Annotated in this window: 40 protein-coding genes and 2 tRNA genes (1 of these 42 running past the window's edge); 19 read left to right on the forward strand and 23 right to left on the reverse strand. The window is 67.4% G+C overall.

Annotation, left to right across the window (positions count from 1 at the left end; translation table 11 throughout):
- Positions 1 to 831, forward strand: partial view of a diacylglycerol kinase family protein gene (locus tag JYJ93_RS28350; RefSeq protein ID WP_120588312.1) — the 3' portion only. The gene continues 258 nt to the left of window position 1, outside the view; only the last 831 of its 1,089 coding nucleotides appear in the window; its start codon lies off the left edge, out of view; its stop codon occupies positions 829 to 831.
- A 69-nt stretch (positions 832 to 900) separates the two neighbouring features.
- On the opposite strand, the gene JYJ93_RS28355 is transcribed toward JYJ93_RS28350, so the two are convergent.
- The 5 genes from JYJ93_RS28355 to greB all read right to left on the reverse strand — a co-directional run bounded on the left by JYJ93_RS28355 (position 901) and on the right by greB (position 5,156).
- Positions 901 to 1,662: a methyltransferase domain-containing protein gene (locus JYJ93_RS28355; protein WP_206797347.1), complete on the reverse strand. Its 762-nt coding sequence runs from the start codon at positions 1,660 to 1,662 to the stop codon at positions 901 to 903.
- A gap of 87 nt (positions 1,663 to 1,749) precedes the next feature.
- On the reverse strand, positions 1,750 to 2,067 hold the full coding sequence (locus JYJ93_RS28360; protein WP_014395757.1) for a DUF493 domain-containing protein: 318 nt from the start codon (positions 2,065 to 2,067) through the stop codon (positions 1,750 to 1,752).
- 34 nt (positions 2,068 to 2,101) lie between these two features.
- The gene (locus JYJ93_RS28365; RefSeq protein ID WP_206797349.1) at positions 2,102 to 3,421 is read right to left on the reverse strand and encodes a PhoH family protein; all 1,320 of its coding nucleotides are present in this window, start codon (positions 3,419 to 3,421) and stop codon (positions 2,102 to 2,104) included.
- Between the two features lie 190 nt (positions 3,422 to 3,611).
- Positions 3,612 to 4,607 carry a deacetylase gene (locus JYJ93_RS28370; protein WP_206797351.1) on the reverse strand — a complete coding sequence of 332 codons (996 nt, stop codon included), beginning with the start codon at positions 4,605 to 4,607 and terminating at the stop codon, positions 3,612 to 3,614.
- A gap of 9 nt (positions 4,608 to 4,616) precedes the next feature.
- Positions 4,617 to 5,156, reverse strand: coding sequence for a transcription elongation factor GreB (gene greB / locus JYJ93_RS28375; RefSeq protein ID WP_206797361.1), 540 nt, complete (start codon positions 5,154 to 5,156; stop codon positions 4,617 to 4,619).
- A 188-nt stretch (positions 5,157 to 5,344) separates the two neighbouring features.
- Between greB and JYJ93_RS28380 the strand changes: the two genes are divergently transcribed.
- Positions 5,345 to 5,417: transfer RNA gene (locus tag JYJ93_RS28380), tRNA-Lys, on the forward strand.
- A gap of 12 nt (positions 5,418 to 5,429) precedes the next feature.
- Positions 5,430 to 5,502, forward strand: a tRNA-Glu gene (locus JYJ93_RS28385).
- 96 nt (positions 5,503 to 5,598) lie between these two features.
- On the opposite strand, the gene JYJ93_RS28390 is transcribed toward JYJ93_RS28385, so the two are convergent.
- Together JYJ93_RS28390 and JYJ93_RS28395 are read right to left on the reverse strand one after the other, a co-directional pair.
- Entirely contained in the window at positions 5,599 to 7,329 is a 1,731-nt protein-coding gene (locus JYJ93_RS28390) for a DUF4268 domain-containing protein (RefSeq protein WP_206797363.1), read from the reverse strand.
- 374 nt (positions 7,330 to 7,703) lie between these two features.
- Positions 7,704 to 9,152, reverse strand: coding sequence for an FAD-dependent oxidoreductase (locus JYJ93_RS28395; protein WP_242543956.1), 1,449 nt, complete (start codon positions 9,150 to 9,152; stop codon positions 7,704 to 7,706).
- A 106-nt stretch (positions 9,153 to 9,258) separates the two neighbouring features.
- On the opposite strand from JYJ93_RS28395, the gene JYJ93_RS28400 reads away from it, so the two are divergent.
- Both JYJ93_RS28400 and JYJ93_RS28410 read left to right on the forward strand, forming a co-directional pair.
- Positions 9,259 to 9,837, forward strand: a complete 579-nt coding sequence (locus JYJ93_RS28400) for a hypothetical protein (RefSeq protein WP_206797366.1) — start codon at positions 9,259 to 9,261, stop codon at positions 9,835 to 9,837.
- A 633-nt stretch (positions 9,838 to 10,470) separates the two neighbouring features.
- On the forward strand, positions 10,471 to 11,139 hold the full coding sequence (locus JYJ93_RS28410) for an IS630 family transposase (protein WP_206788057.1): 669 nt from the start codon (positions 10,471 to 10,473) through the stop codon (positions 11,137 to 11,139).
- A 2-nt stretch (positions 11,140 to 11,141) separates the two neighbouring features.
- Here the strand turns inward: JYJ93_RS28410 and JYJ93_RS28415 are convergent, their stop codons facing one another.
- Both JYJ93_RS28415 and JYJ93_RS28420 read right to left on the reverse strand, forming a co-directional pair.
- Positions 11,142 to 12,506, reverse strand: coding sequence for an IS701 family transposase (locus JYJ93_RS28415; RefSeq protein ID WP_206797368.1), 1,365 nt, complete (start codon positions 12,504 to 12,506; stop codon positions 11,142 to 11,144).
- Positions 12,507 to 12,555: 49 nt separating this feature from the next.
- Entirely contained in the window at positions 12,556 to 13,167 is a 612-nt protein-coding gene (locus JYJ93_RS28420; RefSeq protein ID WP_206797371.1) for a TetR/AcrR family transcriptional regulator, read from the reverse strand.
- 131 nt (positions 13,168 to 13,298) lie between these two features.
- On the opposite strand from JYJ93_RS28420, the gene JYJ93_RS28425 reads away from it, so the two are divergent.
- Positions 13,299 to 14,423: an FAD-dependent monooxygenase gene (locus JYJ93_RS28425; protein ID WP_206797373.1), complete on the forward strand. Its 1,125-nt coding sequence runs from the start codon at positions 13,299 to 13,301 to the stop codon at positions 14,421 to 14,423.
- Between the two features lie 62 nt (positions 14,424 to 14,485).
- On the opposite strand, the gene JYJ93_RS28430 is transcribed toward JYJ93_RS28425, so the two are convergent.
- From JYJ93_RS28430 to JYJ93_RS28465, 8 genes are all read right to left on the reverse strand, one after another.
- Entirely contained in the window at positions 14,486 to 16,066 is a 1,581-nt protein-coding gene (locus JYJ93_RS28430; protein WP_206797375.1) for a DUF1501 domain-containing protein, read from the reverse strand.
- Positions 16,067 to 16,077: 11 nt separating this feature from the next.
- Positions 16,078 to 17,115: a hypothetical protein gene (locus JYJ93_RS28435; RefSeq protein ID WP_206797377.1), complete on the reverse strand. Its 1,038-nt coding sequence runs from the start codon at positions 17,113 to 17,115 to the stop codon at positions 16,078 to 16,080.
- Complete coding sequence (locus JYJ93_RS28440) at positions 17,115 to 18,953, reverse strand: hypothetical protein (protein WP_206797380.1); 1,839 nt, start codon at positions 18,951 to 18,953, stop codon at positions 17,115 to 17,117. The genes JYJ93_RS28435 and JYJ93_RS28440 overlap by 1 nt, the downstream gene beginning before the upstream one ends.
- A gap of 145 nt (positions 18,954 to 19,098) precedes the next feature.
- Complete coding sequence (locus JYJ93_RS28445; RefSeq protein WP_206797382.1) at positions 19,099 to 19,410, reverse strand: MazG nucleotide pyrophosphohydrolase domain-containing protein; 312 nt, start codon at positions 19,408 to 19,410, stop codon at positions 19,099 to 19,101.
- Between the two features lie 174 nt (positions 19,411 to 19,584).
- Positions 19,585 to 20,991, reverse strand: a complete 1,407-nt coding sequence (locus JYJ93_RS28450) for an EH signature domain-containing protein (RefSeq protein ID WP_206797384.1) — start codon at positions 20,989 to 20,991, stop codon at positions 19,585 to 19,587.
- A gap of 11 nt (positions 20,992 to 21,002) precedes the next feature.
- Positions 21,003 to 21,737: a hypothetical protein gene (locus JYJ93_RS28455; protein ID WP_206797386.1), complete on the reverse strand. Its 735-nt coding sequence runs from the start codon at positions 21,735 to 21,737 to the stop codon at positions 21,003 to 21,005.
- Positions 21,734 to 23,752: a hypothetical protein gene (locus JYJ93_RS28460; RefSeq protein WP_206797388.1), complete on the reverse strand. Its 2,019-nt coding sequence runs from the start codon at positions 23,750 to 23,752 to the stop codon at positions 21,734 to 21,736. Before JYJ93_RS28460 ends, JYJ93_RS28455 begins: the two co-directional genes overlap by 4 nt.
- Before the next feature lie 3 nt (positions 23,753 to 23,755).
- Positions 23,756 to 26,341 carry a DEAD/DEAH box helicase gene (locus tag JYJ93_RS28465; protein ID WP_242543957.1) on the reverse strand — a complete coding sequence of 862 codons (2,586 nt, stop codon included), beginning with the start codon at positions 26,339 to 26,341 and terminating at the stop codon, positions 23,756 to 23,758.
- Positions 26,342 to 27,161: 820 nt separating this feature from the next.
- Here JYJ93_RS28465 and JYJ93_RS28470 point away from each other — a divergent pair.
- Positions 27,162 to 27,629 (forward strand): hypothetical protein, encoded by a 468-nt coding sequence (locus JYJ93_RS28470; RefSeq protein WP_206797391.1) that lies wholly within the window; start codon positions 27,162 to 27,164, stop codon positions 27,627 to 27,629.
- 99 nt (positions 27,630 to 27,728) lie between these two features.
- Here the strand turns inward: JYJ93_RS28470 and JYJ93_RS28475 are convergent, their stop codons facing one another.
- Positions 27,729 to 28,037 carry a hypothetical protein gene (locus tag JYJ93_RS28475; RefSeq protein WP_206797393.1) on the reverse strand — a complete coding sequence of 103 codons (309 nt, stop codon included), beginning with the start codon at positions 28,035 to 28,037 and terminating at the stop codon, positions 27,729 to 27,731.
- A 149-nt stretch (positions 28,038 to 28,186) separates the two neighbouring features.
- On the opposite strand from JYJ93_RS28475, the gene JYJ93_RS28480 reads away from it, so the two are divergent.
- A complete protein-coding gene (locus JYJ93_RS28480) occupies positions 28,187 to 28,648 on the forward strand; it encodes a GNAT family N-acetyltransferase (RefSeq protein ID WP_206797402.1) in 462 nt (153 codons plus the stop codon).
- A gap of 189 nt (positions 28,649 to 28,837) precedes the next feature.
- Here JYJ93_RS28480 and JYJ93_RS28485 read toward each other — a convergent pair whose 3' ends face one another.
- From JYJ93_RS28485 to JYJ93_RS28500, 4 genes are all read right to left on the reverse strand, one after another.
- Positions 28,838 to 30,175, reverse strand: a complete 1,338-nt coding sequence (locus JYJ93_RS28485) for a hypothetical protein (protein WP_347402704.1) — start codon at positions 30,173 to 30,175, stop codon at positions 28,838 to 28,840.
- Positions 30,172 to 30,852 (reverse strand): hypothetical protein, encoded by a 681-nt coding sequence (locus tag JYJ93_RS28490; RefSeq protein ID WP_206797405.1) that lies wholly within the window; start codon positions 30,850 to 30,852, stop codon positions 30,172 to 30,174. The genes JYJ93_RS28485 and JYJ93_RS28490 overlap by 4 nt, the downstream gene beginning before the upstream one ends.
- A gap of 109 nt (positions 30,853 to 30,961) precedes the next feature.
- On the reverse strand, positions 30,962 to 33,127 hold the full coding sequence (locus JYJ93_RS28495) for a ricin-type beta-trefoil lectin domain protein (RefSeq protein WP_206797407.1): 2,166 nt from the start codon (positions 33,125 to 33,127) through the stop codon (positions 30,962 to 30,964).
- Between the two features lie 499 nt (positions 33,128 to 33,626).
- Positions 33,627 to 33,965 (reverse strand): AraC family transcriptional regulator, encoded by a 339-nt coding sequence (locus tag JYJ93_RS28500; protein WP_269012371.1) that lies wholly within the window; start codon positions 33,963 to 33,965, stop codon positions 33,627 to 33,629.
- A gap of 554 nt (positions 33,966 to 34,519) precedes the next feature.
- Here JYJ93_RS28500 and xopAJ point away from each other — a divergent pair.
- From xopAJ to JYJ93_RS28550, 10 genes are all read left to right on the forward strand, one after another.
- The gene (xopAJ, locus tag JYJ93_RS28505; RefSeq protein WP_206797409.1) at positions 34,520 to 38,152 is read left to right on the forward strand and encodes a XopAJ/AvrRxo1 family type III secretion system effector zeta toxin; all 3,633 of its coding nucleotides are present in this window, start codon (positions 34,520 to 34,522) and stop codon (positions 38,150 to 38,152) included.
- A gap of 88 nt (positions 38,153 to 38,240) precedes the next feature.
- Positions 38,241 to 38,534 (forward strand): hypothetical protein, encoded by a 294-nt coding sequence (locus JYJ93_RS28510; RefSeq protein ID WP_206797412.1) that lies wholly within the window; start codon positions 38,241 to 38,243, stop codon positions 38,532 to 38,534.
- Positions 38,535 to 38,627: 93 nt separating this feature from the next.
- On the forward strand, positions 38,628 to 40,271 hold the full coding sequence (locus JYJ93_RS28515) for a hypothetical protein (RefSeq protein WP_242543959.1): 1,644 nt from the start codon (positions 38,628 to 38,630) through the stop codon (positions 40,269 to 40,271).
- A gap of 123 nt (positions 40,272 to 40,394) precedes the next feature.
- The gene (locus tag JYJ93_RS28520) at positions 40,395 to 41,411 is read left to right on the forward strand and encodes a hypothetical protein (RefSeq protein ID WP_206797416.1); all 1,017 of its coding nucleotides are present in this window, start codon (positions 40,395 to 40,397) and stop codon (positions 41,409 to 41,411) included.
- Positions 41,390 to 42,379 carry a hypothetical protein gene (locus JYJ93_RS28525; protein ID WP_206797418.1) on the forward strand — a complete coding sequence of 330 codons (990 nt, stop codon included), beginning with the start codon at positions 41,390 to 41,392 and terminating at the stop codon, positions 42,377 to 42,379. The genes JYJ93_RS28520 and JYJ93_RS28525 overlap by 22 nt, the downstream gene beginning before the upstream one ends.
- A 42-nt stretch (positions 42,380 to 42,421) precedes the next feature.
- On the forward strand, positions 42,422 to 45,088 hold the full coding sequence (locus JYJ93_RS40860; RefSeq protein WP_206797421.1) for an RHS repeat-associated core domain-containing protein: 2,667 nt from the start codon (positions 42,422 to 42,424) through the stop codon (positions 45,086 to 45,088).
- Positions 45,089 to 45,151: 63 nt separating this feature from the next.
- Positions 45,152 to 45,319 carry a hypothetical protein gene (locus JYJ93_RS28535; protein WP_206797422.1) on the forward strand — a complete coding sequence of 56 codons (168 nt, stop codon included), beginning with the start codon at positions 45,152 to 45,154 and terminating at the stop codon, positions 45,317 to 45,319.
- 604 nt (positions 45,320 to 45,923) lie between these two features.
- Positions 45,924 to 47,546 (forward strand): peroxidase family protein, encoded by a 1,623-nt coding sequence (locus JYJ93_RS28540; RefSeq protein ID WP_206797423.1) that lies wholly within the window; start codon positions 45,924 to 45,926, stop codon positions 47,544 to 47,546.
- Between the two features lie 163 nt (positions 47,547 to 47,709).
- On the forward strand, positions 47,710 to 48,048 hold the full coding sequence (locus JYJ93_RS28545; RefSeq protein WP_206797424.1) for a UBP-type zinc finger domain-containing protein: 339 nt from the start codon (positions 47,710 to 47,712) through the stop codon (positions 48,046 to 48,048).
- Between the two features lie 82 nt (positions 48,049 to 48,130).
- Positions 48,131 to 48,772: a glutathione S-transferase family protein gene (locus JYJ93_RS28550; RefSeq protein ID WP_206797426.1), complete on the forward strand. Its 642-nt coding sequence runs from the start codon at positions 48,131 to 48,133 to the stop codon at positions 48,770 to 48,772.
- An 11-nt stretch (positions 48,773 to 48,783) separates the two neighbouring features.
- Here JYJ93_RS28550 and JYJ93_RS28555 read toward each other — a convergent pair whose 3' ends face one another.
- Positions 48,784 to 50,661, reverse strand: coding sequence for a bacterial transcriptional activator domain-containing protein (locus JYJ93_RS28555; protein WP_206797428.1), 1,878 nt, complete (start codon positions 50,659 to 50,661; stop codon positions 48,784 to 48,786).
- 277 nt (positions 50,662 to 50,938) lie between these two features.
- Here JYJ93_RS28555 and JYJ93_RS28560 point away from each other — a divergent pair, with 277 nt between their 5' ends.
- Positions 50,939 to 57,283, forward strand: a complete 6,345-nt coding sequence (locus JYJ93_RS28560) for an NACHT domain-containing protein (RefSeq protein WP_206797438.1) — start codon at positions 50,939 to 50,941, stop codon at positions 57,281 to 57,283.
- Positions 57,284 to 57,671: the final 388 nt, after the last annotated feature.

Below are 57,671 nucleotides of genomic sequence, written 5' to 3' on the forward strand. Positions count from 1 at the left end.
ATGGGCTTCGTCAATGAGGTGCTGCAGCAGGTGGGCCCGCGCGGGAAGTTCGCCGGACAGGCCGCGCCGCGCTTCGGCATCCTCAAGCTGGGCACGGGCAACGGCATCGCGGCGTTCGTCAACGCGTCCAGCACCCGGGGCGACGGCATCCTCAACGACGTGGTGCGCGCCCGCGCGGCGGAGTTCCCCAGCGTGCGCACCATGGACCTGGTGCAGGTGGACGGCCAGCGCGCGCCCTTCGCGGGCCTGGGCGTGGATGGCAAGGTGCTCAACGACTACATCTCCGTGAAGGAGTCGCTGGGCAAGGGCATGTTCAAGCGGGTCATGTCCGGCGGTGGCGGCTACTTCTCCGCGGTGGCCTTCAAGACGGTGCCGCACTACCTCACCAGCTCCGTGCTGGTGGAGTGCGAAGTCGTCAACGGCCCATCGGAGGCCTACCGCCTGGGCGCGGAGGGCCAGACGGTGGGCGCGCCTCTGGCGCCGGGCGCGGTGCTCTTCCGGGGCAAGCTGATGATGGCCGCCGCGGGCACCATGCCCTTCTACGGCTACGGCTTCCGCATGTTCCCCCACGCGAATGACCGCCGGGGCTTCCTGCAGCTGCGCCTGGGCCAGGTGTCGCCCACGCAGGTGCTGGCCAACCTCCCCCGCCTCTGGAATGGCCGCTGGGCTCCGGAAGGCCTGCACGACTTCCACGCCCGCGAGGTCACCATCCGCTTCGCGCGCCCCATGCCCTTCCAGGTCGGCGGCGACGCGGCCGGCTACCGCGAGCAGGTCACGCTGTCCGTGGCGCCCGAGTCCATCGAGCTGCTCGACTTCAACGGCGTGCAGTAGTCGCGGTGCCGGCGGTTGAAGGGCCCGCGTCCTTGGGCCCTCCCCCACGCATCAACACTCCGACAGGCTTCAGCCGCGGTCGCGCGACGCCGGGGGCTTCTCACCCGGCTCCTTGCGACGGCCCACGGCGAACGCGTAGCTGACACCCGGCCGCTGGTTGTGCTCGCGGTGCAGGGCCAGCTCCTCGCGGAAGGTGGCGCTCTCCGCAGAGGCGCCCTCCGGCAGGTGCGCTTCCATGTCCTTGTAGAGCGCGTCCAGCTCCGTGTCGTGCAGCGACTCCACGGACTCCGGCTCGAAGCCGGCGGTCTCCAGCGCCTGGAGCAGCTCGCGCGGCAACAGCAGCGGCGCGCCCAGGCGCTTCTCCCAGAAGTCCAGCACGGGCTTGGGCGTGAAGCGGCCCACCTTCGCCGGGAAGGTGAAGCCCACGCGGCCGCGCTTGCCCAGCAGCGGGCGGAACACGCGCAGCGACATGTCCAGCGGGTAGTGCACGCGCCCCGGCACGAGGATGCCGTGGAAGGGGCCATCCAGCATGCCCAGCGCGTCCGGCGCCACGCGGCGGACCTCGATGCGATCCGACAGGCCCTGGGTGCGCACGCGCTCGCGGACGGGGGACACCAGGGCCTCGTCCGTGTCCACGGCCACCACGGAGCACTTGAGCTCCTGGGCCAGCAGCACGGCGGCGCTGCCCTCCGGGCCACAGCCGAGCACCAGCACGCGGGAGCCCTGCTCGAGCTGGGCCACCTTGGCGAAGCGGCGCGTGGCGTCGTCGGATCCGAACGCGCGCTGCGCCCCCGGCGGGTGGTACAGCGGGAAGTGCTCGGCGGGACTCATTCCACCCTCATATACGCACCCCGGCCGGACTTCCAGCCGCCGGCGGCCTCCGGGCGCCCTGGGGCATCCGGCCGCGCACCGCCTGCCTCACAGGTAGTAGACGATGCGGGGATCCTGGTGCAGCTCGGCGTAGATGGCCCGGCGCTGCTCCTCGGACAAGAGCAGCACGGACACGCTCAGGGACACGAACTTCCCCTTGCGGCTGTGCTGCACGTGGATGGAGTCCGGGGAGACCTCCGAGCCCAGCTTCCGCCGGAAGAGCGAGCGCACGTGCTCCTCGAAGCCGGGCGTCTCCTCGACCGTCGCCTTGCCCATCACCTTGTACTCGTAGACGGAGGGGTACTCGACGAGGGGCTTCTTCTCCTCGCCGGGGGTGTCGGGCTTGTCGGTGCCGTCCTGGGTCATGACACGTCTCTATCAGGCACGGGCCTTCGGCGCTCTACAGCAGGTTGGCCGCCAACTCGGCCAGCATGCTGCGCTCGCCCTTGGCCATGGTGATGTGGCCGGCGATCTTCTCGTTCTTGAAGCGGTTGACCACGTGCACGAGCCCGTTGTTCGTGGAGTCCACGTACGGGTTGTCGATCTGGAACGGGTCGCCGGTGAGGATGATCTTCGTGTTGTCGCCCACGCGGGTGAGGATGGTCTTCACCTCGTGCGGGGTGAGGTTCTGCGCCTCGTCCACGATGATGAACTGGTTGGGGATGCTGCGCCCGCGGATGTACGTGAGCGGTTCAATCTCCATCAGCCCCAGGTCGATGAGCTCATGGTGGCCGCGCCCGGCCTTCTTGTCCGCGCGGCTCAGGTTCATGAGGAACTCGACGTTGTCGAAGATGGGCTGCATCCAGGGGTTGAGCTTCTCCTCGACGCTGCCGGGCAGGTAGCCGATGTCCCGGCCCAGGGGGAAGATGGGCCGGCTGACCAGCAGCTTGTGGTACAGCCCCTCCTCCGTCACCTTCTGCAGGCCCGCGGCGATGGCGAGCAGCGTCTTGCCCGTGCCCGCCTTGCCGACAATCGTGACGAGCTTGATGTCGTCGTTGAGCAGCAGGTCCAGGCAGAAGGCCTGCTCCATGTTGCGCGGCCGGATGCCCCAGGTGCCTTCCTTGCTGTTGCGCGCGAGCGGCACCAGCCGCGCCTTGGCGCCGTTGAAGCGGGCCATGGCGGTGTGGGACGGGTTGAGCTCGTCCTTGAGCAGCACCAGCTGGTTGGGGAAGAGCCGGTCCTGGGCCGGGACCTCCACCTCGCCGCCGGGCTTGTAGAGCTGATCCACCATCTCCGTGGGGACGAGCAGCTCCGTGAAGCCGGTGTAGAGGTCGGTGATCTCGACGCGCTCGGTGTCGAAGTCCTGGGCGGACAGGCCCAGGGCGTCGGCGCGGATGCGCAGGTTGGTGTCCTTGGTGATGAAGACGGCCTGGGTGTCCGGCTCGGTCTCCATCACGTCCAGGGCCACCGCGAGGATGCGGTTGTCCACCAGGTTGCCATCCGCCATGGAGGACGGCAGCGAACGGTCGGTGAAGGCCACGCGGAGCATCCCGCCGTGCGGCAGCGGGACGCCCTCCTTCAAGGAGCCCTCGGCGCGGAAGGAGTCCAGGTAGCGCGCCACCAGTCGCGCGTTGCGCCCCAGCTCGGAGAGATCGCGCTTGAACTGATCGATCTCCTCGATGACGTAGATGGGGATGATGACGTTGTTGTCCTTGAACCCGTAGATGCTGCGGGGGTCATGGAGGAGGACGTTCGTGTCGAGGATGAAGTTCTTTCGCATCGAGGGCTTCGCGACCTGACCTGGTTCGGGTGCGATTGCTGACGGCGAGCGACGACCGTGGAGGACCGACACCGCTCAATATAGGCACCGAACGAGGGGCCACCAGCCGCATTCCCGTCCGGAAGTACGAAGGTCCGTCCGAAACAGCACGCCCCGCGCCAGATGAGAAACAGGGCGCTACAGCGGGCCCTCAGGACGTCGCGGCCGAGCGCAGCACCGCGGGCGCGGGGTCGCCAGCGTCCTGGTACGGCGACGCGGGCGCCAGCGGATCATACCCAAGGACCTCCACCACCCTTTCAGGCGGGGGGCCGGGGGGCATGCGGGCCCAGGGGAAGCGCGCCTGCAGCGCCTCTTCGTCCAGGGACAGCACCTGCTTCGCGTGGAAGCGCCAGGCCTTGTGCCAGCCGCCCGTGTCCAGCCGCCGGGCCACCCGCCGCGACAGGGGGCTGATCATCGGCGTGGGCGTGAAGAGGGCCGCTTGTCCCTGCGCGTCCCGCATGCAGCCCAGCTCCACCGCCCACGCCAGAAGCCAGCGGGGCCAGCCGCGGCCCGCGCGGCGAAGGGCGTTGAAGCGCCCCTGCGCGGCGCCGTCCGCGAAGGTGAAGCGCGGCTCGTAGACGCACGCGGCGGAGAAGGTCGCGGGCATCAGCGCCACGCCTTCCGCGCCGATGCGGCGGGCCATGAGGTGCAACAGCTCCAGCAGGTCGCGCGACAGGGAGAGGCCGGGGTGGAGCTGTCCCGGGAGTGGCGGACGGTTCCAGTCGAAGGGGCGCCCCGGGTGCTGCAAGAGGAGGCTGTCCACGTAGAGCAGCGGCGCCTGCGCGGCCGAGCGGGTGAAGCCGACCTCCGCGCCCAGGGCCTGGCGCAGGGCCAGGTCCACGACGGGCGAGTGGAAGCGCCGGCTCATCACGGTGATGCGCGGCTGGAACGGATCCTGGCAGGACAGGCGCAGTTCGACGGGGCCCACCCGCTCCTCCAGGCGCTGCGCGAAGCCGTAGGCCTGGAGGGCGCGCTCCAGGCCCTCGCGGCTGTAGGTGCCGAACGCCAGGCCCACGCGGTCGCCGCCGGACTCCAGGCCCAGGTCGTCCAAAGACAGGGACTCCTCCGCGGATGCGGCCAGGTCCACGCTGCTCAAGCGCGAATAGGTGCGGCGAGCATGGGAGCTGAGCTCTGGCGTCCGGGGCATGGGAGTGTCCTAGTCGTAGCGGATGTCCACCAGGGTGAGCTCAATCTCACCCCGTGGGCGCCGCACCTCCACGGTGTCGCCCAGGGTCTTGCGCAGGAGCGCGCGGCCCATGGGTGACTCGACGCTGATGCGGCCTCCGGAGGCGTCGATCTCGTCCGAACCGACAATCTGGTACCTGCTGCGGATTCCGCCCTCGTCCTCCAGGGTCACGGTGGCGCCGAAGTAGACTTTCGAGCGATCGCCCTGTTCCGAGGGGGTGACGATGGTGGCGGTGTCCAGGCGCTTGGAGAGGAAGCGGATGCGCCGGTCGATCTCCCTCAGGCGCTTCTTGCCGTAGATGTATTCGGCGTTTTCTGAACGGTCGCCCTGGGCGGCGGCGGCGGAGACCTCGGCGGTGACCTTGGGGCGGGCCTCGTTGAGCAGTTGGAGCAGCTCGCGGTGCATGCGCTCGGCGCCCGCGCGGGTGAGGTAGCGGCGGAACGGGGCCTGCTCCCCTGCCTCTTCGTCCTCGGAGCTGTCGTCGGGCGGTTCGGGAGCTTCCTGGGCCATGCCCCGTGTATAGCGCCGGACGCTGACAGGTGGCGGGAGCCGGGCGGCCGGATGTTCACCCGGGGGCGGGGCGGAGCGTGTCAGGAAGGGGCGTCTGCGATCGCCAGTGGAACTCCCCGGGCGCTGCTGGTAGGAAGCGCCTCGCGGGGCCGCTGGCGGATCCGCAGCCGGTGCAAAAAAAGAATAGCGAGTCGCTAGCTCAGCTGGTAGAGCACCGGCCTTTTAAGCCGAGGGTCGGGGGTTCGAGCCCCCCGCGACTCAAGCAGTGACGACGTCCCCGTCGTCTAGAGGCCCAGGACGCTGGCCTTTCAAGCCGGTAACACGGGTTCGAATCCCGTCGGGGACACTGAAGGACCGAGGCCGGAAGCCGCTGAGACCCAGCGGTTTCCGGCCTCGGTCTTTTCTGGCTCCTGCACGACTTGGTTCACAGAGCCAGTGCCGGTCAGGGTTCCTCGGTGAGGAGCATGCGGAGCATCTGCTGGTCCACGCGCGGTGCCAGAGCCTCATGGAAGCGCACCACCTTGTCCACCGCCCACATCCGCAGCGCTTCAAGTTCGGCTGGCGCGTCCGTGATGACGCCTCGATGGTAGACGGCGATGCGTGAGGCACGCTTGTTATCGAGCCGCTCCCACTGGATGGACGTGCCCACGAGGGTCTCGATGGCCTGGCGGTCCGCGAGCAACCTGTCAAAAAGGGCCTTGTTGTCCGCGGCGCTACCGTTGTCGATGTAGAGTTCGACGCGGAAACGGTCGCGCAGCGCGAAGGACACTCCCAGATGGGCAGCCGCCGTGTGTCCCTCAGGGAGGTCCACCAGCCAGAGCCAGCTCGTCACTGGGGACTTCACGCTCCTTAGAGCAAGCTTCGTCTTCGCACGCAGGTCGTTCTGCAGCGCGGTATTGAAGGCGAGATAGAGCTGGTCGCGCTCGCGGATGCGCGCGAAGGTGACGCGACTCTCACTCAGGTTGATATCGGCGACTCGCCAGCTTGCCTCAAGCCACAGGCGGGACTGGATGTGGCTCTGCGCATCGTTCGCCCACCATGAACGATGCCTCCGGGCGGAATCCGGAAGGCGCCCTCGGATGATGTGCTGAATCTGGTCGAAGGACAGGTCAAGGCGCTCGACCCCGGCAGGCTGGGCCGTGAGGTAGAGCGCGAGCCGCGCATACCGGCTCTCATCCGGCTGCTCCAGTTCCGCCGTCGGTTCAATCTGCTCAAGGGCCGCAGGCGGAGGCGGAGGCGGGATGGGAGTGACGATGGAAGCGAGGGGAGTCGCCGGCCCGGCCGGACGCTTCAACGTGAGTCGATCCTTGGCCCGCGTCAATTGCGCATTGCAATAACGAAGGGCGTCCCTCTCCATGGGAGAAGGCTTCCTGCGGAAGTGGGCCAGGGCGTTGCGCGTTTCACGTACCTTGTCGAGCAGGTCCTTGATGCTCTTGCTGTCCCCCAACACGCTGCTAAGCCGGTCCCATCTCCCGCCGTCGACGAGCATTTGGGTGAAGTCATTGAAGCTCAGATCGTCGAGCGTCTGTCCAACCTGCGACGGGTATTCCTCGTTGAAGGCCGTATGTAGTTGCGGTTCGTCGAACTTCCCATTGCTCGCGGTGGCCCTGAGGTAGCGGTTGACGATAGCCCGAACCGACCTGAAGGTCTTTTTACGGCCTCCCGCCATGTCGGCGATGAGCTTGCTGAGGGCGGCACCATCCGGCTCACCGGCTTCGTTGGTGAAGGCAAACCGGATGAGGTCCTTGAGCGTGCCCTCCACGTCCTCGAGCAACATCATGTCTTCGTACCGGTTCCGGAAGAACTCGGTCGCGTCGAAGCTCGTGACGATGCCGGTCAGCTTGTTGTCGGCATTGACGACAAGCACCGCGTTGTTCTCGCCGAGGTGATCGAGCGCCTCGAAGAGGTCGGCATCGAGTTCAAAGACATCGAATCGCTCGTCAGTCGCATCAAGGATCCGGAGGTCAGCCAGCTTCGTTCCCAGATGGCTCAGCGCGCGCAAGATGGTGCCGTTGGTGATGAGCCCAAAGGGCTGGCCATCTTCTTTCACGACTGGGAGCTGACTGAAGTCGTTTTCACGCATCCGCGCGTACGCCTCCCAGGCTGACTCATCAAGCTTCGCGGTGACGGGCATGCCCCTGTCACCGATGAGATCCTTGACTGTAAAAGGCATGGCAGTCCTCCCCCTGCGGGTCCTACGGCACTCCGGCACGATAGCGGACGGGAGCCCGGTTCCTCGGGGAAAAATCACTCGTTTCACCCCAGTTCCTGGACCTCCTGAGGGCGGGGCCCATCTGGATGCTTCACTTCGCGCTGGCACGTCTGCTTCGCGTGCGCGGCCTCCCGGCGTTCGGGGGCCGTTACGAACCGGCGGCTTTCGAGGCTCCGAAGCGAAAGCGGCGCTGCGGATCGTCCCTCCGGCGCTGCTCTTCCTGCTCGGCTTTCTCTTCTGGGCGAGCGCCCTCAGCCAAGCTCGGACACCAACCTCGGAAGTCGCCGTCGAGAGCGGCTCTCTCGCGGACGCATCGAGGGCCCGGGCCGCAGCGGCTACCCCGTGGACTTCTGGACCGGGACAGGGCTTGGACGCGGGGGCGTGAGCGGGGGAGGCCGTGTCTCGGTATTCGCCAGCCGCTCCAGAGGGCGGAGGAGCGACATGACGCCATGGCCCAACACGGGCAAGGCCACGGAAGGCTGGAGAACCGCCTCCAGCCCCGCGTGCAGGTGCAGGATCCGGTAGAACTGGCGATGGACGTGTGCGTCGGTCGACGTGCGCTCCATCAACCGCAAGATGTACCAGTGCAGCAAACCCAGCCCGAAGGGCCGCTTCCCGACGGCCTGCGGATACAGCAGGTCCATGCCCGTGCCCAACAGCCACGGGAGCCGGATGACTTCAGGCAGCCGCTCGCGGAAGCGCTGCGCCAGGCCCGAGAGCTCGCCTCGTTCGGCCTGCTCTCGAAGGCAGGTGTCCAGCAGCTCGGCGCCAAGCCCCGCCACCGACATGCCTTGCCCGTAGAGGGGGTTGAAGGCACACGCGGCGTCTCCCAGGATGGCCAGCCCCTCGGGAAAGCGGGGCAGCTTCTCGTAGTGCCGCCACCGGCAGTCCTTCACCTTGTGCTGGGAGATGGGCCCTATCGGCGTGGCCTCTTTCAAATAGTTGTACAGGTCCGGACGCGTCAGTGAGCGCGCGTACTTGAGGAACCCCGCGTACTCGGTGGGCGCGTGCTCCCCGAAGTAGCCATTGAGGGTGACGAGCCACCGGCCTCCCTCGACGTGTGAGATGAAACCCGCGCGCCAGGCCTTGGGAGGACTTGGATAGAGGAAGAGCGCCTTCCATTCCTTCTGGAAGTGGGGCGGCGGCTCGTGCAGGCACGTCGTGTAGGAAAGGTCCACGAGGACCTGCTCTTCCTCTGGGCGCGCGTAGCCAATGGCTTCCAACCATTGAGGCATCCGCGAGCCCCGGCCACTGGCATCCACGACGAGGTCCGCCTCCCACGACTCCTCGCCCTGGGGTGTCTTGACCCGGACGCCCGTGATGCGCCCCGTGCCCTTCTCGTCGCGGATGAGCCCTTCGATGGAGCAGCCCTCGCGCACCGCGACGTTGGGCCGCGCCTTCACCCGGCGCAGGACGTTCCACTCGAGCAGGGGCCGGGTGCACAGCAGCCCGGGGATGCCGCTGGTGTGGCGCAGCTTCCACACCCCGAAGTGGTGCCAGGCGAGGTCTCCACTCGAGTCGATGAACTCGGCGCCCTGGACCTGGAGCTGCTCGAACAGGTCCGGGAAGTACTTGTCGAGGATGCGCCGGCCCGTGTCCAACAGCACGTGGATGTGTGGCCCTTGCGGAACACCTTTGCGCGCGGCGGGCCCCTCCCCCCGGACATCCCGCTCCACCAGCGTCACCTTGTCGAAGTGGTCCGCGAGCACCCGCGCGCTCAGGAGCCCCGCCATGCTGCCGCCAATGACCACGGCGCTTCCAAATCTGCGTCCAGGGGTTTCCAAGTCCCAAGCCTCCACGGTTTCAGGTCGTGGCGCTGCTGCTCAGAGAGGTCCACCTTCCCCAGAGCCGCTCGCCACCGCCGGGGAGATTGCACCTCACCGGTCTGACATGCCCTCTCGGCCTCGGGGCATGCGCCCCAACGGCACCATCGTCCTGGCCGGTGGCTCCTACAACAACACCACGGTGGAGCTGTACACGCCCACCACCGGCACCTGGGGCACGGTGGGGTCGCTCGCGCAGTCGCGCAGGAACCATCCCACCGTCGCGCTGCCGGACGGCCGCGTCCTGTTCCTGGGCGGAACGGGCACCAGCAGCACGGGCTCCATGGTGCCGCTGGCCAGCATCGAGAAGTTCGACCTGTCCCCTCCGCCGTGCACGCCGACGACGTGCGCCGCGCAGGGCAAGAACTGCGGCACCCTTTCCAACGGCTGTGGCGGCACGCTGAGCTGCGGCACCTGTGGCTCGGGGCTGACGTGCACCAACAACGTCTGTGGAACGGGCGCTCCCGCCTCCTGCTCCCATGACGTGTGCACGTCTGGCACCGCGCTGAGCAATAGCTGCGGCACCTGCGCGAACAAGGTGTGCACGATCGATCCGTTCTGCTGCAACTCGGCCTGGGACAGCATCTGTGTCAGCGAGGCCAACACCAATTGCGTCATCACGCAGCCCGGCTGCGTCGCGCAGTAGCAACGGGCCCGACGCGTCCGGCCCACTCACGGATGCGGAGGGCCGCTTCACCTCGGGCCTGGAGACGGACCCCATCGAGGCAGGCAGGAACGAGGACGACGACGCGCCGGCGAAGCACTAGTCCTCGTCCCGGATGAAGTCTGCCGAGGCTGCATGTTGGCCCAAGTAGGAGGGTCGACATGCAGGAGCCTGGCGTGAAGCTGAAGCAGGCGGAGAAGGAGGCGCTGGACGCGCTGATGCGCCGGGGCCGGCATTCGGTGCGGGTGTTGAAGCGAGCACGGGCCCTGCAGTTGCTGGGGGAAGGCTGGACGGGTGTGGCCGCTGCAGAAGCTGCGGGCCTCTCGGAGCGGACGGTGCGGCAGGTGCGAGGGCGCTACCGGCGCGAAGGCCTTGATGCTGCCCTCCAGGAGAGGCCACGGCCTGGGCGCCAGCGACGCTTCACTCCCGGGCAGGCCTCCCAAGTCGTGGCGCTGGTGTGCAGCAGTCCACCGGAGGGATATGCCCGGTGGACGCTGAGCCTGCTGGTGCGTGAAGTCGTAGGACGGGGAATCGTGCCTCACGTAGGCATGGAGACGGTGCGCGAGCTCCTGCAGCGGCATGACTTGAAGCCGTGGCGGGAAAAAAAGGTGGTGCGTGCCCAGCCTGGATGCCCAGTACGTCCAGCGCATGGAGGACGTGCTGGCCCTTTACGAGAAGCCCTTCAGCCGACGTGAGCCCGTCGTCTGCTTCGACGAGAGGCCCGTACAACTGCTGGACTCCAAGCGAGACGTGCTGCCCATGCACCCTGGCGCTGTCGCTCGGCGTGACTTCGAATATGTCCGGTGTGGCACCGCCAATCTCTTCTGCGCGGTGGAGCCGCAGACAGGGCGCCACTTCGTCAAGGCGACGCGCTGCCGCAAGGCCGCTGATTTCGCGGAAGCGGTGCGGGACCTGGCGCGCCGCTACCCCAACGCCCGAAAGATTCACCTCGTGCTGGACAACCTCAACATCCACACACGTTTCTCGCTGACACGTCGCTTTGGATGGAAGCAGGGCCTGCGCCTGTGGAGTCGCTTCTGCGTGCACTACACGCCTGTGCACGGCAGCTGGCTCAATCAGGCTGAAATCGAGGTGAGCCTCGTCTCGCGTCAATGCCTGGGACACCAGCGCATCGCTTCCGTGGAGACCCTGCGCGACAGGACTCGCGCCTGGGAACGCGATGCCAACCGCCACCGCGTTCCCATTCGCTGGGCCTTCACCACCGCCAAGGCCCGGCACACCTTCCACTACCAACCGGAGGACTTCATCCGGGACGAGGACTAGTACTACTTGATCAGATGCGTGACGGTCCTCGAGGAGGAGCGCGAGCGCCGAGTCTGCGGAGGCACAGCGGACAATGGCCGAGGCGGCGCAGTAGCAGATGCTGAAGCCGCCGACGCACCTGGGGCAGCGTCCAGGGAATCCTCCTCCGGGGGAAAAAGCGCTCGACGGAGCGCGAGGAAGCCATGGGCCACCATGCAAAGCGTGGCGTGGTGGTGAAAGCCTCTCCAGGTGCGGCCTTCGAAGTGGTCCAGGCCGACTTCGCCCTTCATCTCCTGGTAGTCACGTTCCACGCGCCAGCGCAGCTTCGCCAGGGTGACGAGGCGTTTGAGAGGCGTGTCTTCCGGCAGAGACGAGAGGTAGTACTTCGTTGGCGCGGCCTCGCCCGGCGGCCACTCGCACAAGAGCCACTCGGGAGCGCCGGGCGCCTTGCGCACGACATGGCCTTCAGCCACCTGGATTCGCACCGCGGCGAAGGTGGACGACTGCGTGCCGCGGCTGCCCTCGCGCCAGCTGATGCGGCGGTACTCCTCCTCGGGCAACTGGCGCGCCAGCTCTTCAATCGTCCAGGGTTGCACGCCCTTGTCGTCGACGAAGCGAGTCCTGGGGCGTCCGTACGTGCCCGCCTTCTTCACCGGCAGGTGCGGCGTTGCACCCGGAGGCCACACCTTGTGCTGCCCAGGCACCGCGACGAGGTAGGGCAGGCCGCGTGCCGTGAGTCCTTCGCGAAACTCCCGGCAGTTGCCATACCCCGCATCCGCCAGGACGACGTGCTTACGCACGCCCCACTTCAGCGCGTCATCCAACTGCGACAGCGCCAGTTCCCATTTTCGCGTGGCGCCTACCTCCTCGGGAACTCCGGCCGCCTTGCGCCGCGCCTTGTCCGACACCCACTCCTCGGGCAGGTACAACCGCATGCCAATGCACCCGCTGCCGCGTGCCCCAGCCAGGTGCAGACTAACGGCCACCTGGCAGTTGTCCGTGCGCCCCAGCGTCCCCGAGTACTGACGGGCGACTCCCACCGAATGCTTCCCCTTCTTCGGAAAGCCCGTGTCGTCCACCACCAGTGCTTCCACCTCTGGCAGCCGCTCTTCCAGCTTCCGCGCCAGTCGCTCCCTCAGCGCCTCGTCGCTCCACGTCCCTTGCGAGACGCACTGCTGCAGTCGCTGGCGCATTGCCTCGACTTCCCCGGCATCCTCCACCAGCCGGGCCGCCATCGGCTCGATGCTCTTGCGCTCCCCATCCAGCAGCAGGCCCGTGACGTAGGCCTCCATGGCGCGCCGTCTCTCCAGTCGCCCCATGCCGGCGACCATCTCTTCAAGATAGGCGCCCAGCGCCTCATCCAGCTTCTTGAGCTGCGCGGGTGTCATTCCAACCGTAGATCACATGGGGCCCCTGCATTCAAGTGACCGGGTAGTACTAGACGCCCGCCGCCATTCCTTCAACGGCCGCGAAGCCCTGATCGATCAAGGTGAAGAACGCAATCTCCGCCTTCTTCGCGGAGCCTCCGCGTTCGACCACGCGGACGGCCTCCTGGCGAGCCGTGCGCACCGTCAGCACGATCATGCCGGCCGCGAGCCGCGCGAGGCCCTCCGGCATCGCACCGGCGAGTTCGAGCGCGAGCCCCTCTGCCGCTTCGTCGTTGAGCTCGCGGAGCCGCGCCTCGAGTGACGGGCTCGCCGTGACGAAGCGCCAGAAGTCAGCCGTATGGCGGTCGAAGCGGGCCAACGGATGCTTCTGCTCTCGCAGCCTGCCCATGAGCGCGCGGAGCTCGGCGATGGGAGGTTGCCCTGGCGGCCTCGCGCGAATCGCCTCGCGAAAGAAGACCAGCTTCAAGTCATCCTGGCGATCGAGCATGAGGTCCTCCTTGCGCCCGAAGTAATTGATGACCGTCATCTTGGAGACGTCCGCGGCGGCAGCGATCTCGTCGAGCGTCACCGCCTCGAAGCCCCGCGCGAGGAATAGCTCCGTCGCCACATCGGAGATCCGCTGCCGGGTTTCGCGCTTCTTGCTCTCACGTCGCTCGCCCATGCTCCGGATTCTAGCGAAGCGCCTCCGACCTGGAGGGCGAATTTTTATACCCGGTCAAAGAATTCCTTGCGAAAACTTTTACCGGGTACAATGTTTTTGCCGCCAGAATCCGGCCATGCAGTGGAGAAGTCATGAGCGCGAATGGAAGAAAGGTCCTCATCTCCGGCGCGAGCTTCGCCGGGCTCTCGACCGCGTTTTGGATGAGCCGCCTCGGCTACGAGGTCACCGTCGTGGAGGTCGCGCGCGGGCTCCGGACGGGCGGCACGGCCGTCGACATCAAGGGCAACACCGTCCACATCGTCCGGCGCATGGGCCTCTTCGAGCAGATCCGGTCGAACCGATTGAGCCTGCGGCGGTGGGACCTGAAGAACGAGCGAGATGTCACGGAGCGCTCGATGGTCTTGAGAGAGGAGGGTGAAGCGCCCTCGGAAGATGCGTTCGAGATCGAGCGAACCGTTCTGCTGAACATGCTGTTCGACGCCGTGAAGGACCGCATTGAAGTCGTCTTCGACGACAGCATCACCGCGCTGAGCGAGACGAAAGACAGCATCGAGGCCACGTTCGCCAGGGGCGCACGACGCACGTTCGACCTGGTGTTCGGCTGCGACGGTGTTCACTCCGCCGTGCGTCGGCTCTGGTTCGGCGACGAAGCCCGGTACCTGCATTTTCTCGAGCAGTACTTCTCGATCACCATCGTGGACAAGCTGCTCATCGAGCGGAACACCGCGCAGATGTTCAACGTGCCGGGCAAGGCGGTGATGCTCAACGCCTACAAGAACAACACGGACATCATCTTCGCGTTCGCTTCCGACAAGGAGCTCCCGTACGACCGCCGCGATGAGGAGGCGCAACGGCGGATCGTCGTGGACCGGTTCGCTGGGACGGGCTGGAGGACGGCGGAGTTGCTCGAAGAGGTGCGGGGCTCGAAGAGCTTCTACTTCGACAAGCTGTGCCAGATACGAATGCCTTCCTGGACGAAAGGCCGGGTCGCCCTGGTGGGCGATGCGGGGTACTGCCCTTCACCCGCTGCCGGCATGGGGGGCTCGTTGGCCATCGATGGCGCGGCCGCGCTGGCGGATGCGATGCGAGAGCACGACCGCGACTTCGAACTCGCGTTTAGCGCCTACGACGAGCGCTTCCGCCCGTTCGTCGAGCAGGTCCAGACGGAGGCCGTGAGGACCGGACTCGAGTCCCTCGTTCCAAGGACCGAAGAGGCCATCCGCGCGAGGAACGCGCGGACCGACTCCGCCTTCTGACAGGAGAGCAACGCCCAGGGCGCCTTCCCTGCACCCTGGGCCATCCCCTCGCCCGGTCGGGACTACGCCTTCCGGAGCCCCACGACCTCGCCGTAGCCGCCGGGGATGAAGAACTCGTGCGTGTCCATGCCCAGGATGCGCAGCGCGGTCGTCACCGCGTCCGCGGAGCGGGGCACGCGCTTCGAGGCCTGGCCGTTCTCCTCGATGATGTCCACCGGGACGCCGAGCCCGCGCGGGGTGTACGAGCCCACCTGCCGGTTCCCCGCCACGTTCCCTCCCGCGAAGCAGATGGACGTGTAGGGGTGGTGATCGTCCGGCAGGTAGTAGCTGCCGTCGCTGCTGCGCGAGGCCCAGCTCCGGCCGAACTCGCTCATCACCAGCACGAGCGTGTCGTCGAGCAGCGTCTTGCCGGGCTTGCCGGGCGCGGGCGCGGCCTTGAGCTCGCCGAGGAAGCGCGCGACGTTGTCCATCATCCCGCGTCCGTGCGCGCAGCTGTAGCCATGGCCCAGGCCGTTGTGCGTGTCGAAGTCCTGCTGCAGCGACACGTGCACCGAGGTGCAGAGGTCCGCCTTGAGCAGGCGCAGCGCCAGGTCCATGCGCGCGTCGAGCCCCGTGAGGTGGAAGTTCGCGAGGCCGAAGGTGTACGTGAACGACTGGTTGGACAGGTAGCTCGACAGGTACGCGGGGCGGTTCGAGGTCATCATCTCGATGCCCTTCGTCTTCTCCAGCACGGACACGACGTCCGTCGCGAGCACGCGCGACACCGACGACAGCGAGCCGTGCAGCCCCTCCAGGTAGTTGTCCACCTTCGCCGTCGAGTGGCCCAGGAGCTGCTGGGCGCGCGTCAGCGAGAAGCGCTCGATGGCCGTCGTCTTCAGCGTGCCCCCGGTGGGCTTCCCGCGCGCGTCCAACTCGGGCGCCTCGGTGCGCGCGTCGAGCCCCGTCCACCACGGGTTGTCCGAGGGCTTCGCCGAGAGCATCGGCTTGAGCGCCTCGATGGACGGCACGCGCAGGGGCGAGGCGTGGGAGGGCAACCCCATGCCCACCGGCATGCCGCGCTCTCCGGTGACGACGACGAAGGGCAGCGGCCGGCTCTCGCGGTACTTCTGGTACAGGTGGTTCGCGATGACCGAGTGCACGGCGGGCGCCCGGTAGTCCGCGCCGGCGACACCACACATCGCGGAGATGAACGCGCTCGAGTGGTCGTTGGTGCCCTGGTCGATGCCGTGCAGCACGCTGAGCTGATCCGCCAGCGCGAAGTGCGTGTAGCCGTACATGAGCGGGCTGTAGTTGCCGCGCGCGGCCGGGTCGGCGGGGTTCCACGACTGCCACGTCCGCAGCGGCTTGTAGGAGCCGTCCGGAGGCGCGAGGTTCACCAGCTGGCTCGCCTGGAAGAAGACGGGCTCGCCGCTGTGGTTGGAGGGCGTGGGGACGCAGAGCGGGATGTCCGCGTCCTCCATCGGGGTGAAGTAGTACGCCGGCCGGTAGCCGCCGGGGATGTAGAGCACCACGAGGCGCGAGGGGACGTCGACGTCCGCGGCGTGCGCGGTGCTCGAACCGAGGAGCCCCGCGCGATCGAGGAGCGCGAGCTGTCCCGCGCCGAGGGCCCACTTGAGCAGGGTGCGACGAGAGGTGTTCGGCATGGTGTCCTCGCTCAGTAGGTGATCCACATCGGGTGACGGATGAGCGCCGCGCAGACGCCAATCCAGGCGAGGCGCGTGTTCTGCGCCTCCAGCGGCAGGTAGACCTGTTCGTACAGCGCCTGGGCCTCCGCGTCCGAGGGCGGCTGGCCGAGCATGCGCAGGTAGAGCGAGCCCAGGTTCTTCCGCACCGCGTCCGGGTTGCTCTTGGAGGTGTCGGCGAGCGTCACGTAGCGCAGCACCGCCGGGTTGTTCTTCTTGTCCACGGCGCGCGCGCACCACGCCTGGGACATCTGCACCAGCGTCTGCGCGGCGGACGGACCGAAGCTCACGTCCCGCTTGCGGTACAGGAGCGAATTGCCGCCGCCGAGCGCCTCGAAGCGCTCGACGCTGCGCGAGTCGGAGACGTACTCGCCCGAGATGCCGGGGGCCCAGTCCCCGGGCCAGATGAAGAACTTGCCGCCGTTCGCCACGTACGGCTTGTTGCGCCAGTTGGCGTCGGTGGTGCTGACGAAGTCCTCGAGGGTGAGCCCGAGCTGATCCATCAGGCTGATGATCATCTCCTCGGCGGTGAGCCGGCGGACGCTGAACTCCTCCGCGACGGGGGCCTCCAGTTGCGCGGGCGTGGCCGGCAGGTTCCGGATCCAGTCCTCCACCTGCGCGATGGTCAGCGTGACGCGGCCGCTGCCGACGAGCTCGTTGTACGGCTGCCCGGGCGGCATCTGGGGATAGCTGCCGGGGGCCACGCCGTTCAGCAACTGGATGAGCATGCTGTTCCCGGGGTCGCCGCGCTTCACGTACTTCTCGTTGTAGACGAGCCCGTTCTCGAAGGCGGTGAGCGAGGCGAAGAAGGGCTTGTTGCCGGTGAGGTGGCAGCCCTGGCACGCGGGCGCGAGCGCGAGACGGATCTCGTCGTTCTTGCTCACGGCCGCGCAGCTGTCGCCGCCCGGGTCCTCCGGCGAGTCACCGGGCGCGTCCCAGATCTTCCCGTCGCAGCTCACGGCGAGGAGCGCGACCGCGGCGCCCATCAGGGTCGAACGCAACGTGTTCATCACAGGCCCCTCCGCAGCTCGGGCTGTTCGAAGAGATATCGGATGAAGGGTCTCAGCTGCCGGTCGCCCGCGACGAACTCCCGCGCGAGCTTGTCGATGAAGCCCTTCTCCGTGGCCGGGTTCAGGTCGCGGCCGATGAACAGCGAATACATCTTGCGCGCGACGCAGCGGTCGAACTCGCCGGAGCGCACGACGAGCTTCCCGAAGCCGAGCGGGCCCATGGTGCCGTCGCCGTGCTCGCCGAGCAGCGTGTACGTGTCGGGCATCGTGTCGAGCAGCACCGCCTCGGGGTTGGCCTTCACCTGCTCGGGGGTGACGGGCGTGAGGAGGGTGTTGGGGACGAACGCGTTCTTCCAGCGGTAGCCCGGCGAGGTGCCGGTGTACGGGTACTGCCCGGACAGCCAATCCTTGGTGATGCGGTAGCGGCCCACGCCCGGCATGAAGGGCCACGGGACGTAGAAGCTCTGGGCCGGGTTGAAGTCCCAGCGCTTGAAGGAGATGGCCGCGGGGTCGAGCGTCCGGTGGCAGTGCAGGCACGTGCCGCCGGTGCCGGGGTCCACCTCCAGGGGCGGGAAGTGCACGTCCGCGGGCGGTGGCGAGAAGCTCTGGCAGGCGAACATCTCGAGGAAGCGCGCGGCCCGGACGCGCTCGCGCGGGAAGGACGACAACGAGCCGATCATGGTGAGCACGCCCGCGGTGGGGAGGCCCTGGGGCGCGTCGGTCGTGGTGCGCGGGTCGAAGCGGTAGGTGCGGTCGATGCTGCCGGAGCGCGCCCGGTCCGGGGTGAGCGCGAGGTGGAAGGGCTCCAGGTCCTCGACCACGAACTCGCGCCACGCCTGCGGATCATTCAGCGTGGGGTGCAGCGGGTCGCGCGGCGCGTTGTCCGCGTCGGGACGCCACCACGTGGTGTTCTTGTCCAGCGCGCTGTTGCCCATCTGCCGGCCGAAGCGCACGTACAGCGCGCGCAGCCAGTTGGTGCCGACCGAGTAGTTCCCGAGGATGAGGTCCGAGAGCGGCCGGTCGTGCCACGCGAGGTGCGCGAAGAGGCGCGCGGGCTCCTCGTAGGGGTGCCGGCGCTGCATGCCGAAGTCGTGGTTGCTGTTGCCCTGGAGGCCGGAGAGCGGGCTGCACCACACCAGGTTCGGACCGCAGCCGCACGCGGGGGGCAGCATGGGGTCGTAGTAGCCGCCGTTCGCGAGGCCGCAGTCGACCGGCTGGCCCTTGCTGTCGGTGACCTGGGTGACGTCGGAGCCGGCCTTGCCGAGCACGGTGACGGTGGTGCCCGGCGCCCACCAGGGCTCCACCTGGTGCACCTCGGGCACGGCGGGGTTGCCGTCGGCGTCCTGGTCCTGGCACTGCCTGGCCGGGTCCTTCGAATCGCCGAACTCGTGCACGGCGTAGTACGCGCCCGCGTGCGCGGTGTTGGCGGCGCACTTGAAGAGGTGGCCGGACATGTCGCCCTGGTAGGCGTCACCCGCCGCGCCGGTGGTGTATGCGCCCACCGCGAGCCACTCGTGGCCGAAGTTCACCATCCGCTCGTAGAACTTCGGCGAGGCGAGCGCGGCCTCGAGCGTGGAGCGCAGGATGGATTCCCGCGACTCGGGTGTGGTCGCGGCCGCCATCGCCTCGTACTGCTCGACGGTGGGCGTCGTCCCCGTGAGACCGAGGACGACGCGGCGCAAGACCCGCGTGCCGCTCATCTGGTCATTGAGAGGGACGGCGGGGGGAGGTGCTTCGGGGCCACATTGTTGTGCGTGCGCGTCGACTCCGGTGAGTCCGGACGCCGCGAAGAGCACGGCCAGCAGGGCCGCGCGCTTCAGGTGCAAGTGCCAGTGCATATGCACGAACGATACACCGGACGCATGACTCCATGACACAGGAGGCGCGCTCCGGGCCCAGGAGCGCAGGCGGTGGAAGTGATGGCCCTCGCCATCGAAGATGCTCCACGCGCCCGCGCACGCGGGCCTGGGTGAGCTAGCTTCATCACCAGGTGCGCTGCTGATTGCGCGCGTTCTTCTCCCGGAAGGCCTGCTCCAGGTCCACGCCCGCGCGGTTGGCGATGGCCAGGAGGTAGTTGAGCACGTCCACCAGTTCCTCCCCCACGTGCTCGCGAGACGTCGCCTCGGAGGGCCTCTTCTCGTACTGGCGCACCGCCTTGAAGAGCTCACCCACCTCCTCGCCCATCCGGAAGCAGTTGAGGACCAGGTCCTGCTGGAGCCAGCCGTGCAGCGACTCCAGGTCGTGGATGTATCGCTGGTAGTCCTGCATCGCGGCGCGCTCGGGAAGTTCGATCATGCCCCCGTGCTCCGTCAGTGGAGGGTGGCTGTCAACTCCGAACGGCGACGGCAGACGCGCTGTCTTCATCCTGCGCGGAGGACCATGGTGGCGCCCCCCCCGCGCTCCGCATTCCCATGATGAAGACAGTCGACGGCACCTGGTGATGAGCCATAGCCTGCCACGCGCCGGGTGTTACCGGGCCCTGCGCACCACGGGTCGGGCCTGAGCGATTCCCAGTTCCAGAAGTTCCTGTTCGAAGCGGAGTTCCCACCCAGGAAGATGGGTCAACCGCTTCTCACAATGGCTCTCTTGCGTGTCCTTGAGGTCATTGTGGTGTTCCACCGGCTGGCCGTTGAGCATTTGCGCCAGCCGGCGATGCTCATAGACGTACGTGGCGTTGCCCTTGTCGGAAAACTCCACGGCCACATACCTCTCGAACGACAACACAAACGCACTGATCTTTCCCTTCGGGAGTCGTCGGGCCCGCCGAAACGCGGCCTGCTGCTCCGCGGGCAGGTTCGCGAGCCGAGCCCTCAGTGCGTCATACGTCTCGGACGCCAGCCAGCAGGTCGTCCTCCGAATGGAGCCCAGATAATTCAACCAGAACCGCCGCCGGTCTTGCTCGTTCATCGCTCGTTCGAAGAAGAACTCCAGATCCTGTTGGATGAGCGCGGACAGGAACGCGTCGAAGGCATCTGGGGCGCGGGCACGGACCGACTGCCACGCCTGGGTCAGCGTCATGTGCCGGGGATCATCGAAAACACCGTCCCTGGCAATCAACCGCTCCTCCAGCCGGGTGAGGACGGCTGGCGCCATTCGTCCGGCCAGCCGGCACTCCAGGACCTTGGAGATGACTGCGATACGGGCTTCCATTGGCGCCGACACCGCGACGCCGTCCACGTTCCTGTGCGGCATCCAGGAGAGGCCCAGAGGGTCGTCCACGAGGAAAGCCATCGCCTGGGACAGGTCCTGACGCGTCTGGAGGCGTCCCTCCAGGTACTCCGCGATGACATGACCAGCGTAGGGACTGGTCTCCTTGATGCCGGAGTTCCGAAGCATCCCCACCACTTCCGCGAGTGCGTGGTCCCCCCAATGGCGTGCCAACGTGCTGGGGCCCTCGGCTCCCAATGCCGCCTCGACGGACATCGGCAACGCCCATCTCAGCACGCGTTTGTCCTCGACGCGCCGCCCTACCAACTGGGCCCATTTCCGCTGAGTGGCGGCATCCTCGGACACGCTCCAGTCCCGGAGCCGCTGCCGAACCAGTCGCGGCACGCTGTCAGGGCTGCGCGTGAGGAACCAGGTCATCTGCTCCAGGCCCACCTCCCGCCACAAACCCGGCACCGCGCGCCGCTCCCTTCGGCTCAGCCCATCGAAATCCTGGGCCTTCACCTTCGCCAGCACGGCCCCGACATCCAGCGCCTGCCGCAAACGGGCAAGCCGCCCCGGCTCGAGTTCGTCCGCACGCTGCTGGACGGACTCTGCTCGGAGGACGAGCTGATGCATCCCATCCTCCACCTGCCGCTGGAAGGTTCCGAACGCGGCCAGGACGACCTTCTGCCGCTCCCCCACTTCGTCAAGCCAATCATCCAGCCCCATTGAGTCCCCAATCACAGGCGCAGGTCGCCGCGAACACGAAGCACCAGCCGCCGGTTGGCAGGGTCCCCCCCCTCCGTCCCAATCCTGGGCGCGGTCTGCCCTCGTCCCGAAACCACGAAATTCGCATCCAGGCAGGTGCGCGCGTAGCTGGCGGCCGGGAGCTGATCACGCACCGTGAAGAACACCTCCTGCGCACGGGAGGCGCTTGCACGGACGTTGTTCTCGAAACTGAACCGCGACACGCCATTGCGGACGCCACACTCGCCGCTTGTGCCCAGGAAGGGACGGTCGTCCGTGTGTCCTTCCAGGATGATGGACGGCTCGGCGCCCGCGTCGCGCATCGCATCCACCGCCGCGCAGACGCGTTCGATGAGGGGCACCGCCCCCAGGCGGAACTGTTGCACGTATTCCGGAGGCGTGCGGCATTCCCCCAGACCGAACTGGAGGTTCTTGAATTCGATCTCCAGCGCGTTCACCCCACCATCCAGCCCGCTCATCTCGATGAAGCCACCATCCAGATCGGTGTCCAGGGTCACCAACTCCGCTCTTAGCGCCACCAGTGACGCCTGCACGCCGTCCTTCTGTGAATCCACCTTGCCAATGGCCACCTCCTTCTCACGGATGGCCTCCTCGCGCTGCTGGCGCGCGTCCAGGATGAAGATGACCGCGAGCAGCAGGAAGACCACTGCCACACCCGCCATGAGGTCCGCGAGCGAGCGGTCAGTGCCCTCTCCTCCCTGGCTCATCGCCGCACCTGCTGCTTCAATGAATCCTTGAGTTGATTCACTGCGTCCGACAACTCCTCGACGCCCTGGAAGAACTCATTCGAGGAGCGATTCAGCGCGGAATCGACCTTGCTCACGACCTGCGTCCATTGGCTGCTCAGCAATTGGACCTGCTTGCTGACGGATTCCTCGTAGGTCCGCGTCAAGCCGTTGAGCACCGGCGTCACGCGCTCCAGGGCCTCTCGCTGGGCGTTCAGGAGCGTCTCCTCCTGCTTCACCACCCCGAGACGATCCTGGGACAACTGATGGAAGGTTCGAGCGGTGTCGATGAGCCGTTGCGCAACGCCCTCCATCTTCTCAGAGACCACCCCCGCCTTGTGATGGGTCTCGCCGGCGCTTCGTGACGCGGTCGCCAGCTTGTCCACGGTCTCGTTGAGTTGCTTGGTCACGACGCGCAGGCTGTCCTGCGATTCCTTCATGGCACTGGCGAACTCCGCGGCACGTGCCTGGAAGTGGCCCACGTCGGACTTGGACAGATTCCGAAGCTCTTCCAATTGGCTGTGCAGAGCGCTCGACTGATCCGCTGCGCTCAAGTGCATTTCCTTGGACACCCTCGCCGCAGCGAGCACCAGTTGGTCGGAACTTGTACTCATCCCCGTGAGCACCCCCTGGAAGCGGTCCACGATGTGGGAGACGCTGCCCGACAACTGGTCGATGATTTGCTGGTTCTGTCGGCCCAGGTCGACGGATGCGGTGGTGGTGCTCCTCAGCACCTGAGCGACCGCCTTCTCCATGTTGTCCCGAACGCCGTCGAAACTCCCCACCAACTCGGACACCTTCGCGCCCAGGGCCTCCACGGCGCGCTGGTTCTCGCTGCCCCACTGCCGCGCCTGGCTGCCCAGCATCTGCGTCATCGCCTCGAGTTGCTTCTCCAACTGAGGGAGGACCGCCGCCAGCCCCGCCATCTGTCGGGCCATGTCCTGGGACTGGGTATGGAACCCGCCGGACACTGTGTCGCGGAGCTGCTCGAGGATCCGTCCCAGGTCGTGTTCCTGCTGCCCGACCAGCGCCTGCTGGATGCCGTCCAGGTGCGTCTTGATGCTCGCCATCTCCAATTGCAGCGACGCCGTGAAGTTCGTGGAGATGGAGCGCTGGAGGTCCGTGGCGATGTCGCGCACCGCCTTCTCCACCGCGCTCAACTGCCGCGTGATGACGTCCCCAACCTCCTCCTTCATCATCTTCCCGAAGTGGGCCTGGACCTCCGTGCCAATCCCCTGGATCGACACATTCACGCTTTCGAGCTGTGAAAGCTGTTCGGCGAGTTCCCTCCGGGTCTGGACCAGTTCTGCCTTCAGTGAGCCCAGGGACTCCCCACGCGCCGAGGCCAGGGCGATTTCGTGCGCGTCGAGGGTCCTGGTGTACTTCTCGAACCCCAGTCGCATCGCATCCAGCTGCCCCAGGAGCCTGCGTTCGAAGGAGAAGGCAACCATCTGGAATAGCAGCGTGCCCACCAGTCCCGTCGCGGAGATGAAGAACTTGGCCCCCATCTTCCCGATGGCCTGGGAGAGCAGGTCCGATTGGGAATGGCCGCCCCCCGTGCTCGCGAGCGCCTCCTGGACGGGACCCACCAACACGACGCCCAGCAGGCCGAAGGTCATCACCAGCGCGATGCCCGTCAGATTCCGGCCGACTCCATGCCCCAGGGAGTGGCGGAACAACGCGCGGCAGGTCTCACGCAGCTCACGTGACGGCGACGAACGCATGAGGACGGGCCCTGGGACCTCCTGCTTCCCGGGAGGGAAGACGAGTTGCTCGCGCACGGCCCGCCACAGGGCGCGGCTTCCGTCGCGGCTGCCCGGCTCCAGGAGACGCCCCGTCAGCAACGGCTCCAGCCTCTGCTCCAGCGTCTGGATGGCCTGGCGCAAGCGCCACCAGCGGATGACCACCGCGCCCAGGGAAAGGAGCGCCAACAGCGCGATGATGAGCAGCGGAATGCGCAGGGACTTGTCCTGCAAGGCATGCATGATGATGGACATGGCTCAGCCTTCCCCCTCTTGAAACACACCTGAGTACTGCCGTGCCTCATCCGGAACGGGCGCCAGGAAGTCGCGTGCCAGCGAACGCTTGCGCTCCACGAGTTCGTGGAGCCGCATGTCGAAGCCAGCCTCGGGACGTCCCTGCCGGTGCAGCAGCGGATAGTGGACGTGGACGGGCCGGACCTGCCCGATGCGGTGGGCCCGGTCCGTGGCTTGGTCCTCCTTGGCGGGATTCCACCAACGCCCGTAATGGATGACGTGGTTGGCCGCGACGATGTTGAGCCCCGCGCCCGCGGCAAGCGGACTCAGCAGGAGGACTTGAAAGCCCTTCGCCTGGGAGAATGCGTCAATGGAGTTCAGGGCCGAACGTCGGCTCTCGGGCTCCCCATTGATGATGGGGACATCCGTCAGGCGGAACCGATCCTTGATGAGTCCAGACAGCAGTTCCTGCATTGCGCGGGAGAGGACGAACACCAGGGCCTTCTCCGCGTGCACGCCGCTTGACGCGGCCTCCACCCGTGCGAGCAATTCTAGGCAGAGGCGGGTCTTGGGGCTCTCCTGGAGCGCGGTGGCGGCGGAGAGCCCGCGTGAGTCCGCCAGAAGCGCCGGGTGCTGATACAGCTTTTGAAGCGCGGAGAGTGCCCAGAGCGCGCCACGCTTCGGCGCCTGCCGGGCGATGAGCCGCTCCTGCTCCTCCTGGAGCGCCGTCATCTCCACCGGATGGCTGTGATACCGCTTTTCCGGCAGGTCCTTGAGCGCGTCCGCCTTCTCTCGGCGCATCAGCGTGCTGTCCCTGGACGGATACTTCAGCCGCGTCCGCAGAGTGGATGCACCATGCTCACCGTCATGTTCCTCCCGGAAGGCGGCACGAGGGCCGAAGACCCGGGGCGCGCGACACTGGATGGCGTCGTAGAGGGCCCAGACGTCGAACAGCTCGTTCTCCACCGGCGTGCCCGTCAGCGCGACGGCGAAGTTGCGCTTGAGGGCCCGGGCCGCACGCGAGCGCAGCGTGTCCGGGTTCTTGAGCAGATGGGCCTCGTCGAAGACGACGACGTCGAAGTCCACCTTCAACAGCGAGCGCTGATAGGCCCCCAGCGTTTCGTAATTGGTGATGATCAGCGTCCGCCGCGAGAGGAATTCGGTATTGAGTCCGTCCCCCTGCTTCACGGTCCGGAGTTCATTCCCGTGAAGGATGAATGCGGACTGCCAGAGGTCTTCCCGGAAGAAGCGGTTCAACTCCTGCTTCCAGTTGTCCAACAGGATGGTGGGACAGACCACCAACAGGGGCCGGGCGTTGCTTCTCGCCATGAGCAGGCTCAAGGTCAGGAAGCACGCGACCTGCAATGTCTTTCCCAGGCCCATGTCATCCGCGAGCAGGACGCCAGGGCTTCCGGAAGCAGCATGGCGCCACAGCCACGCGAGTCCTTCCTTCTGATGTGTCTTGAGAGACACGCCTGGACGGAAGGCCTGCTCCAGCATTTCCCACGGCACGGGTGGTGCGCCGTCCGCCCGTGGGTCCGCAGACGACGGAGCTTCCACTTCGCGGACGATAGCTCCGAGGCGGCCCCCAGGCCTGGAGATGTCGTCGAGTGCATCCTCGTTCACCTCCTCGGCAGGTGCCGAAAGGCCGAGCGCGATCCGGAGCTGACGCCCGAGCGCCTCACTTGGGGACACCTGCTGTCCGCCCACGTTCAGGGGCGTGGGGGTGGCGCTGGCCAGCGCCGCATCGTTCCGGCTCAAGAGCTCCAGCGCATCTTCACGCGAGTTCAATTGGAGGCGCTTGTCCGTCTCATTGACGTGGAGGTTCAGGGAGAAGGACTCGGAGGAAGAGAGCGGTTCGAACCACTCCAACCCGGTGGCATCCCGGCCTTCGCACGCCTGGCGTCCGCGGAGGAGCTCGAAGCCCGCCACCCGGGGTGAGTACTCCGATAGCTCCAGGATCCCATCGAGGTCTCGCCCCTCCGGGATGAGATGCGACGGGTCCGCCATCTCGCGCGTCACGTCGGCCACGAGGCGTCGCTGAAGAGGACGGGTCCTGGCCAGTACCTCGTCGGTGTGTTCAGGAAGCAGGAGGGGGCGCCGAGCGTCTTCTCCCGCGATGCCGCCGGGTCGTACCGACGACAGGGGGAAGTCCGTGCGCGTCCCATCCGCGAAGACGGCGTAGGGGCGAAGGGAGACAACCTCCGTGAGGCCGTCGTCATGCTCCCAGCGCAATCCCAAGCGACTCACCGCGCGAGGCTCGAAGGTCTTGAGAAAACCAGAGGGCGCGAATGGGATGCGGTTTCCAAGCAGCCCTGATACATCCTCCAACACGCCTCGCAGCCGGATGACCACGGACAGTTGCTCCTGCGTCGAGGAATGTGTCGCGCGGTGAGCCTCGGAGCATGCCCAGGCCGCCGTGGGCGTCAGAGGGAGCGGCGTTCCTTCTGGCGGGCTGACCGTCCAGGGAAAGAGCTGTCCCGTGGCGGAGATGGGCTCGCCGTCGACGCGGACCTTGTAACGGGCACCGGCGCCTCCGGGGATTCCCACGACCTCCCAGCGGAGGGATTGCTGATGGATCCCCAGCAGGTCCATCAGCAGGTGCTGCATCGAAGCCCATTCCTCACGTGCGTATTCACGCTCCTCCGCGTCGAAGCCCGCCTCCCCTGGACGACCCAGTGCAAGCCATTGCTGCTGGCTGAAGCACAGCCGCTGGCCGTCAAGCCACCCCTTGGCGTTCCAGTCATCCCTTCGTAACCGGACACGTTCGGCCAACTCGGGAGGCAAGAGGGTCAACGCAATGCACAGCCGGTCCGCATCTATGGACCAGCGCGGAAGAGGGGCACAGTTATCTGGGTTCACAGGCCTGCCAGGAGAGCTGTCCGTCCGTCCCCCGGTGACGTATCGCGTCCTTGACGTGCAGGACCATCACCCTGTTGGGGTATTGAGCGCCCGGCCATTCCGCCACTAGCATCCATCCCCCGCATTTTCTCCCCACTACATCATGGAGCAGGGACTCGGCGGCTCCATAGGGACCGAGCAAGCGCAAGACCTGGGACCGGCGGATGCAGTACGAAACTGGCGCGACCTCCGACCGGGCGATTCGCGGTCCCTCATCAGCATCAACGTGACGCCAGAGGAAGCCGCTCCACGTATCGGAGTAGCAGCCCGAAACTCCTGCGCACCCGGCCCCATCCAGCCGCAGCGAGCACTCCTGGGGCAACTCCAGCCTCGCCTATGCCGCAGGCGGTTCATTCCACTCTTCCGGTTCCGACTCTGCCCCCACTTGAGGAAGCCCACTTACGAGCGGGAGCTGCTCGCCCAGGCGTACCCACGGCTTTCTCGAAAATGAATGCAAAAGAACTCCCGGGGGCCCTTCCCTGGTGGAGGCGGTCCGCATTCCCGTGTCCCGCCTCCACCAGGAGCCTTCATGTTCCGGATTTCGTCCGTGTGTCTCTGCCTGTTCGCCTCGCTCGCCATCGCCGACGAGTCCAGCTCGAAGCCCCAGCGGCTCACCGTGGCCCAGAAGAACGGCTGGGCCACCTACGACGCGGAGCTGAAGAAGAGGGAGGACGCGGTCAACAAGGCCTGCGGGTCGGCCCTGAAGAGCAGCTACGAGAGGACGAGCTACCCCGCCTTTGACCCGATGAAGGATCGGACCCAGAGCGCATGCCAGATGGCCGTGGGCACCCTGGTCGAAGTCTGCGGCACCGCGGATGGCAAGGCGGCGGTGAAGGAGGCCGTCAAGAAGACGGTCTGCCGGCTCTCGACGGAAGGAACCAAGACCTCGCTCGACGGCGGCGTACTGACCATCTACATCGACCCGGAGAACACCTCCATCACGGGCAAGGAGTCCGGGAGCTACAGCTGGAAGAGCGCCTACGAAGAAATCCTGTGAGCGGAGTCTGGAGCCGGAAACGGCTCTTCACGGGAGCATCGCGGCCACCGTGATGCTCCCCACCGCCCGCGCTTCATGGACGAGCGCTTGGAGCGCGGCTCAGCAATGCTTCCGGATGAGGGCCCTGCAGGCGGTGACGGCTTCGTCCATGGTGCAGTGGGTCTGCGCGCAGTTCGGCCGGCCCGTTTTCGGGTCCTTGCAGTACTCCAGCACGACCCAGCAGGACGCGCCCATGGCCGACACGTCCTCGGACCGGGCCTCACCCGGCTCCGCGCGATGCTCGATGACCATTTCGGTGCCGTCCTCCGTGGAGACAATATGGCCCTGCTCCGCCAGACCTTCGACCTCCGCGCCACAGCCCAAGAGCGGAATCACAGCCAGCATCATTCCTACGAGCAGCTTCTTCATGGTCGGTCCTTTGGGATGAGCAGACGCCACGCTGGCGTCACCGGGCCGGGGAGCGCCAGGCCATCAGCGTCCTGAGTAAAGCACAACAAGCAGTGACGCCCCTCGTCGCCCCACCGCGTGGCCCGCTCGCGTTAAGGTGACCGGACACCATGGCCCCCTCTCCTCTCGACTGGCAGTGGAAGCGCTTCAGCGAACTCACGCTCGAGGAGCTGTACCGGCTGCTCGCGCTGCGCTCCGAAGTCTTCGTGGTGGAGCAGAAGAGCCTCTATCTCGATGCGGACGGCCTGGACGCCGCGTGCTTCCACCTGCTCGGGAGCGTCCCGGGCACGGGGCAGTTGGGCGCCTACCTGCGCGCACTGCCGCCCGGCCTCAAGTTCCCCGAGGCGAGCCTCGGCCGCGTCGTCACCGCGCCAGCGCTGCGCGGGCAGCGGCAGGGCCGCGACCTGGTCGAGCGCGGCCTGCAGTTCCTCTCCGAGCGCTTTCCGGGCACGCCCGTGCGCATCGGGGCGCAGGCCTACCTGCAGCGCTTCTACGAGGGCTTCGGCTTCGTGGCCGTGAGCGACATCTACGACGAGGACGGCATCCCCCATCTCGACATGCGCAGAGGTTGACGAAGGAGCATGGCACGAAGCATCCGGGCTGCACCCGCTGAGAGGGCTGGCGATGATGCCCGCGGACACGCTGGATGCTCGTGATGCGCGGTTCTCAGCGCAGGGCGGCGGCAGGCGAAGGACGACGCTACCGCGGCCCCTCCTCGCAGCTCACGGTCCGGCCGGCGACGCTGCACATGAAGCGGTGTCTCACGACCCCACGGACTCGCCGCGCGGCGGCTCGGCTTGGGGCGCATCCCGCGGCGGGAGGCTCAATACCTCACTGGTGCCGGGCCGTGTCTGCCCCAGGATGTGCCCCTGCGAGCTGATCAACGCCGCGCTGCCCCAGAGTGAGGCTCGGACCGCCGGGAGACCTGACTCGGCGCTGCGAAGGACCAGGGCGCCCAGGATCTGTCGCATCGCGACAGGGCTGTCTCGCAAGGCGCGGTCACTCGCGAGCACCGCGATGAACCTCCCTCCGGCGCGCTTTCCCTCCAGCACGAGGGAACGGCTGAAGACCTCGTAGCAGATCAGCGCGATCCCCTGTCGCGCGTCCGGCCCGAGCGTCGCCGGAGCATCGCCTGGAACGAGGCTGGAGCCCGGACCCACGCCCAGAACGGAGCGCTCCCCGCCCGGGACCAGGAGCCGCTTTGCGCGCATCGCCCTCACCTGCCCGCGCGGATCGACGAACACCGCCGCGTTTCGCACCCCCGCGTGTGAGCGGGCCAGCAACCCCACGAAGTGCCCCTGCCCGGGCTGTCCCGGCAGGCCAGGGAGCTGGACCTCGGAGGTGTCGCGGCCCTCTTCGAGCCGGGGCCTCGCGTTCATCACGCCCTCCGGCCAGACCAGCACCTCCAGCCCCTTCGGAAAAGCCAAAGGGGGATGCGCGGCATCCGCCATGGAGACCGCGCCAATGCCAGACAGAGCACGATCGTCGGGAGCCTGGACTGGCGCCAGCGTCATGACAGCAACCGCCGCGACTCCGACCGCGAGCGCCGGGAGCCCGTGATGCACCAGGGCGCAGCCGAAGGCGGCCACTCCCGTCAAGCAGAGCAGCAGGACCGGATACCAGCCGAAGCGCGCCAGCACGTGGAGGACGGGCTCCACGGACCACTGAGAGTAGAGCCACTGCCCCCAGGTGAAGTCGCAGACGCGTTCTTCGAGCCACTCCCCCGCTGCCCAGCACGCGGGGAGCCAACAGAACCCCGGCAGCTTGCGAAGCAGGACGCAGCCCAGGAGCACTGGGGCCTGTGTGACGAGGACCACGATGCCGAGCAGGCCCGCGAACAGCAGCCAGGGCGGCGGTCCCTCCGGGCGATAGGAACTGAGCGTCGAAACGAGCCAGTGCAGGGAGACCGCGTGGTTGACGGCGCAAGTGAGCAGCGCGCCCGCGCACTTCCATCTCCGGGACGGAGTGCGCTCCACCGCGGCCACGAAAAGCGCGAACCCCACCCACGCGAAGAATGCCAGCCGGGGTGAAAGCTGTGACGCGCCCAGAAGCCCCCCTGCGATGCAAAACATCGCAAGGTGCCGCCCCACCGCGCTCATGGCCGGAACCTCTCAGGAGCCACCAGCTCAAGGACGCGCTCTTCCGTCCCCACGAGGGGCACCCGGACCAGATTGGGCCGGACCCGCTGGAGGTGCCGCGTCAACTCCTCGCGGGACCAGGACCGGGCCTCGGTGAGGCTGCTGGACAACTGCCCTGCATCCGCCTGCCAGCGCGACAGGTGCGCTCCGCTGCGGGTATCGACGAGGGCGGCCCGCTCATGGGCAGACAGCCCCCTGGCGAAGAACCGTCCGTCGTAACGCAGCCCCTCGGGAGGCAGGCGATAGGTCGCGCCCAAAATCAGCGGGGCGAGGCCCTGCTGGAGCATCGCGTCCAGGAGGGGGGCGGAGAAGCCATAGCACGTGTCGAGGACGACGAGCTGCGGCTGGAGGCACCGGAGCACCCGAGCCAGCGCCTCCGGGGATTGATGAAGGTAGAGCGGTGGCAGGCTGTGCCCGGTCACGATGACCGTCTGGGCGGACTCCACCTCCGGAGTGCACGCGAAGGATTCGAGCGTCATGGCCTGACACCCCTTCTGCTCGGCGCAGGCGGGACGCGTGAGGGCGTCGTCATCCCGTACGGAGTAGAGCACCACGACGCGGTCCGCCGGGAGGGAGGGGAGCGGAGCGCAGGCGGGCACTCCCATCCAGAGCAGCAGGAGCAGGGCGAAGTTCTTCATGGGGCAATGGCCGCGACGGAAGGGAGGACCGTGAAGCAACGAGGAGCAGCGCGCCGCTCCTTGGCGGCGCGCTGCCAGGCGACTCAGGATGTCTTGGGGAGCCGCGGACTCAGCGGTGGATCCACTTCTGGGTGGGCACGTCGAGGCAATCCCAGAGGTGCAGCGGGGTACCCTCGGCCAGGTTGGCTTCCCGCATGTCCACGCACTTGTTGGTCAGGGGATTGAGCAGCTTGCCACCGGCGGTGTACGTGAAGTTCTGGGCGGCGGTGCCGTTGCACTCCCACACGCGGATGGCCGTGCCGTTGCTCGAGCTCGCATTCGCCACGTCCAGGCACTTCCCGCCGGCCCGCAGCGTGCCGCCGACGGGGATCCACTGCTGGGCGGCGGTCCCATTGCAGCTCCACATCCGGACCTGGTTGCCATTTGAGAAGTCCGCATCCGGCACGTCCATGCACAGGTTGTTGACGGGCGCGAGGAAGGTGGACTCGATGGCCGGGCCGAAGAACCACTTCTGGCTGGGGCGATCCACGCAATCCCAGAGGTTCAGCTTGGCGCCCTCGCTCGGGCTGGCATCCTGGATGTCCATGCACTTCTGGGTCAGGGGATTGCGCAGCTTGCCGTCAGCGGTGTGCATGAAGTTCTGGGCGGCGGTGCCGTTGCAGTCCCACAGGCGAATGGCCGTGCCGTTGCTCGCGTTGCCGTTGGCCACGTCCAGGCACTTACCGCCGCTCCGGATGGTGTCACCGACGACGGTCCACCGCTGGGCATCATGCGCCTTGCAGCCCAGGATCTGGACCTGGTTGCCATTGCGGTAGTCCGCGTAGGGAATGTCGACGCACTTGTTGTTGAGCCGTGAGACGAGGTTGGAGCGCCCCGTCGGGCCGACGCTCCACTTCTGACTGGGGACATCCAGACAGTCCCAGAGGTGCAGCCGGGCCCCCGGGGCCGGGTTGGCGTCCTGGATGTCCACACACTTGTTGCCAGGCAGCTCACTGCGCAGGGCGCCAATGTCGGTCAGCGTGAAGTGCTGAGCGGCGGTACCGTTGCATTCCCAAAGGCGAACGGGAGTGCCGTTGCCCGTGGAACCGTCGGCCACGTCCAGGCACTTGTTGCCGACATGGATGCTGCCGCGAAGGAAGGTGAACCGCTCGGCAAAGGTTCCATTGCACTGCCACATCTGGATCTGTCTGCCGTCCCAGAACTTCGCCTCGGGCACGTCCATGCACATGCTGTTGAGCCGCGAGACCACCGGAGTCCCACCGAGGTCCCACAGCTGGTCGGGCGAGCCCTGGCAATCCCAGAGCTGGATCCTGGCGCCATCGGCCGTGCTGCCGTCCTTGATGGCCACGCACTTGTTCGCGAGCTTGCTGATCAGCTTGCCGTCGACAGTTCGCGTGAAGGTCTGGGCGGGGTTTCCAACACAGTCCCACAAACGCAGGGGCGTGCCATTGCTCGTGCCTCCGTCGGTCACGTCCAGGCACTTGCCGCCGACCCGGACGGTATCCCCGACGAAGGTCCACTGCTGGGCATCCGTCAGATTGCACCCCCACATCTGGATGGGGGTGCCATTCGCGAAGTTCGCGTCGGACACATCCATGCACTTCTTGTTGAGACGCGAGATGAACGCACTCGCCGTGTAGTCCGTCCCTTCAGGAGGGGGAGGCGGAATGTAGACCAGGTCGATCATCATCCCCGCGATCTCCGCGAGCGCCTCCACGTACGCCAGGATGAAACCGATTTTCGAGGTGCTCGGAAGGACGATCCCCAGGGCTTCATGGAGCGCAACGTAGGTGTCGGGGCTCACCTCTCGCAGCGCCGGGTGGCCGGCGAGTCCCCGCGCGACCTCTTCATGGGTGGTTTGAACCTGGCCGTCGACGGTGAAGGTGCCGTCGGGATTGAAGGCGATGGGAACCTGCGTCCCTGAGACCGAGATCGTCGCGAGACCGGTCTCGTCGCTGAACGCGAAGGCCGACACCGTGTCCGTCGTGGCATCGGTCACGATGATGGTCGCGTCTCCGTTCCCCTTCTGGATTTGATGGCTGATGACGAAGGAGACGTCGTGGGCCGTTGCACGTCCCGGGAAGTGGACGCGCAGGGCCCCTGAGCGCTCGACCCAGCTTCCCTTCCGCAGGGACTCACCGACGGTCCGCCGGCTGATGGAGTAGGCCTTGTGCGCGACCTGCCGTTGCGGCTCGGGGCTCTCACTGGGGGCACAGTGGGGAAGGCAGACGGACAGCATGGCCAGACTCAGGATTCGGCGCAGGATTGGATTCATTGGAGACGCTCCAGGGGATTGCGGCGTGAGGTGTTGAAAGGGGACAGCGGGGTCAGGCGGCGGGTGTTTGCACCCGGGCGCTGCCGCCCCTGCTCCATCAGCAACGCGCGTGCCGACAGCCTTCGCCCCGCACGAGGCCCTGCCCCCACTCTCCGTCGCCGGAGAGCGTGTGCGTCACCCCTGGCGCTTGCGCGTCAATCGAAGCGCCTTGCGCGTCAAGCCCGTCTCCGACCCCAGCTCCCGGACCCGCCGCTGGAGCGCTCGAAGGGAGACATCGAACCGCTGCGACATGCGCTCCAGGTCGCCCTGACACGCGCGGTCACCTCCTCCGCGGTGACGTCGGAGGGCTTGCGGCGGGACGCAGCCACAAGCCTTCGCGCTGGGCGCGTGCGCCGGGCCGGACGCCAAGCGTGACGCGCTCGGCGTAGGCCTCCCTCGTGCGCGGCCAAGGAGCTCAGCGACCACCAGCTCCTTACCGCCTGCTCATTCGATGTCACGCTCACCGAGCGAAAGGTCGGCGCGCGTGCCGGAGCCGGTACGCGCGAGGCGATGCACCGAACGCTTGCATGAAGCGCGTCGTGAAGTGGGACAGGTCGCCGAAGCCCGCCTCCAGTGAAACCTGGGTGATGGGCAGGCGGGTCGTCCGCGGCGTGGTGGCGATGACGAACTGGCGCGGTGTCTGGCCGGTCTGCTTCTGGAAGATGCGCAGGAAGTGGAAGCGGCTCAGCCCCGCGAGCGCGGCCAGCGCATCGAGCGAGCAATCCCCTGCGCTGGGGTCCTCGATGTAGCGGATCATCCGGGCGACCCGCCGGACCTGCTTCGCCGAGGGCTCCGCCACGGCATGCACCCCTCCCTTCTGATCGGACCGGGCGGCCTCCGCGCCGAGCAGGGCCCCGTGGGACCGCGCTTCGACACGCCCCGGGACGACGCGTCACTCGAGGGAATCGGCCGGGGAACCGGCGACATCTACCGGATCCCCATGTCCGTGCTCAGGCTGTGAGAGCCAGCGCAACCTGTTGGAATCAGGCCCCTTTCCAGGAAGTCTGACGCCGGAATGCAAAACAAATCCCCTGCCGCTGTCCCTGAAGGGAACGCGGGCGGTTGCACCGCGAGGGGAGCAGGGACATGGGGGTTCAAGGACCGACCGGAGGCGCCACATCGGCCTCCACACTCCGGACGCCGGGCAGGCCTCTGGACGGCGTATCGCCGCGCCCGTCGACGCCGGCCGCCGCGCCGGCCCCCCAGCGCGTCAGCACGCCTTCGCGCCAGCCCGTGGACGGCTTCACGTCCGCCGCCCCGACACCCCGGCGGGTGGACCTGACCGGAGCCCTCACGCCCCCGTCCGTCCTGCCCTCGCGCGCCGACGCGGCGTCCCAGGTCGAGGGGCTGGGGATGTCCCTCGCGACCTCGGCGCAGCGGGTGGGCGGCACGGCGAAGGGCTCCGACGAAGGGGTCGTGTTCACCTTCACGGCGGACCTGGGTGAGCTGCTCAAGCGGAAGATGAAGGACGGCAAGCAGCCCACGCCGGACGAGGTGCTGGCGGAGGCCAACGCGCAGCTCCAGCGCCGGAGCCCCGGCCCCCCGCTGGAATGGGCGGACCCGAGCAACCCTCCTTCGCAAAAGCAGGTGATGGCCAGGATCCGGGACGGCAAGCTGCGCGTCGACGTCCTGGACAGGTCCCTCAAGCCCGTGGATGCGAAGACGCTGGCCGCGCAGGAGGCCTACGCCGCGAAGCTGGGCAAGGGCGAGCGCGAGTGGCTGGAGGGCGCGACGAACAGCCGTTACGCGGAGAAGACCCACACCCAGGCGCCGGCCACGCAGGGGGACAAGGTCTACCGCGAGGCGCTGCGGCAGCAGTATCTGCGCCTGCTCCAGGCCGTGGAGGGCGCCCCGGAGCACGTGCGGGACTACCTGCTGAAGCGGCAGGACGGGCCGGTGGCCAGCGGCCCGGTGGACCCCGAGGCGCTGCGCAAGGTCGCCGCGAAGCTCTCCGCCCTGTCCCCCGAGGAGTTCCAGGACTTCATCAGCATGACCACCGGCGCCACGACGGACCTGGGCGCCGTCGAGCGCTCCGTGGATGCGTTCCGCAAGGACCTGGAGCTGAACGCCGCGGAGACGGCGCGGCTGATGAACCTGCAGACGCGGGTGACCACCCCCGAGCAGCTCTACAAGGATTACTCCAACTACAAGACCGCCCTGGGGCTGCCGGAGCGGCGTGCGGAAGCGGCGACGAAGCAGTTGGGGCAACGGCTGAACGAGCAGCTGCCCCTGCACGGCTTCAAGGACCTCGCGGACTACGAGAAGTCGCTCCAGGACTTCCGGGATGGGTTCGACGCCGCCGCGCGGTCTCAGGGCCAGCGGATGCTCACCCGTTACGAGCACGACCTGTTCACCGCCGGCTCGCGCTACGCGGACACGACGGGGCTCGACCGGGAGCTGGCGCCCGCGCGCGAGCTCTTCGCGGAGGCCCAGGCCCTGCGCGCGAAGGCGGACACCATCCAGCCCAAGCTCAATGTCTCCAGCGCCCGCCTCGCCGGCACGCTGGGGGAGCCGGGCTACAAGCCCGCCGTCAAGGGCGACGCGGGAGCGCTGCGCGAACGGGCCGACCTCAAGATGCGCGAGATGCAGGAGCGCCTCGATCGTCTGGCGGAGTCCCATCCGCTGCTGGCTCGCGACCCGGACTTCGCGAGACGCCTGGTCCAGGCGAAGCCCGGCGAGACCGCGGGCCTGATGCGACAGCACCTGGCCGGACGGCGCGAGGACATTGCCAAGACGCGCGCGGAGCTCGCGAAGGACCCTTCGTTCGTTCATGGCCTGGACGTCCTGCTCGCGTCCACGCGCCAGGCCCAGGGCCTCCAGCCGGGCTCGCTGGCCAACCGCATCATCGACGACCATCTGATCGACCGTCAGGTGTCGAAGGCGGTGACGGACGTGGCCATCACCGGCGTGCTGGTGAGCGCGGGGCTGCTCACGGGCCCGGGCGTCGTCGGCGTCATCGCCTCGGGCATCGTGGCGGGGGGCGGCATCGCCCAGGCCAAGGGAGCGCTGGATGACTACCGCGGCGGCATGGCCGCCCATGGCAGCGGCCTGTCGTCGCACGAACCCTCCTTCGGATGGGTGGTGCTCGCGATGGCCGGCGCGGCCGTGGATGCGGCAGCCCTGACGAGGGCCGCGAGGATGCTGGAGCGCATGACGGACGTCGTGCGCGAGTTCAACGCCACGAAGAACGTGGAGCAGTTCGCGAGCAAGCTCGATGGCGTGAAGGGGCTGACGTCCGCGGAGAAGGCCCAGTTGCTCAAGGCCGCCAAGGCCGAGAAGCAACTCCAGGAGCAGCTGACAGGGATGCTCCAGCGTGGCGGTCCGCTCCGGGTGACGGGGAGCGCGGTGCCGGAGGCGCGGATGGCGGAGCTCCGCCAGCTGGCACGCACCCTGGCGGAGCGTGGAGGGGGCGAGGCGTCCTTCTCCCGCTTCCTGCGGGAGCTGAAGGCGAACAAGCTCATCGACGGAGAGCCCTCCCCCGAGGCGATGCGGCTGCTCAAGCAGGCCCATGCCGCGGGCGTGGAGGAGGCGGAGGTGGCGCGCAAGGCCGTGGCCGCAGCCGCGGAGCGGCGCGTGCTGGAAGGGCCGAAGCGTCCGAAGCCCTCGGAGGTGGAGACACCTCCAGCGGCGAAGCCCTCCACCAGGTCCCCGGTGGTGGAGACGCCGCTCGCGAAGCCTCCGACGGCGCCCGTGAAGACGCCTCCCAAGGCGGTCGTGGAGGGCTTCCGGGAGCTCACGGATGTCAAGGGCCAGAGCGCGTCCACGCTGGCGGCGCGGAGCCAGGGCGGTGGCCTGCTCGAGGCCAACGGCGCCCAGCTCCGCTTCATGACCTCCGAGGGCCGCGTCTTCGAAGGCACGGTCACGTCGAAGAACGCCCACGACGTCCTCGACCTCGTCAAGGACGCGGACCTGCGCCTGGGGAAGAGTTCTGGCAGCTACGCGGTCCGCCAGGCCATCCTGGAGCGCTCGGGCGGCGAGCTGGACACCTACGAGGCCTTCACCGTCGGACAGTTCCCTCGAGACCAGGTGCCCTGGAAGTGGCTGGAGGACCCCGCGAACTGGGTCTCCGAACGCCGTGAGCTCCAGCAGAAACTGTTCGCCAGCGAGGTGCAGAAGGCCCAGGCGCTCTCCGACCGCCTGGAGCCCAACACCGTCTACGCCCTGCGCGGCAACACCGCCGCCGGCAAGACGACGGCCGTGAAGAACGACCCGTTCCTCCAGAGCCGGATCCTCGGCGCGAACAACGAGCTGAGCGGCGCGCTCAACCCGGATCCCATCAAGGCGCAGATCGTCGAAGCGGCCAGCGGGAAGCTCTCCACGAGCCAGTCGCACGTGGAGGGCTCCACCCTTTCGCAGCGGGTGGAGACGGAGATGCTCTCCCGCCCGAACAGCTCGGTCGTCTACGACAAGCGCTTCGCCGGCCCGACGGACATCCCGCGCATGCTGGCGGCGGTGGGGGACCGCAACGTGAAGATCATCGACCTGGAGGTGCCCCTGGAGACCTCCAGCGTCCGGGTGCTCATGCGCGACCCGGGCACCGCGGATCCGCTCGTCCCGTTCAAGGCGGTGAAGGATGGCTTCGATGGCGTGCGCCGGTATCGTGCAGAGCTGCTCGCCGGGCGGCCCCACGGGCCGGACGGGACCGGCGGCTTCGAGGGCGTCTTCGGCAATGAGAAGATCACCGACTACAAGCTCCTGGTGACGGACAGCTCCGGCAAGCAGGTGCTGGTCGCGGAGAAGCGCGCCGGCAAGGTGTATCTGCCGGACACACCGGAGAAGCAGGCCCTCTATGAGAAGGCGGCCCTGGGACTGCCGGACCATGAAATCGATCGCGTGAAGAAGACAATCATCGACGACGCCTTCATCGACCGGCAGGTGCGCGCCACGCCCCCGGCCTTCACGAAGAAGATGCGGGCCCGCCTCACCGAGTACAAGGGCAAGACCCTGGAACAGGCCCTGGACGCACATGCGAAGAGGACACAATGAGCGCGGCGGGTGCCCGCCTCCTCCCCGGGTTGAAGCGGGGCGCCCGCGGCCCTAGCCTGAAGATGCATCGCACCGTCGAGGACTCCGCATGCCGTCATCCCCCGAAGAAGCCCTGAAGCAGCTGCGCGCCGCCCTTCAGCAACGTCAGACAACCGAGCGGGAGCAGGTGGCGAAGGCCCGGGCCACCTCGGGCAAGGAGCCCTTCGACATCGAGAAGCTCAACGCCCTCTACAACCTCTCGTGGGATATCCATGATGCGCCGCTCACGCCCCAGGTCATCGAGGACTACGAGCGGCGGTACTACCTGGAGTCGCCCGAGGTGAAGACGCTCCAGCAGTTCGCGGACCACCTGGCGTGGCTGCGCAACCACGACGCAACCTGAAGGTCCCCCCAGGCAACCCATGGTTGCCTGGGGAAAGTACTTTCCGGGGGCCCTGGCAAAATCAGACGTTGATTGGTTATGGATTTCCATTCCATGGCCCATCCCTCCCGTTGGCTGTTGCTCTCCGCCTCCCTGGTCCTGGGTGGCTGTCCCTCCTCCTCCGGCGATGACGCTGGCACGCCGCCGCCTCCCGTGGACAGCGGCACTCCCGACGCGGGGGCTTCCGACGCGGGCGAGGTCTGGGATGGCGGAGCGGAGACGCTGGAGGACCCGGGGGACGCGCCGGAACGCGAGCCGTACTCGGACTGCACCTTCATGCCAGCGATAGGCGCCACCGTTCCTTCGTGCGCGGATCCGGCCCTGTTCGACCGGTCCATGTGCCCATCCGGAGCGCTCGATGACGTGGAGGCTTCGGGCGCATACGAGGTGCGCTTGCTATCCACCATCACTCCCCTCCAGATCAACTTCACGCTGCGGCTGTCTTCGGATGGGGGCGTGGGCCAGAGCGATGGAAACCCGCTGCTCTTCCAGGATGTAGGGGACGGGGAGTTCTTCTTCGGGACCCAGGTCCGCAGCTCGTTTCCCACTCCCTCCTTCCGGAACCGCATCTTCGCCGGCTGCACGCGGCCAGAGCCGGACCGCGTCAACGGTTGCTACGCGTGGTGCAATCCCGAGGGACAGGTGACGTCCAAGGGCAGCTTCACGGCGCTGCGCCCCGGATGGGGACGGGGCGAGGGGGAGGCCTCGGGCCTGAAGCTCGTCTCCGAGTCCGCCGTCCCACTGGCCTTCCCGGTGGATATCTACGTCACGAAGGGCCACGCGTACGTGGTGGCCATTGGCGACAAGACCGGGGAGGGAGGCCTGGCGGTCTATGACGTGAAGGACCCCGCCCACCCGGTGCTCAAGAAGCGGATCCAACTGGAGGGGGATACCTACTGGAACGGCGCCTGGGCGAAGGACGACGCGCTCTACATCGCCAGCGCTGACTCCGGCGTCATCGTCTACGACATCACGAACCCGGCGGATCCGCAGTACGTGCGCGCGCTGCCCGGCGGCGCCCTCAACGTGCACACCGTGCACGTGCGCGGAGACCGGCTCTACGGCATGGCGCCATCGTCCTCCAGCCAGACGCTCATGTTCGACGTGAGCTCGGCGCTCTCCCCGCAGCTGATGGAGCGCATCTCGATTCCGGACGAGAGCTTCGGGGGCGTGCACGACGCCTTCGCGTATGGCGACAACCTCTATGTCAACCACACCACCGACGGTTACATCGCCTTCGACGTGAGTGACCCGATGCACGTCCGGGAGCTGGGGCGCTACGCCTATAGCGACGCGTTCAGCCACGCGAACGCCGTGGGCACCTTCGCGGGACGCACCATCGCGTTCGAGGGCGGCGAGGGGGTGAACGCGCACCTGCGCGTGCTGGACGTCACCGACCCCGCGAACATGCGGCTCATCGGCCGGTACGCGCTGCGTCCCGAGTTCTCCATCCACAACATGGTGCTCGTGGGCACGAAGCTCTACATCGCGTACTACCAGGAGGGCGTGCGCGTGCTGGACGTGTCCGTGCCGCCCCGGCCGCGCGAGGTGGCGTACTTCAACACGTCCCAGAACACCCCGCCGCTCCGGATGGGCTCCGAGTTCTTCTCGAACGCCGTTGGCATCCGCGTGCCGGGGGACGGGTTCATCTACGTGGTGGACACGAACCGGGGCCTGCTCATCCTCCAGGAGGAATGAGCTGGCAGTGGTGGCCGCCCGGCCACCCTCCGGAGCGCGCATGGGATGCCATGAGACCCGGAGTTCTGGGACTTCGAATTAAACATATTTCACTGCGATGATACCTGTATCGAGGGGGTATCCATGCAGAGGATGACGAAGCGCCCGTGGCTGGGATGGGCCACGGGTTTGCTGTTGGGGCTGTGGCCGCACCTGGGCATGGCGCAGCTGGCGCCCACGGGCGGGCACTACGCGGGGCGCGTCTCGGACACCGGCACGGAACCGGGGATGGTGAACGCGTCGGGCGGGTTCTCGACGACGGTGCCGTTGGAGCTGCCGCCCACGCGCGGGGGCGTGCCCCTGCCGCTGTCCATCGTGTCGGGGGCGCGGGGCGTGGGCGCGGTGGGCCTGGGCTGGGACATCCCGCTCTCCTACGTTCGCCGGGACACCACGTTCGCTCGCCGCAAGCCCTACACGTCCGCCACCACCCCGCCTCAGGGCCGGGAGCTGGTGCAGCTGTCGCTCCAGGGGCATGTGTTGGAGTTGGTGCCCCAGGGCACGCGCTGGGTGGCCCGCCGGGACGCCCCGGAGATTTCACTCCAGGAGCAGTCCGGCGGCTGGGTGCTGTACGACGGCCAGGGGCAGACCTGGACCTTCGTGGAGCCCGCGGCGCTGGCGGGGACGGGGTTCTGGCTCCTGGACACCGTCCGCGGGCCGGGCAACTCCGTGGTGAAGCTGGAGTACGCGGTGCTCACGCCCTCCTGGTCCAGTGAGGGCAACGAAGGCAGCGGCGTGTCGGTGGACCTCACGCGCGTGCTCTACAACCCCCACCCGCAGGAGGGCTGCTACAAGCACGAAATCACCCTGGGCTACGGCGCGCAGCAGGCCCTGCCGCTGTCGCTGTCGGTGATAGGCGACCAGGTGCTGGCGCGCCTGCGCACCGTGTCCACGGTGTCCACCGTGTCCACCGTGTCCACCGTGTCCACCGTGTCCACCGTGACGGTGAGCAGCCGGGCCACCTGCGCCAGCGCCCTCACGCGGCTGCGCCTGTATGAGTTCAAGTACTCGCCAGACGCGGACACGCAACAGCCGCGCCGCCGGCCACCGCCAACGTGGAGACCGGCTCGGAGGTGCGCTCCGTGGACGACTTCGGACGGGTGACCCAGGTCCTGTACCGCGGCGACACCTCCCGCGCCGATGACGACCTGTGCGTGGAGACGGTGTACGCCACGCCCACGGGGACCGCCGCGCGGCGGCTGGACGCGCCTCGCTCGCGCCGCTACTGGTATTGCGACAAGACGCCCTACCTCACCTACGCCGCCGAGTCCTTCCTCTACGACGGGCTCCCCGCGGGCAGCGTGTCCGAGGGCCACAACACCTCGCGCACCCGCGACCGCTACAACGTCGTCACCGGGACGTACCTGGACTCCGTGCGCGTGAACGACGCCACGTATGACCCCGTCACCGGCAACCTCGCCACCGTCACCACCGAGCGCGAGGACGGCGCCCTGCGGGTGACGACGCTCACCTACGACGCCTTCGGGCTGGTCCCCGTGGGCCAGCGGGTGGACGCCACCGGGGTGCCGGCGCTCATCGCCACCACCACGTTGGATCCGGTGAGCCTGGCGCCCGTGAGCGTGCTGGATCAGAACCAGACCCGGTCCGGCACGGACTACGACGGCTACGGCCGCCCCGTGCGCTCCACCGTGACGCCTCGAGGCAGCACGGGCGTGCTGATGACCACGAGCTACCTGGGCTTCAACGGCACGGATCCGCTGGGGCGTCGGGTGGCCGCCCGCATCTTCAGCGACCCCGTCCCCCAGGCGGTGGAGAACAGCGCGTTCGCCACCACGGCCACCGTGTTCCTGGACGAACTGGGCCGCGAGCGCCGCACGGAGGTCCCGCTGGGCGCCGACTACGCGAACGAGGTGATGATCACCAACGCCCGCGTCTATGACGGCCTGGGCCGCGTGCGCTTCCAGGCCGACCCGTATCCAGCGCCCCAGGACGGGGCGACCGCCTACGGCACCACGGCGTTCTTCTACCCGGACGGCCTGCCGTCGTGCACCGTGCGCGCCCGGGGCCTCCAGACGGCCCTGGGCGTGACGGACGAGGCCAGCGAGCGCTAACTCGCGTGCATCACGCGCACGTTCGCCAACCGCCAGGAGACGGTGAGCACGCAGGACCCGTCGTCGCTCCTTCCCGGCAGTCCCCAGGCGGACGTCGTCCGCACCGCCACGACGACGGCCATGGGACGGCTGGTGTCGCGCTCCACGCTGAAGGCCGGCGTCCGCATGGAGCACGCGGTGTTCACCCAGGACCGGCTGGGGCGCCCCACCGGGATGACGCGCTACCTGGACCCCGCCGCGCTCACCGGCGCCGTGGGGTGGGCGTGGTCGTATGACTCCTTCGGGCAGCTCCTCCAGTGGCAGGAACCGGAGGGCGCCTTGCAGCCCCTGCGCCACAGTCGCTGGGGGGAGCCCGTGGAGGTGAGCTGGACGGACGCCACGGTGTTCCCCGCCGCCAACCACCAGTTGCTCAACACCTACGACGCCCTGGGCCGCATCCAGCACCAGGAGGAGCTGACGAACGGACAAGGGGTGCCCGACTCGAAGCACGACTACTTCTACGACGTCGGCCTGAGCCCCACGTCCATGGTGACGCCCACGAACGTGCTGGGGCGGCTGGCCAAGGTGGAGTCGCCCACGGGCAGCGCGTATTACAGCTACGACGCCTACGGCCACACGAACGCGCGCACGTACATCGACAACGCGGGCGTCACCTACGTGGAGAAGTCACTGGTGCGCGCGGACGGCTCGCTCTGGGCGCTGGGCTTCCACCTGCCGGACACGAACTACGGCCTGGAGGAGATCCACTACACCTACGACACGGCCAGCCGCCTGCGCTCGGTGCGCACGACCGCCGGCCAGCAGCTCTACACCGCGCAGACCATCGACCCGTTCGGCCGGGTGCGCCAGGCGAAGTACGGGGACGTGGTGGACTACGCCGCGCAGTTCAGCGACCTGGGACGGCGGCTGTTGGGTGAGACGAGCGTCACCACGCCGCTGGGCGCGCGTCGCACCGTCTACGCGGGGTATGACCCCATGGGCCGTGAGAAGGGGCGCGAGGAGATGACCAACGGCGCCGCCAGCGGCCCGGTCACGGTCCACACCTACGACGCCCTGAGCCGGCTCGCGTCGTCCAAGCGCACCTACGGCATCAAGACCCAGATGAGCTGGACGTTCAGCTACGACCCACTGGGCAACGTGCTGCTGCAGAACGACGTGGCGGGCACGCGGGACGCGGCGCTGAGCTACCGCGCCGCGAACCGCGACCGGGTGTGCAACATCGAGTACAGCACCGCCACGCCCCCGGCCAGCCCCTGCCAGGTGCAGCACGACGCGCTGGGCAGCGTGGTGCGGATGCCCACGCGCACCGGCACGCGCTTGTTGGGCTACTACCCCTCCGGCGCCCTGCGCTCCATCTCCGAGCTCAACGGCACCGCCACCTTCCGCTACGGCGCGCTGGGGGAGATGCAGGAGGTGGACCTGCAGGGCACGGGCGCGGTGGACGCGCGCCACGAGTGGCACCTGGGCGGCACGCTGGAGCGCCGGGAGCAGGTGGTCAACGGCCAGCCGGTTTCGCTCATCACCCGCAACATCCCGGGGCCGGGCGGCATCGTCGCCAGCCGGCGCGGACCGGGGGAGGACTGGGTCTTCGGCTTCGGCGAGCAGCGCGGCTCGCGCCACTTCACCGACCGCAAGGTCGAGTTCGTTCAGGCAATGAGCTACCAGCCCTTCGGAGAGACGTCCTCCACCGGGAGCGCGGCGCCGGGCTCCACGCTCTACACCAGCACGCAGTGGAACGACGGCCAGGCGCTGGCGGCGTTCGGGCTGGTGAACCTGGGCGCGCGCGTCTACGACCCGGTCCTCGGCCGGTTCTTGAGCCGGGATCCGCTGGTGGTGCCGCGCACCGCGGCCACCACCAACCCCTACGCCTTCGCGCACAACGACCCGCAGAATTCGTCCGACCCCACCGGCCTGGATCCGGGTTGGTGCATGGGCCCGGAGTGCCAGGGCCCCGGCGGGGGCGGTTTCCCGGGCGGGGGCGGCGGGCCCTCGGAGATCAACGACCCGCGCCTCTACCTGCCCTCCCAGGGTGGGGGTGGTGGCGGAGGTCCAGCCCCCAACCCCCGCGCCGCCAGCCGGCCTCCGCCCACGCCCGGCGCGGCCACCCTGCAGGCCCCCGCCGGGATGAAGACGGTGCTGGGCCGCACCATGATGCTGGAGGCCCTGGTGTTGAGCGGCCTGGCCATCACGGACGGCTCCTTCGACTACGACGCGTACGCGGCGACGGGGGCCTCGGTGATGTCGCTCATCGACGCGCTGGCCAACAGCCAGCAGGGCGCGCAGGCCATCGCGGACAGCTACAACGCGACCTACGACAAGATCGCCAGCGCGTCCGCGGGGTTCGGGGACGGCCTCGCCTGGTTCATCCCGACGCGCACGCTCCGCAACGCCACCGGCCACTCCGTCAACGAGGAGTCTGGCTACTACACCGGTGGGACGGTCGTCGGGGTCGTGGGGAGCTTCTTCCTGCCCTCGCCGACGAGCATCGCGGGGACCTCGCGCGCGGCGCGCGCGGGCCGGGCCCAGGTGCAGGCGGAGGTGAAGGCCGTGGCCGCGGAGCTGCGTGCGGGGGCGTGCAAGACCAACTGTGGCTATTCGGCCATCGCCTTCGAGTCCACCATGAGCGGCACGCCCATGGCGCAGCAGGGCGTGGGCGCAATGGCCACCACCGTCATTGAAGCCCACTTCGGCACGACGTTCGTCGCGTAGAGCAGCAAGAAGGCCCTCGTCTGCACCGTGGAGGGCTGGGGCAGCGGCGCCCGGGGGGTCGTCGTGGGGACATTCAAGAGCGACGCGTCGCTCGGCCACGCCTTCAACGTCGTCAACGTGGGGGGCGAGGCCTTCTTCGTCGACGTCTTCTCCAGCCACCTCACCCAGAAGGCCCTCTCGAGTCGAATCGGCAGGGAGCTCTCCGACTTCTTCATCCTCCGGACGCACTGAGCGCACCCGTCGACGGGCGCCTTCACGCTCAACCAGTACGGCCTGCCCGGCTCGGCGTGGTTCAACAACAAGAGGCGGAGGTGCGCGACACCACCCGCTACCTCATGGCGGTGGGCCTATGCCAACCTGCGCTCGGTGCGGGGGCTCGCCAACGACGACTTCGTGCGCGACAACCTCCACCGCATCACCCTCTTCGGGGGAGCGGACCGACTGATTCCCCACCCGTTCCTGCACGGCGGCTTCCCGCGGGGACATCTTCGAATACGGCCCCCGGGAGGCCATCCGGGCGGCGTCCGGAGAGGGATTGAACGCGGTCCCCTCCGAGTGCCTTCAGATAGGCCAGTACCGCCCCCGGAGATGTCGCTCCATACCCCAAACCCAGACCATCACTGGCATTGAACGGCGAGGGTTTGATGTCAGGGACGACCCGGGGACGGCAATCCCTATCCCACCTGCCTCACGCCCATTCCGAAGCTCACTGCCTTTTCTTGGTGACAACTGGACAATGTTAATTATATGAGGGCCAAGCATTGAAGCAATGGGGGGAGTGCACATGCGAAGAGCGTCAATTGTTGTCTCGAGGAAGCCGGCCCGTGCGTTGATCATGTTCGCCACGGTTGTCGTTGGTTCCGCCGCGCACGCGCAGGAGTTCACCAGCGAGGAGGCAGACACCGAATCGCTGCACACGCAGTACCGCTCCATTGATGGGACGGGCAACAACCTGGCCCACCCGAGGTGGGGCGCGACGGAGGAGCACCTGCTGCGCGGGCCGACCGGTGCGCACTACGCGGATGGCGTCTCCGCGATGGGCGGCACTGGACGCCCCAGCCCGCGCGACGTCAGCAACGCGCTCTTCCAGCAGGACGTCTCCATCCCGAACGAGCACCAGATCAGCGACTTCATCTGGACCTGGGGGCAGTTCCTCGACCACGACTTCAGCCTCACCGAGGGCGCCAACGAGTCCGTGCCAGTGCCCGTGCCGCTGTGCGACGCATACATGGACGTGCTCTGCACCGGGACGCAGATGATTCCCTTCCGGCGCTCCGTCTATGACCCGGCCACTGGCGACGGACCCAACAACCCGCGCCAGCAGTTCAATGAGATCACGGGCTACCTGGATGGGTCGAACGTGTACGGCTCGGATGCGGCGCGCGCCGCCTGGCTGCGCACGTTCCAGGGCGGCCGGCTCAAGGTGACGCATACCTCCCGTGGCGACCTGCTGCCCTACAACGACGGCACGCAGCCGAACGCGGGGTCCCCCGAGCAGCCGGACCTGTCCACCGACCTGTTCGTCGGCGGAGACATCCGCGCCAACGAGCAGCCCACGCTGGCCGTCATGCACACGCTGTTCGTGCGCGAGCACAACTGGCAGGCGGCGCGCATCGCGCGGGAGAACCCCCGCTTCTCCGACGAGCAGATCTACCAGGCCGCGCGGCGCATCGTGATCGCGGAGCTCCAGCACATCACCTACACCGAGTTCCTCGATGCCCTGCTGGGGCCCCACGCGCTCCGGCCCTACCGCGGCTACGACCCCCGTGTGAACGCGGGCATCGCGCAGAACTTCTCGACCGCCGCCTACCGGCTCGGCCACACGCTGCTCAGCCCCTTCATCCTGCGGCTCAACGAGGACGGCTCGCCGGTCGCCGAGGGGCCGCTGTCGCTGCGCGATGCGTTCTTCAGCGCGACGCCGCCCCTGTTGGAGAACGGCGGCATCGAGCCGTTCCTGCGCGGTGTCGCCGCCCAGAAGGCGCAGGATCTGGACCGTTTCATGATCGACGACGTGCGCAGCTTCCTCTTCGGCCCGGCGGGCGCGGGTGGCCTGGACCTCCTCTCGCTGAACCTCCAGCGTGGGCGCGACCACGGCCTGCCGGACTTCAACACGGTGCGCGCGGAGCTGGGGTTGAGGAAGTACAAGCGCTTCTCGCAGATCACCGATGACGCGCAGGCCGCCCAGGCGCTGGAGCAGCTGTACGGGAGCGTCGACAACATCGACGTGTTCGCGGGCATGTTCGTCGAGAAGGACGTGCCGGGCGGCATCGTCGGCGAGACGCTGCGGGCGGCGCTCGTGGAGCAGTTCGAGCGCACCCGCGCGGGGGACCGCTTCTGGTACGAGCGGTCGCTGAACCTCTTCGATCTCCTGCGGGTGAAGACGACGCGGCTGTCCGACATCATCCGGCGCAACACCAGCATCCGGAAGATCCAGAACGAAGTCTTCTACGTGAAGTAGCGCGAAGAGCTCGGCCCCCGGCCCGCCGCGCACCACGAGCGGCGAGCCGGGCGCCCGCCCCGCGACCGACACAGCCCCACGCGCGTTGCGAGCGGCCCCCTCGCATCCCCATGTTCGACACCATGAGGCCCTCGGACGGAGGCCTCCACATGGAGCGCGAGCCATGAAGAAGGCATGTTCCCACCTGGAAGCGACCGAGCATCACCGGACGGCTCCCATCCATCCCAGCGGCCACGGTTGCGTGGAGTGTCTGAAGGACGGAGGGGACTGGCTTCATCTCCGGATGTGCCTGACCTGCGGACACGTGGGCTGCTGCGACGACTCGCCGTCACGCCACGCGACCCGGCACTTCCACGAAAGCGCGCACCCGGTCATCAAATCGTTCGAGCCCGGAGAGGACTGGGCCTGGTGCTACGTGGATGAGCAGTTCGTCGAGCGGATCCCCACCTTCCCGGGTGAGTCGCCCCCGGTGCACTACTCGGCCCCCACGAGCGCGCCGTAGGCACCTGAAAATACCTGACAGGCCGTTGTCACGCCGGGTGGATAGGACTTTCTCTCCACCCGTGCTGACCCGGAGGTCTGTCTTGAAGCTCTACTTCCACCCCCTGTCCGGAAACTCGCGCCGCGTGCTGCTCGTGGCCGCCCACCTCGACATTCCCCTCGAGCGCATCGTCGTGGACCTCACCACGGGCAAGCAGCGCGAGTCGTCGTACCTGGGCATCAACCCCAACGGGCGCGTCCCCGTCCTGGACGACGGCGGCTTCGTGCTCTGGGAGTCGCGAGCCATCATGGTGTACCTCGCGGAGAAGACCCCGGGGCAGACCCTGCTCCCGACGGACGCGCAGGGCCGCGCCGACGTGAACCGCTGGCTGTTCTGGTGCTCGGCCCACATGGCCCCGGCGAACACCGTGCTCGTCCAGGAGAACTTCGTGAAGCAGCGCACCGGCCGAGGGCCGCCGGACCCCGCCGAGGTCGCGCGCGGCGAGGCCCTCGTCGCGCAGTACGCGCCCGTGCTGGACTCGCATCTGGCGGGCAGGACGTGGGTTGTTCAGGAGCGACTGACGCTCGCGGACCTCTCGCTCGCCGCGTCGTTCGCCCTCGCGGGCCCGGCGCGCCTGCCCATCGAAGGCTACGCGAACCTCCGGGCCTGGCTGGGGCGCGTGCAGGAACTGGAGGCGTGGCAGCGCACCGCGCCCCCCATGCCGCCGCCGGCCGCCCGGGGCTGAGCAGCCACGCCTCAGCGCAGTTCCTGGGCGAACTGCTCACGATAGCGCCCCTGGAGCGTCTTCAGCGCCTCCGCCATCCCCACGGCGCGGTACTGCTCCGCCAGGAGCTGCCACGCCTGTTTGTGCAAGGGTTCCAGCGCCACGACACGCTCCAGGTGCGCACGCGCCTCCTCGCGGGGACCCGACGTGGAGGCCAGCCACCCCAGGATGAAGTGCGCCTGCACCGCCTCCTCGTGCGCGGCCACGGCCTGCCGACACGCCGCTTTCGCAGGTCCCACCCTGCCAGCGCGCATGTGGATTTCGCAGTCCAACACGTGCAGCACCGCCGCGCGCGGGAACTCCCGCCTCAGCCAGGTGAGTCGTGCCTGCGCCTTCGTCGCCGGCCCCTTATCGAGCGAATCCTCGACGTCCTTCGCCGCGCGGATGAACTCTCCCTCCCGCTCCACCGCGATACCGCTCACGGAGGCATCCACTGGCAGTGCCTTCCAGCGTCGAGCCTGCCGAGCCCAGGTCCGCAGAGGCTCGGCCCGAGAGTCATTGCCCGCCTTCTGGATGGCCTGCTCCGCCCATGTGACCGAGGAGGTCTCCTTGAAGAAGGCCGCGAGGTCTCCCCAGAATTCCGGCGGTGTTCCAGGGTTCGCGTCCATCCGTTGCCGCGCTCGCACGAGCTGGCCTTGCGCCTCCACGTGCTGCCCCTGTTGGAGGGCCAGGGTCGCGAGGTGGAACAAGGGAGCGGGCTCGGAGGGGAATTTCTCGGCGACTGCCTCGCACTTCTCCCGGGTCGCCGGCAGCTTGGGGGCGACACGCGTGTCCAGGTAGCAGGCCAGCCTTTGGACGAAGAAGTCCTCCGGGTGGCGTCGCGCGAGGGGCTCCATCTGCTGGGCGGCGACCTCCACGCGGCCCTCCTTCTCGAGCGCGAGGATTTGTTCGAGTCGGCGCCGGTCCTCCGGAGGCAGGGGGGCCTGGGGCTGGTGAACGACCAGCGGCGCCTTGCCCTCGCGGACCTTCGCGAGCCATTCGACGACCGCCTCCTTCTCCGGTCCCTCCCAGTCCGGCGAGGCCGTCGAGGCCAGCAGTGCACCCAGCTCGGTCGCCCAGGCCCGCGCTGCGGCGTCATCGCGACGCCCCGCCGAGGCATGGGGAAGGCTGGTCTTGAGCAACGCCAGGGTCTGCGGTGCGAAGGACCCCTGACTCGGTGCGTAGTTCGGGAACATCATCCAGTGCGAGTTGCGCACGTGGAATGCCCCCAGCGTGTGCGCCCACTCGTGGAGGAAGACGGACGTCTCCTTGTGCATCTTCCGCTCCTGGTAGAGCGTCTGCCGCTCCTCCTGGGGCAGGTGGATCAGCGACTCCATGATGGCGCGGACCTCCTCCGGGTTTCCCATCTCGCGCAGCACGCAGTGGCGCCCGAACAGCCGGGCCATGCCCAGCTCATGCTGCGCGGAGGAGAAGAGCTTGAGCGCGGAGACGAAGCCGACCACCAGGTCCACGTCCTCGCCCGGATCTGTGAGCTCCAGCGCGGTCAGCGAACCCTCCAGCTCGCCCTCGACACCTCGATGCGCCCACTCGCGCGTCGACTCAAGCTCGAAGACAACGCCCAGCGGCCCCTGCATCACCGCGCTCGCGCGCTGCAACTGGGACACGACGCTGCTTCGCCAGCGCACCACCTGCTCCCGATAGTCCGAGTCCGCGTAGACCCGGACCCGAATCTTCCGGACCGGCCCCGTCGAGGGCTGCGACGAGGACTCCAACTTCGCGGGCGCGAGGGTTCGCGCCTGTTCCCGCGCGTAGTCCACGGGTCGCTTCACACACGACACGCCGAGGACACAGCCCCACACCGCCAGCAGGACGCCACGCGCCGCCAATCCCATGACACGACCTGTGCTCATGGAACCCTCCCATACACTAAATGCGTCAGGATGGCACCTGCCTCCCAGCACGAGCGCACATCGCGCGACCGCGCTCGCGCATCGGCTGGCCGTCGCAGGTAGAGCGACACGCACCTCCTCGAATCTAAATTGCGTGGTCGGATAGTCCGAGCGCAGTATCAGCTTTCATTTCCAAGGATGAGTAGTGGCAAAAAATCACACTCGCGTTGACAGCGTCAGAGCTTCCCGGGACGGCCATGAGTATCACGAGGCGTGGGTCGCTCGAAAATGCCTGGGCATGCTGCTGCCCCAGTACGGCTTGGTGGGCGTCGCCATCGAAGGTTTCTCCGCCGACGATGAAGTGTCCAAGGACGCCACCGAAATCGCAGACGCCGTCTTGTACTACGGTCGACAGGCGTCCTTTGTGCAAGCGACCCGGGTCGTCGTCGTCCAAGTGAAGTATTCGAAGGCGGCCGAACTCAAGCCCTTTCGCGTCGCGGATGCCAAGAAGACCATCGAGAAGTTTGCGAACACCTACCGCGCTCACCTTCGCAAGCATGGTGTCACCAAAACTCGCGCAAAGCTTCGCTTCGAGCTGGTCACCAATCGCCCGATTCTGGCCGAACTCGAACACGCGGTGCAGAAGCTGGCGGCGGGCACCGCACCGAGCGGAGCCGCTGCCGCCCAGGCCAAGCAGTTCCAGGCGGCGGCACGCCTCCACGGAAAGGAGTTGGTCGAGTTCGCCCGTCGGATCCAGTTCACCGGTTTGACCGGCGATCTGCAAGCGAGCAAGCGCGACTTGGCGGCGGCTCTGTCCGACTGGACGGCCGCGCGAGATTCCCAGGCACGCCTGTGGCTCAACGAGATCCGCCAACTGGCCCGCGACAAGGCCAGCCTCGCGAGCGAACAACGCAATGTCATTTCGCGTACTGATTTATTGGCGGCGTTTGAGATCGGTCACGAGGACGACCTGCTGCCGTGTCCAACGAGCTTCCCAGACGTAGGGGCGGTCGTGGCCCGTGAACAGTTGGCGGACACGGCAACGATGATCCCAGCCCTAGATCGGCCGCTGATGATCCACGCCGATGGCGGCGTGGGCAAGACGGTCTTCCTCTGTTCTCTCGCGCGCCAGCTCGAGTCCGCGCACGAGGTCGTGTTGTTCGATTGCTTTGGCATGGGTCAGTATCGGGCGCCGAGCGACGCGCGGCACCTGCCAGGGCGTGGCCTGCTGCACATTGTCAATCGGCTGGCGTGCCGCGGTTTGTGCGATCCTCTGCTCCCCGGGACCTACAACGACAATGACCTCATCCGGACGGTGCGCTCGCGATTAACTCAGGCGGCGGAGACCGGCGCCCGCAGCACCCGGGACCGCCAACTTATCCTGCTGCTTGATGCGATCGATAACGCTGGGGAGCACGCCTCGGCGCAAGACGAAACCTCGTTCCCGCTCCTGTTGCTGCGCGAACTGGCCACGGCCGGACGCATTGCCGGCATGCAGCTGGTGGTCAGCGCGCGCAGCCATCGCCGGGCCGCTGCGACGGGCGGCGTTGACTGCTCCGAACTGGAGCTGCTGCCCTTCAGCATCGAGGAGTCCCGCGAGTTCTTGCGCCCGCGGGTGAATCGGTTGACGGAAGCCCGCTTGCTGGTGGCCCAGTCGCGTTCGCGAGGCAATGGACGCATCCTTGAACATCTGGCCAAGGAAGGCGCCGACTTGCTCGCACAGTCCGAAGTCAACAAGGTCATTCATCTCGATGACCTGCTGCGAAAGAAAATTCAGGACGCCTTGCGCGATGCGGAAAAGCAAGGCTACCGCGACGGCACGATCCACGCGTTCCTAGGGGGCTTGGCGACCTTACCACCCCCGGTGCCGATTCAGGAGTTCGCCGAGGCCAATGGCCTGTCTGAGGGCGCGGCCAACAGTTTTGCCTCCGACCTGGCCGACCTACTGGAGCACACCAAGCACGGGATCATGTTCCGCGACGAGCCGACTGAAACGCTGATTCGTGAAACCTACGGGGCCGACAAGGCCGCGCTGCGCGCGTTGGCGAAGAACCTGCTGGCTATGCAGGAGCGCTCGCTGTACGCCGCGACGACCTTGCCCGACCTGCTCAAGCAGTTGGGCGATGGCGACCAACTGTTCGACTTGGCCTTCGATCCGCGCATGCCGACCTCGATCGCCAGTGCGGCAGGAAAGCAGGCGATCCGGCAGGCGCGGCTGCGCGCTGCTGTCGCGTTTGCAGCCACCCACGATGACAGCGACCGGCTGGTGCCGCTGCTGGTGGAGTTGTCGACCCTTGCCGCGATCAATCAACGGGGCACGACCTATTTGCTCGATCATCCCGACTTGACTGTGGCCATGGACGATATCCACGCGCTGCGCCGGATGTTCGAAGCACGCACCGCTTGGCCGGGGTCACGCCATGCGCGTCTAGCGATCGCGCACGTGCTGGCTGGTGACATGGCCGATGCGCACCGGCATGCCCAGCGACTGGTCGAGTGGCGGAATCACTACTTCGAGCAGGCCGAAGACCCTCGCTTCCAGCAAGAGCGTCCCACGGCCATTGACATGGCCGCCATTCCCTTATGCTTGCTAGCGCGCGGGGATGGTAAGGGCGCCGCTCGCGAACTGAACGGATGGCGAGATTGGTACGCCTACGAGGTCGCGGTGCAGTGCTTTGCACTCACGCGCGCAGGCGCAGCGAAAGGGCTTATCTCTCCACAGGCCGTTCGCGAGCTGCTGACGCCTACGCTCGCCAAGCCCAGCGTGCTGGCTGCCGCCGTGGCCTACGCCGACGGGGATGAAGATCTGCAGCGCGAGCTGATTTCCGATCTTGCGGCTCGCGGCGAGACAGTGGATTGCGGCGAGGCGCACCATCGACCTCAGGAGCGCCCGATCCTCATGGGCATGCTTCGGGCCGCCACGGTGGCCGCAGTGCGCGGTCTGTACGCCGAGTCGAGCGCGATCGCGGCCTCGATCAGCCTGCCGACGCCGGCGCTGTACACGTTCATGGCTCAATATTCGTTCGGTGACGTCTATCCGTACGTGGCGATCCAGGTCCTTAAGGCCCTGGCGCAAAGCCGGGCACCCGAAGAGCGCGATCTGCTGCCGGCCGAACTGGCGAAGATTAGTGCGTCCCTGCCGCCAAGCCTTAACGGTCAGCCCTACCGCGATGCGCTCAAACAGGCCCTGCAGGCGAGCGTGAAGAAGGGTACCGAGGCCGATTCAGCCGAGTCACTAAGTTACGAGACCAAATCCTCCGCTGAGCGATTTCTCGACGGCCGCCTGTCCTCCTTGCTGCGCATCGCAACCGCCTTCACCCACGCGGTAAAGCCGAGCTCTAGCCAGGCGGCAGGGCGGCTCAAGCCCCTCATCGAGGTCTGGTGTGAACTGCGCGTCCAGAACGACTACTACTCCGGAGGCACCGCAGCACAACGTCAGCACGATGCGATCGGCGAGCGCCTAATCACTCTCGCGCTCGCGGTCAATCCGGACTTCGCGGCCGAGGAGATCACTCAGTTCGTCGAAACGGTGAGCGCGCCCGGTGTCACCACCGCAGGCACCCTTGTTGAAATTGCCGAAATTCTGGCCGCACGCGCTCGCCACCACGTGCTGGCCGGTCAGACGGCGATCAAGGCGCGCCAAGCGATCGAGCGCGAGGACGATGTGGTACAGCGGGCGACGCTATTTGCCCACTTGGCCCGGGCGATGGGTCGTGCCAGCGGGAGCGAGGCCAGCTCCTACTTCTTGCAGGGCCTAGAGCAGATGGATGCAATTGGTTCGGGCGACTGGGAGTTCGTCAGCGAGTTGATGCATTTTTCCCGCACATTACAGGGCACTGGGCTTCCCGACGCAGACAGCCACACGCTCTCAAACATCTGCGACCTAAACCTGGGGGAAGCCCACAAGTTCGATTGGGCTAGCTACGGGGCGGCTCTGGCCAAAACCTCGGGGGTAAAGGGCATGGCCCGTCTGACCCGGTGGGAAGACCGCGATCGCATCTCACTCGAATATACGCTGCTTCCGTACTTGAAGCCGCTGCTGGACAACCATCAGATCGATCCGACGATCGCGCTGACGATGTTGCGAGTATCCAACCCGGTCGAACTGTGGTCCTGTGGCACCGAGCAGTTCGTCGAGGCGCTGGAGGCACGCGGCGCCTCGCCGGCCATCGTCACAGAGCTGATCGAACAGTACCAACACAACAATCCCTCGACGTTCGGCTCTCAAGCCCCACGAGCGCTGGCGCAGTGGGCTTCGCGCGTGTTGGGCGAAGAGTCGGCGCACGCCGCCAATCTTTCGGCGGCTGCGGCGTCGATCGATGCGACGACCCACGACTACAACGAACTCAACAACTGGCGGCCGTCTTCGCCCAGCGTCGACCCGGAGGAGCAAGAGGCCGTCGCGGAGGCCAGGGCGGCCGTAGTCGCCGCCTTGGCGCACAACACCAACCCTCTGGACGAACTGTCCCTGGCCTATGCCATTGATGCGCTGGAGGGCGAGACTGGCTGGGGACGTCCCGACGTCAAGCTATTGGAATTGTTACGCGCCAAGGTCTTGTTCGCGGATTGGCCTCGCTATATCGAACTCATCGCGCGCCAACCCTCCCTCGATCTTTACGCAAAGGCGCACGAACTTGAGGCCTGCCAAGAGGCTTGGTCGGCTGCGTCGGCGGCCGTGCCCAAAGCCCTTGCTGCTGCCGCAGACTGGATTGTGCGCGAGAATGCAGATGACTTCGTGCCCTCCGGATACTTGTCAACTTGGCAGCTTAAGCGCATGACCAAGCTCACCGGCGTGGATGAGCACGCGCTTACACTCGCGTTGCTGCACCAGTATTCCAGGCCGGGCACCGACGTGCCAGCGGCGGTGTGGCTGAGTTTCGCGGCAGCCTTCAACACTAACTCCGCCCCCGGTGTCGGGCAGGCGGCGTTGACCCGATTACTCGCCAGTGGTGCGGCGAAGCTCGCGGCATTAGTGGCGGACGGGGCGTGGAACGAACGGCTTTATCCCCCGGACGATTCGCTGCAGGTGACCGCAGGCCTGATTTGGTTTGCCCTGGGCTCGGGGCACGCTGAGCGCCGTTGGATGGCCGCGCACAGCCTGCGCACTGCAGTGCGCCTGGGCCGCTCCGATGTGCTCAATGCCGTCGTAGCCCGGTTTGATGAGCGCGACGCTGGCGCGTTTGGCGCACCCGAATTGCCATTCTATTACCTCCACGCGCAACTGTGGCTGCTGATCGCCTTGGCCCGCATCGCGATGGAGGCGCCACAGGCTGTCGCTGCGCATCGCGCTTTCCTTGAACGCACGGCCCTCGATACCGCCGATCCGCACGTGCTCCGGCAGCACTTCGCGAGGGCGGCACTGCTCGCTTGCCAAGACACGGGACAGGTGCAATTGCCGCCGGTCTTGCGCAAGTCCTTAGTGCAGGTCAATCGATCCCCGTTCGCGCTGCAGGTCACCCAAGGGTATAACGGCGGGTCAGTCTACGAATCGCGCCCGGCGGACCGGCCGACGCCCGAGCCGGAACTGCACTTCGAATACGACTTCGACAAATCCGATGTGTCCCAGTTGAGCGCGCTGTTTGATCGCACACTGTGGGACACGCACGATGCGATGACGGCGTGGGTACGGCAGCACGACCGCCACATCACCCACATGCACGAGTTGGGCGGACGCTCCGGCCACCGCCGTGAGGGTCGGGGAGCGATCACCGACCAACACCATACCTATGGGGAGCAACTGTGCTGGCACGCTCTACATGCAGTGGCCGGACAATTCCTGCCCCAGCATCCGGTCACGCGACGGCGCTACGACAACGGAAACCCGTGGCATGCGTGGATCCGGGGGCGGGTACTGACCCGCGCCGATGGGCTGTGGCTCGCCGATGGCACCGAGTGGCAGCCAGTGGTTACCCGCGTCACCCTGCGGGAACTGGCTGAGGACGGAGTGGGCATGACGGCCGATCCGGCGAAACTGCGTTCCTTGCTCGGGATCGAGGCCAATGTCGGCGAGTGGCTGGTCATCGACGGCAATTGGCACTCGGTGGAAGGTATCGAAATCGAAATTCAGTCCGCCCTCATTCCTTCCGCGAAAGCCGATCAGGCCGCAGTGGAGTTGGCACGGGAGGCCCCCTTCCGAGCGCACCTTCCGTATACACTCGAAGAGGACAACTCGAGCCTGTCGCAACATCCGTTCGTGCCGTGGATTGTGCACTCCCACGCCGAAGGCGGCATCGACGAGGCGGACGCGCTGGGCGTGCTCGGCGCGGCCCAGCGTGCGCGCCCATCGGACGACATAATCGCCTTTGGCGCGCTGCAGCCCGCCGATGAGTTCGGTAGCCGTTGGATCGAAGCGTCAGGCGTGCAGGTCGTGCGAGTCGAGGCATGGTGCCAGCTTCCCGATCATGGTGAAGGTAGGCGCATGACCGGTGCCCGCATGTGCTGTCGATCGGCTTTTGTCCGCAAGGTGCTGACCGCGCAGCAGGCGGACCTGATACTCCTAATCAAGCTCACGCGCACTGACTCTGGCGGCGCCAGTCGCTTGACGCGATTTTGGCACACGACCGCAGTGGTTCGGGTGGGGGCAGACTTGTCGATGACTACGTATCCAGGCTGCGCCAACGCGCTTCACAAGGCGCGCTACTGAGGCGCGAAAGCGTTGGGAGGTCTCGGAGTTCCGGCTGGTAGTGCACCAAGGTGTATGGCAATGGCAGCAGCTCATCCCTGCGAGCCGCCTTTCTCTCAATGCGCGGTCACTGCGCAGCTGGATCTACGGGTGGAACATGCATCGGCTCACCCATGCGAACTACCTGCCCCTCCTCGCCCGCTGCTCCCATGCCCACTTCGGTGGCACGTGCGCGGGGTCCCGCAGCGCCACCTACGGCGCGGACAGGCACATGGCAAAGGGAGGGACGTGATGTGCTTGAGCACGACGGGGCACCGCACAGTCCGCGTAGCGTTAAATGCGGACTCCGTGCCGGTCAAGATGATGCGGTGCTCGGGCGGTAGGTGCCCGAGGCGAATGCCGCCTCCTG

Source organism: Corallococcus sp. NCSPR001, from assembly GCF_017309135.1.
Taxonomy (GTDB): domain Bacteria; phylum Myxococcota; class Myxococcia; order Myxococcales; family Myxococcaceae; genus Corallococcus.

Excerpts from the sequence above, each read along its gene's own strand:
- JYJ93_RS28355 (WP_206797347.1), bottom strand. The coding sequence starts at position 1,662 with ATGAGTCCCGCCGAGCACTTCCCGCTGTACCACCCGCCGGGGGCGCAG.
- JYJ93_RS28360 (WP_014395757.1), bottom strand. The coding sequence starts at position 2,067 with ATGACCCAGGACGGCACCGACAAGCCCGACACCCCCGGCGAGGAGAAG.
- JYJ93_RS28365 (WP_206797349.1), bottom strand. The coding sequence starts at position 3,421 with ATGCGAAAGAACTTCATCCTCGACACGAACGTCCTCCTCCATGACCCC.
- JYJ93_RS28370 (WP_206797351.1), bottom strand. The coding sequence starts at position 4,607 with ATGCCCCGGACGCCAGAGCTCAGCTCCCATGCTCGCCGCACCTATTCG.
- greB (WP_206797361.1), bottom strand. The coding sequence starts at position 5,156 with ATGGCCCAGGAAGCTCCCGAACCGCCCGACGACAGCTCCGAGGACGAA.
- JYJ93_RS28390 (WP_206797363.1), bottom strand. The coding sequence starts at position 7,329 with ATGCCTTTTACAGTCAAGGATCTCATCGGTGACAGGGGCATGCCCGTC.
- JYJ93_RS28400 (WP_206797366.1), top strand. The coding sequence starts at position 9,259 with ATGCCCTCTCGGCCTCGGGGCATGCGCCCCAACGGCACCATCGTCCTG.
- JYJ93_RS28415 (WP_206797368.1), bottom strand. The coding sequence starts at position 12,506 with ATGACACCCGCGCAGCTCAAGAAGCTGGATGAGGCGCTGGGCGCCTAT.
- JYJ93_RS28420 (WP_206797371.1), bottom strand. The coding sequence starts at position 13,167 with ATGGGCGAGCGACGTGAGAGCAAGAAGCGCGAAACCCGGCAGCGGATC.
- JYJ93_RS28425 (WP_206797373.1), top strand. The coding sequence starts at position 13,299 with ATGAGCGCGAATGGAAGAAAGGTCCTCATCTCCGGCGCGAGCTTCGCC.
- JYJ93_RS28430 (WP_206797375.1), bottom strand. The coding sequence starts at position 16,066 with ATGCCGAACACCTCTCGTCGCACCCTGCTCAAGTGGGCCCTCGGCGCG.
- JYJ93_RS28435 (WP_206797377.1), bottom strand. The coding sequence starts at position 17,115 with ATGAACACGTTGCGTTCGACCCTGATGGGCGCCGCGGTCGCGCTCCTC.
- JYJ93_RS28440 (WP_206797380.1), bottom strand. The coding sequence starts at position 18,953 with ATGCACTGGCACTTGCACCTGAAGCGCGCGGCCCTGCTGGCCGTGCTC.
- JYJ93_RS28445 (WP_206797382.1), bottom strand. The coding sequence starts at position 19,410 with ATGATCGAACTTCCCGAGCGCGCCGCGATGCAGGACTACCAGCGATAC.
- JYJ93_RS28450 (WP_206797384.1), bottom strand. The coding sequence starts at position 20,991 with ATGGGGCTGGATGATTGGCTTGACGAAGTGGGGGAGCGGCAGAAGGTC.
- JYJ93_RS28455 (WP_206797386.1), bottom strand. The coding sequence starts at position 21,737 with ATGAGCCAGGGAGGAGAGGGCACTGACCGCTCGCTCGCGGACCTCATG.
- JYJ93_RS28460 (WP_206797388.1), bottom strand. The coding sequence starts at position 23,752 with ATGTCCATCATCATGCATGCCTTGCAGGACAAGTCCCTGCGCATTCCG.
- JYJ93_RS28465 (WP_242543957.1), bottom strand. The coding sequence starts at position 26,341 with ATGCAGCACCTGCTGATGGACCTGCTGGGGATCCATCAGCAATCCCTC.
- JYJ93_RS28470 (WP_206797391.1), top strand. The coding sequence starts at position 27,162 with ATGTTCCGGATTTCGTCCGTGTGTCTCTGCCTGTTCGCCTCGCTCGCC.
- JYJ93_RS28475 (WP_206797393.1), bottom strand. The coding sequence starts at position 28,037 with ATGAAGAAGCTGCTCGTAGGAATGATGCTGGCTGTGATTCCGCTCTTG.
- JYJ93_RS28480 (WP_206797402.1), top strand. The coding sequence starts at position 28,187 with ATGGCCCCCTCTCCTCTCGACTGGCAGTGGAAGCGCTTCAGCGAACTC.
- JYJ93_RS28485 (WP_347402704.1), bottom strand. The coding sequence starts at position 30,175 with ATGAGCGCGGTGGGGCGGCACCTTGCGATGTTTTGCATCGCAGGGGGG.
- JYJ93_RS28490 (WP_206797405.1), bottom strand. The coding sequence starts at position 30,852 with ATGAAGAACTTCGCCCTGCTCCTGCTGCTCTGGATGGGAGTGCCCGCC.
- JYJ93_RS28495 (WP_206797407.1), bottom strand. The coding sequence starts at position 33,127 with ATGAATCCAATCCTGCGCCGAATCCTGAGTCTGGCCATGCTGTCCGTC.
- xopAJ (WP_206797409.1), top strand. The coding sequence starts at position 34,520 with ATGTCCCTCGCGACCTCGGCGCAGCGGGTGGGCGGCACGGCGAAGGGC.
- JYJ93_RS28510 (WP_206797412.1), top strand. The coding sequence starts at position 38,241 with ATGCCGTCATCCCCCGAAGAAGCCCTGAAGCAGCTGCGCGCCGCCCTT.
- JYJ93_RS28515 (WP_242543959.1), top strand. The coding sequence starts at position 38,628 with ATGGCCCATCCCTCCCGTTGGCTGTTGCTCTCCGCCTCCCTGGTCCTG.
- JYJ93_RS28520 (WP_206797416.1), top strand. The coding sequence starts at position 40,395 with ATGCAGAGGATGACGAAGCGCCCGTGGCTGGGATGGGCCACGGGTTTG.
- JYJ93_RS28540 (WP_206797423.1), top strand. The coding sequence starts at position 45,924 with ATGTTCGCCACGGTTGTCGTTGGTTCCGCCGCGCACGCGCAGGAGTTC.
- JYJ93_RS28545 (WP_206797424.1), top strand. The coding sequence starts at position 47,710 with ATGAAGAAGGCATGTTCCCACCTGGAAGCGACCGAGCATCACCGGACG.
- JYJ93_RS28555 (WP_206797428.1), bottom strand. The coding sequence starts at position 50,661 with ATGAGCACAGGTCGTGTCATGGGATTGGCGGCGCGTGGCGTCCTGCTG.
- JYJ93_RS28560 (WP_206797438.1), top strand. The coding sequence starts at position 50,939 with ATGCTGCTGCCCCAGTACGGCTTGGTGGGCGTCGCCATCGAAGGTTTC.